Raw genomic sequence first — 44,654 nt, forward strand, 5'->3', positions numbered from 1 at the left:
CCGACGATACTGCTCGAAGCCGGCGCCTTGATCTGCTGCCATCGCTAGGGTCTTTTGTCTCATTCAATATAAACGGCCTGCCACCCTGATGCGTTGACCTTTTTCAGCATTGCCTTAAATCCGGGCGATCAATTGCGATGTGACGGTCAAATCGCCCTGGACGCAGCAACGCAGGATCGAGAATTTCGGGGCGATTAGTGGCCGCAAGGATGATCACGCCGGAATTCGGCTCGAATCCGTCCATCTCGACGAGTAACTGATTGAGCGTCTGCTCGCGCTCGTCGTTCGAAACGGTGCCCGTGCCGCGGACCTTCCCGAGCGCATCCAGTTCATCGATGAACACAATGCATGGCGCTTTCTGCGTGGCCTGTTCGAACAGATCCCGCACGCGCGCAGCACCCAACCCCGACAAACATCTCCACGAAAGCGGAGCCGCTTATCGACAGAAACGGCACCTTGGCCTCCCCCGCCACCGCTTTTGCGAGCAAGGTCTTGCCGGTACCTGGCGCGCCGACGATCAGGACGCCCTTCGGGATCTTGCCGCCCAGCCGGCGATAGCGGTCCGGGTTGCAGAGAAATTCGACGATCTGCTTAAGCTCCGCCTTGGCCTCGTCGATGCCGGCAATGTCGTCGAACGTTACGCTGCTGGCTTGCTGCACATACAGCGTCGGCCTGCTTTTGCCGATTCCTGCATAGTTCTGAAGTCCGCCGGCCCGCTTGGAAAGGAAGTTCCATAAGAGGATAAACCCGAGGACAGGCAACAACCACCCGAACAACGAGCCCGCCCATCCTTCGTCGGCCACGCCAGCATAACGAATATCCGAGGTGGCGAGCTCCTCACCAATCCGGTCTCCGTTCACGCGCACGGTGGTAAAGCGATACGGAGCGCCGTTCTTCGCGATCACTGCGGCGTCGGACGCAGGAAGCAGTGCCACGCCTGCAGCCGTGCGCACGGTTCCGGTGACCCGCGTCGGGCTGATTTCGAGATTATCGACCTGCCTCGCGATCAGCAGCTTGTGAAAATCGCTGTAAGGAATCGGCGCAAACGGCGTCTTGATCAGCAACACCTCGGCAATCAGCAACGCAACGAATCCCATGACGCCGATGATGACCACAATGTTCGAAAAATCGACTTTTTTGTCCATGAACATAGGTTTGGGTTGTCCTGCATTGCAGAAGGCCGACAATGGCCTTTTCGTCTCAAGCCCTGTCGGGGAAAACGGCGACGGTGCCGTCGCGTTAAACCGAAGCCGACGATCCCTTCAGCGATTGACTGAGAAGCCCCGTCCAACGCATCCATCGGCGCAGAGCTGCCGCACCGCACGACCGGACAGCGTACTGGCAAGGATAGGGCCGCGCGTCCGTGCTTTCCTGATCTAGGTCAACTGCGAGGCATGTGCTCGGGTCAACCAGTGCGACGCACCGCACTTGGCGAACCCCGGGCGCCCCCAATATCCTCTCAAACGAGGCGAGGCGTCTTTGACCTCGATGTGCTCCGCGGTCCAGCTAAGTCACCTCTTTTTTCCTCGCTCGTCCGCTTGACCCAAGTCAAACGAACACAAGGTGTTTGCGTGTCGAATGGACAGGATTTAACGCGAGAGCGGCGCTCCGCTACGGCACCAGTCCGTGAATGCGCAATCATCGAGAGGTGGAATGTGTCGGCCAAATCGCTAGTCTTTCATCACACTGCGCGGCATCTGCTACTCAACGGCGTCAATGCGCTCGCGGAAGCCGTCAAGGTCACACTCGGTCCGGGCGGACGCAATGTGATCGTCGAACGGCCGGACGCACCGCCGCTCGTCGCCAATTCGGGCGTGGTGGTCGCCAATGCAATCGAACTGCCGGACCCATTCGAGGAGATGGGCGCGCGCTTGTTGCGTGAGGTTGCGACCAGAACGAGCGAAGTGGCGGGCGACGGGACGACAACGGCGACAACGCTCGCCCAGGCGATCGTGACCGAAGGAATGAAATGCGTGAGCGCCGGCCATGACCCGATGGAACTCAAACGCGCCATCGAAGACGCGGGCAAAAAAGTGGTAGCCGAACTGCATCGCCTGGCTAAACCGTGTTCCACCATCGACGAGATGCGCCAGATCGCGACCATCTCCGCAAGCGGCGACGTCAATATCGGCACGCTCGTGGCGCAAGCTGTTGAGCGGGTTGGTCGAGACGGAGCGGTCAGCATCGAGGACGGATCCAAAATCGATGACGAACTCGATGTCGTGGATGGCTCCCTCATCGATCGAGGCTACCTTTCGCCGCTTTTTGTCGCCCCAGGCGAACACGAGGTGGTCTTTGAGGACCCGCGGATCCTGCTTTGCGACATGAACATCAGCTCTGTCGCTCAATTGCTCCCGGTGCTCGAGGCGGTCAGTGCGAGCGGCACGTCTTTGCTTCTCGTCGCCAACGAGGTCGAAGGTGAAGCCCTTGCCACGCTCGTCGTCAATCATATCCGCGGCGCCCTCAAGTCGTGCGCCATTCGTTCGCCGGGGTTCGGAGACGCTCGGGCCGAACAACTCGCCGATCTGGGCGCCCTGACCGAGGCTACGGTCATTTCTGCTCAAACCGACAAAGCTCTGGAACAGGCAAAGCTGGAGGACCTCGGCACCGCGCGGCGCGTGGAAATCGCCCGCGACACCACCACCATCATCGTCGGCAGCACTGACAAGGAGGCGGTCAGCCAGCGTATTGCGGGACTGAAGAAACGCATTGAGGCGGCCAATACGACGCATCAACGCGATTCACTGAAACAACGGCTGACGAAGCTGGCGGGCGGCGTCGCCGTCATCCGGGTGGGCGCGGCGACCGAAGCAGCGCTACGCGAACGCAAGAACCGCTTCCAGGATGCGTTACACGCAACTCGCGCCGCAGTCGAGGAAGGGATCGTGCCGGGAGGCGGGGTTGCCTTGCTGCGCGCGCGGTCTGTACTTACCTCAAGCAGTCAAGCATCCGAGATTTGGGGCACGGGAGCCACCATCGTCCACGACGCGCTGGCAGCGCCCTTACGGCAGATCGCCCAGAATGCGGGGGCGGACGCGCAGACGGTCGTGCATACGGTGGCCGTGGCGAGCGACTCTCATGGATATGACGCCGCAAGAGACCGGTATGGCGACATGATCGAAGCGGGCATACCGGACCCGCTGAAAGTGACTCGCTCCGCGCTGCAAAACGCGATTTCGGACGCCGCCCTGCTCATGACGACCGACTGCATGGTGGCGAGCCTGCGGACGGCAAGCGAGACCTCGCACACCGACCCCAGACATGGCGATCTCTTCAGCGGAGAGTTGTGAATGGCCGCGCCGATTTTGATGCCGTGGGACGGATCGGCCGGCCGCACCCAGGTCTGCTTCAGATACGTCATCAAAGGCCATGCCGCACGTGCGTATGACGTATTAGTCGTCTTCAAGGGCGACGAGCGCGCGTGCGTTATCGATATCCGCCACGCGGTGGCGAACCGCGACGATCTACCGCCCCTGACTTGCGGTCTGCTTAGCGCCAAACGGTTGCGCGCGACGGTTGACTTGCTTGGGCTCGTCCAACAGGTGACAAGCAAGGATCGAACCGCAAATAGGTCTGGCGCCCTCGTGTATGGCGGCCACCTGTCCTTCCCGTTCGGAAAAAGCGAGACCGGGCCGGCCTCGCCAGGCCAATCCGAAGCTTCGCGATGCCAGGCCCGCGCAAGGGCCTCGCACGGCACCGGCAAGGGGTGGCCGAAGTCCAAGGCTGCTTGGTGGTTACGAAGGTAGCGAGGCGAACCCCGGTCGGGGACGCGATGCCGGGGTTGAGCGAACCGATTGATCGAGGTCAACCTTGTTCGCGCCATGCGTCGCTAGGCTGAAGCAGCGCCCGGAAATCTCCGCTAGCGCGCACCACCGTCGAGGGGAATCGAAACGACTGAAACGCTGATGTTGACCTACGAAGCCTTGCCAGATGCGAAGCCCGCGCCCGCGCAGGGCGAAACTCCGAAATTCATCGAATTGCCGAAGCCGGACCCTAATGCGGGCGTGCCCCTGATGACCGCGCTGTCATTTCGCGCTAGCGCACGGACCTTCGCAGACGAACCGCTTTCCCTGAACGTGCTTGGCGACTTGCTGTGGGCCGCGAATGGAGTTAACCGTCCAGGAACCGGAGGTCGTACCGCACCGTCGGCGCGCGCATTCAACGAGATCGATGTCTACGTCGCGCTGCCCTACGGCGTCTACCGTTATGACGCACCCGCGCACCGGTTGCTACTCAAGCACGCAATCGATGCCCGCAATATGACCGGCTATCAGGATTTTGTCGGCACGGCACCCTTGGATCTGGTGTATGTGGTGCAGACGGCCAAGCTGCTCCCAATACCGCCACAACAGCGCGATATGTTCTCCGCCGTCGCCGCGGGTGCCATAGCCCAGAATGTATCGCTCTATTGCGCGTCCGCCGGTCTTGCGACGGTCGTGCGCGGGTGGATCAACCATCGCTTACTGGCAGACGCGCTGCGGCTTAACGAAGACGAATTGCCCGTCCTCGCGCAGACCGTTGGCATGCCCGCCGCAACAGCCTAGTCGCCAGCGGCCGAGGACCAATCGGATCGCGGTCGGCGCGCACCGCCCCGATCCGTCAGGAACCGTGGGAATCAGGCGCGCGCCTTCTCCTCGAAGAACCTCTGCCGTCCGCCGACGTGCCCAAGCTCCGATAAGAACTCCGCGGAGAAGCGCAGCAGATCGTCCAGCGTCACGATGCCGATAAGTTCATCGGCATCGTCGACGACTGGCATCCGCCGTACGCCGTGGAGGCGCATGCGGCGCAGCAAGCGCCAACCGTCTTCCCACTCGAACGCCGTGATGGCGGGCGACGACATGATGTCGGTGACTAGCAGTCCGGCTGCATCGACCTCCTTCGCCACGACCGACACGACAATGTCCCGGTCGGTCACCATGCCGACCGGCCGGCGCTTGCCGTTGGCGTTGTCGATCACGACGAGATCTCCGACGTGATTGGCGCGCATCAGCCGGGCTGCGTCCAGAGCGCTCGTAGCGGTGCCGCACACGATGACATCGCGTGTGCAGATTTTCCCTGCATTCATGGCCGTTCTCCTTTTACATTAATGCTCGCAGCCACTGTGCTCCTTGATGAAGAGCCAGGGTTGCGTTTGATCAAACCATGTCCAGACGGAATGGCTGCCGCTTTCACCAGGGAATTTGCCCTGTTGCTTCGCGTGTCGACGAAAGGCGCACTTGATCTGCGTCACGAATCAGGAGGCATCGTGCGCGCAATATGAATCGGATCCCTCGAACAGAGCCTCTCCACCATTGATACGTGATCGGACAATAATGTGGACGCGGATCGCGCCATTCTCCGCTGCGAGATACAAGAAATGACAGCCAACAATAAAGTACTTGCGTTGCGTATCCTCCTCATGCTCGCCTGCGCATGGCTACCCGGCGCGAACGCCGCGCAGCCATCGCAAGCCGAGCCGCGTGTAATCATTCTCGTGTATCACCGCTTCGCCGTTAAGGCCGAAGATTCGATGACCGTGCGCATTGAGACCTTTGAAGCACAGTTGGGGTTGCTGCGCGCGCACGGCTATCGGATTGTGCCGTTGCGGGACGTGCTGAAGTGGCGGCAGGATCCCGCCGCGACCCTGCCGCCCAAGACCGCCGTGCTCACGGCCGACGACGGCCATCGCTCGGTATTCGACGTGCTGCTTCCGATTGCGATGCGCGACCGTCTGCCCGTGACCTTGTTCGTCTATCCGTCGGCCATCTCGAACGCGTCCTATGCGCTCACCTGGGGCCAGCTGCGCACACTCAAGCAGAGCGGCTTGTTCGATATCCAGTCGCATACGTACTGGCATCCAAACTTCAACCACGAGCGTCAGCGCCTCGCGCCGACTGACTACCGCCAGTTCGTGCACAGGCAACTTGAGCAGTCACGCGCGCGTATCGAAGCCGAAGTGGGCGGCCACGTCGACATGCTCGCGTGGCCCTTTGGGATCTACGACGATCAACTGCTGGCGCTCGCCGCGGGCGATGGCTATGTGGCCGGCTTTACACTGGACGCGCGTCCAGTCGAAAGAGATTCGCCGCTGCTCGCGATGCCTCGCTTCCTGATCGTCGAAGGTCATGGCACGAGCGCCTTCGCGCGGTTGCTCGGCGAAAGCGAGCAACAGACGGTCCCCGCCTCCGGTGGCCGACCATGAGCGCGCGCGCAGTGTCGGTGCGTGCATTGATCTTCGGACTCGTCTTCGTATCGGCCTTGCTGGTCAGCAGAATGGCGGCAGCGGTGACCGGTGTTGTGATGGACCAAAGCACCCTTGCTCCGGTTGCCGGAGCCATCGTCACAACGGCGACGGAAACAGTTCTCAGCGATCAGGACGGACGATTTGCGATCGATCATGCTGGCTCGAGCGTTGCCGCCCGAGCCGCGGGATACCTCCGCGCACAAACGGCGGTTTCGGGTGACGAGCCGGTGACCATCGTGCTGACGCCCTTTCGGCCGAAGGCCGTGTACCTGTCGGTATATGGCGTGAACAGCGCGACGCTGCGCACCGCCGCTGTCAGCTTGACCGACAATACGGCCATCAATGCGCTCGTCATCGACGTGAAGGGCGATCGCGGCCTGACTCCCTATCCGAGCCACGCACGCGAAGCGATCGGAGCAATCGCGCAGATCACCGAACGGGCGCCAGTCTCCAAAGACTTCGGCTCATTGCTTGCCGAGTTGCACCGCAAGAACCTCTACCTGATCGCGCGCATCGTGGTGTTCAAGGACGACCCGCTGGCCGCCGCGCATCCTGGCTGGGCGGTTCGCGATGGGAATGGCAATCCGTGGCGCGATCGCGAAAACCTGCAATGGGTCGACCCGTTTTCGCATGAGGTCTGGCAGCACAACCTCGATGTCGCCGAGGAGGCGGCACGATTGGGCTTCGACGAGATCCAGTTCGACTACGTCCGCTTTCCCGATGCAAGCGGCGTGCACTTCGCGCTGCCGAACACGCGCGGCAACCGCACCGCGGCCATCGTCGGCTTCCTGAAGGCGGCGCGGGCGCGCCTCGCACCGTACAACGTGTTCGTGTCCGCCGACATCTTCGGGTACGTCTGCTGGAATCTCGACGATACTGCGATCGGCCAGGAGATCGGCACGCTCGGAACGGCGCTCGACTACATCTCCCCGATGCTCTATCCCTCGGGCTTCACATGGGGTCTGCCGGGCTGCACCAATCCCGTCGCGGACCCCGGGCAGATCGTGCGTCGGTCCCTCGCCGAAGCCATGCAGCGAACTGGACTTCCCGGCGTGCGATTCCGTCCATGGCTGCAGGCGTTTCGTGACTACGCATTCGACCATCGCGAGTTCGGCGCCGACGCGATTCACAAGCAGACCGAAGCCGCGGACGCAGCGGCGACCGACGGATGGATGCTATGGAACCCGCGCAATCGCTACGATGCCGCCGACCTGCCGCGCTGATACGCCGGCTGACACGCCAGCTGATACGCGGCGCTTTCGTCTGCGCGCTTGTGTTCGCCACGCGTGCCGCTGCCGGTAGCGGTTTGGACGACTCGGCCCGCGCACAACTCGAACGTATTGTGATCGCACAGATCGACGCCGGACGGATTCCGGGCGCAGTCGTTATGGTCGGCGATGCACACGGGGTTTCGTATGCGAGAGCGTTCGGGATGCGTGTCGTCTCGCCCCGGCCCGAGCCGATGACGCTCGATACCGTATTCGATCTCGCCTCGCTCACGAAACCGGTCGCCACGACGACGGCAGTTATGCAGCTCGTCGAGGAGGGGCGCCTGCAGCTCGATGCGCCAGTGGCACGATACTGGCCCGAGTTCGCTGCAAACGGAAAGCAGGACGTCACGCTGCGTCAATTGCTTTCACATACCTCGGGTCTGCGCCCAGATTTGCCCTCGTTATCTGCTGCACACACACGCGCAGACGTGTTACGCGAGGTATTGGCGGAGCAACTGCAAGCGGAGCCCGGCACCCGCGTAATCTACAGTGACCTCAACTTCGTGGTGCTCGGCGTACTCGTCGAACGCGTCACTCATCGTTCGCTCGACACCTACTGCCGCGCCTACATCTTCGCTCCTCTTGGCATGCGTGATACCGGCTTCCTCCCGGACCGCGCCCGCGCCTCGCGAAGCGCGGCAACAACGCCCGATCGGTTCGGTATGCGCCGCGGCCGCGTTCACGATCCGACAGCGGCGCGCATGGGCGGCGTATCGGGCCATGCAGGCGTGTTCTCGACCGCTCGCGATCTCGCCCAATTTGCACAGATGATTCTGAACGCAGGCCGTGCAGGCGAGTTGCGAATCTTGCAACCGTCGAGCGTCACTGCGCTCGCAATGCCTGCAACGTCTGCAGCTCTCGCCTCCGCGTCACCGATGCGCGCTCTTGGATGGGAACTCTACGCTCCGCTGGCCTCGAATCGTGGCCGACTACCCGCTGTCGGATCGATCGGCCACACCGGCTATACAGGCACGGCAATCTGGATTGATTTCGCGTCGCGGAAGTTCCTCGTGATTCTCACGAATCGTGTGCATCCGGATGACCGGGGCGACGCCCGACCCCTGCGCGAACAAGTCGTCGCACTGCTGGCAAGCCGCGAGCCACCGCTCTCCGCCCACGAACTCGCCCGACTGCTGCCGTGGGCCGCCTCCGCCATCGATGCGGCATCCGCCCTGCCTGTCTCGAAGGGTCCGGTCAGAACCGGCATCGACGTCCTGGAGGACGACCTGTTCGCTCCACTCGCGGGCTTAAGAATAGGCCTCGTCACGAATCATAGCGGTTTTGATTCACGAGGCAGGCGCACGATCGACGTGCTCGCGCAGGCACCGGGCGTCACGCTGGCGACGCTGTTTGCACCGGAGCATGGACTCGGCACGGATCGCGACGAGCGAATCGACGATGCACGCGACCCCGCGACAGGCCTCGTCGTCCACAGTCTCTATACAGGCGGGCGCCGGTTTGCGGATGCCGCTCTTAAGGGCCTCGACGCGCTTGTGTTCGACATTCAGGATGCGGGCGTGCGCTTCTTCACCTACGAAACCACGCTCGGCTATGCGCTTGAGGCCGCGGCGCACCGCCATATTCCGCTGTTTGTGCTTGATCGCCCGGACCCGCTCGGCGGCGACACCTTCGGCGGACCGATGCTCGATGCCGGACATGAATCGTTCACCGGCTATTTCCCGTTACCGCTCATGCCTGGCTTAACCGTTGGCGAGCTGGCGTCATTGTTCAACCGCGAGCGACACATTGAAGCCGATTTGCGGGTCATACCGATGCGCAACTATCGACGCTCGATGCGTATGGCCGATACGGGGCTCGGCTGGGTCCCGCTATCGCCGAACCTGCGCACGCCTTCACAATTGAACCTCTATCCGGATGTCGCATTGCTCGAGGGAGCCAACGTGAGCGTCGGACGCGGCACGCCGCACCCGTTCGAATGGATCGGCGCGCCCTGGATCGATGCCATGCGCCTTGTGCGGGCGCTCAACGCGCTCGACCTCGGCGTCCAATTCGGACCAATCGACTTCCTGCCTACGGAGTCTGCTTATCGCGGCATGCCGTGTCATGGTGTCGCCATCGTCGCGCACGACCGGTCTCGTCCGCCGGGCCGTGTCGGCGTGGCGTTGCTTGCCACGCTGCACGCGCTCTACCCGCAAGAATTTGATCTTGCTGCCACGCGCGAGTCGGTAGGTTCGCAGGCTGTGTGGGAAGCCGTGCGCGATGGTGCAAGCCTTGAAGCACTCGACGTCATCGAAGCAGATCGGATCGAGCGATTTGCGCGGCTTCGGGCGCCTTACCTGCGTTACCCGGACGAGTGAAGCAACGCGCATCGTTAAATGTCGCCGTTCCACGGCCAATTCGAATCCGAACGGCGACCGCTCTCGACGCTCTCACGGGATGCGGAAGACTTTTCGTTTTGATAACGTTCGATATCGCTCTCATCCGATGGTTCGTCGGGCGATACGGTCTGCATGTCGCCGGCTGGCATTTCGATCGTTGCGGATTCATCGCTGGCATTTTCTTCGGTTACCTCGGCGTCGATAATTCGCCGCACGTCGATGCCAAACCAGGGAACGTCCTTCCTGAGCATCGCCACGTAAGCGTGCCAGCCGACGGAGTTCGTTGAAAACAGACTATCGTGTACGGTGCGCTCAAGCGCAGTGCGGTTCAGCGTCGCCTCGAGCAACCGACGCGGCCACGAACAGTAAGCGTTCGCCGCATTTCGGACAAACTCACGCGCCGTCATCCGCGTCGATACCTGACCGAGTAACGGGAACCGGCGAAGTGCCTCGTCGTCGGCTATGAGGTCGTGTACGAGTCGGAGGTCCTGTCCGCAACCGGCGACGTAGCGCACAGTCTCCAATGCGTCTCCAAGATGAAGCAAAAGCGCGCGGCGTTCAAAAGCATCCTTCATCTTCGCTTCTCCTGCTGTAGCCCGACCAGCAATGCGCGCTCGAAGACGCAGGCCAGCCCTGGCAGATTGGCTCTAACGCCATGTCGTCTCGCCTCATGCACCGAGCGCTTTCGCCGGCGCGTCGAATCAGGATCGGGATGCCGTCGGCCACGTAAGCGTCATGCTGACGCCACCGCTCTTGGGCACGTCGATGGAGCGCTCCTGCGATACGCCATCGGACGTCGCGTTCAGCCGGTACCGGCCTTGCGGAAGCCGAGCGAAAAGATAGGGACCGTCCGAGGTGGCGGAGAACACGAGCGTCCCGTCCGCGCGGCGCAGCTGCACGGTGACGCCCGAAAGATACTCGCCGATGTTTGACACGAACGTCGCTCGCGTGTTGTAGGAAGACGCGAGCCGCTTGAATGCGGTGGCCTCGTCTTCCCCCACGCCTCCGGTCACATACGGGATGCCGTCGTACTTCCGGATCGCGACATTGCCTGGCGGCGGCTTATCGCCCGTTCCCGCTCTCGATGCTGCAGGCCCACAACCCATGCCCATCATCCCTTGCATATGCGGGCCGGGCGCGCCAGCGCCAGACCCCATCATAGCGCCTGCTTCCCCGATCGTGCCGGGTAGCGCGACACCCTGCTCGCGCGAGCGCTCGGCTACCAGTTGATGCATGCGCCGCGAGACAGCCCGACGTTCCTCGGGCGTCGCTGCGCTTTGCATCTGCGTGCAGAAGTCTGCACGCTCCTCGTTGCTGAGAAGGGTTCCCATCATGGGAGGCTGACCGTCCGGCGCCCGCACGGGCGGGCTTGCGCCGGCGGCCGCGCCCGTGGCGGATATGGTGAACAACGCTACGGCGGTCACGCTGCGAAGCGACGACTTGGACATCATGTACCTCCATACGAATCAGGCGAGCACTGGGCCACTACAAGTTTGACAACAGGACACCCCCACAGGATTGATCTCGGTCAACGAGACGACACATGCTCAGTGCGGGTCGTGACGTCTGGACCGCATCAGTAAACCGTCGTCGCAGGGAAAGCTGATCCACGTCAAGAAAGCCCGTGCTCATGCATGACTAAATGCAATCATTGCCAGGTGATGGAGCCTCGCCATGAAACATTTCGCCGATCATCTGCCGGCCACGCCGATCCCGGCCGCACGCCCCGGGGCTGTCGCTGCCATTCCGAAGCGACTGAAGCTAGGTTTGCTCATCGCGCTCGTGGTTGGATCAATGATCGGCAGCGGTGTGTTCTCGTTACCGCAGAACATGGCTGCCGGGGCGGGAGCGGGTGCTGTGGTCATCGGTTGGCTGATCACCGGCATCGGCATGCTGATGCTCGCCTTCGTCTACCAGACGCTGGCGATGCGCAAGCCCGAACTCGATAACGGCATCTATGCCTACGCGCGGGCAGGCGCCGGCGACTTTGTCGGGTTCAACTCCGCGTGGGGTTACTGGGTCAGCGCGTGGTTCGGCAATGTCGGCTACCTTGTGATCGTGTTCGGCACGCTCGGCTACTTCGTTCCAGCGTTTGGCGAAGGCAATACCCGCTTGGCAATCGCGGGTGCCTCAGTGCTGTTGTGGATCCTACATCTCGTCATCTTGCGTGGCGTGCGCGGTGCCACCGTGCTTAACGCAGTCACTACCTTCGCCAAGATTGTCCCGCTGCTCGCCTTCATCGCACTGGCCGTGACCGCCTTCAGTAGCCAGGCCTTTGAACAGGACTTCTGGGGCACCCCGAAGCTCGGATCCGTCTTCGCGCAGGTCAAGAGCACGATGCTGATCACGGTCTGGGTATTTATCGGTATCGAAGGTGCCAGCGTGGTTTCAGCGCGCGCCGAACATCGCCAGGACGTCGGTCGCGCAGCGCTCTACGGCTTCGCGATCGTGTTGCTGTTGCTGATGGCCGTATCGCTGCTTTCGCCCGGCATCGTCCCGCAGGCGGAGCTCGCCGCGATGGAAAACCCGTCGATGGCCGGCGTGCTGGAGAAGGCAGTCGGCACGTGGGGGGCAGTCATGATCAGCCTCGGGCTGCTCGCTTCCGTCGGTGGGGCGCTGCTCGCATGGACACTTCTGGCCGCCGAGACCCTATTTACGCCCGCCTCGGGCGGCGTCATGCCCCGCTTCCTTTCGCGGGAAAACGACCATGGCGTCCCGGCCAATGCCTTGTGGGTGACGAACGGCCTGGTACAACTCTTCCTGATTGTCACGCTGGTCTCCAGCGCGACCTATCAGGCGCTGATCTCGCTCGCCACGTCGATGTCCTCGTCCCCTATCTGTTCTCGGCTGTCTATGCCGTGCGCATTGCTGCGCGCGGCGACGCCTATGCTGCGGCCGATCGAATGCGCACCCGTGACCTGGTGGTCGCGGTGCTGGCGACAACTTACTGCTGCTGGCTTCTGTACGCGGCAGGTCCAAAATATCTGTTGCTCAGCGCGTTGCTCTATGCGCCCGGCATACTTCTGTACGGATGGGCCAAGCGCGAACAGGGGGCACGTCTTTTCAAGCCGTTCGAAGTCGCGATCCTGACTGCGATCATCGTTCTCGCCGCGCTCGCCGCCTATCTGCTGACAAGCGGCACGCTGGGTCTGTGAGCAGGGAGCCGTCATGGAATTCGGTGTCTTCTCTGAGGTCGGCACATTGCGCAAGGTTTTGGTCTGCCGGTCGGGCCTGGCGCAGGCGCGCCTCACACCGGCCAACTGCCGCGAGTTGCTGTTCGACGACGTACTGTGGGTGGCGCAGGCGAAAACAGACCACTATGGCTTCGTGAACGCGATGCAGGACCGGGGGATAGAAGTCTTCGATACGAACGATCTCCTCGCCGACATCCTCCGAACGCACGAGGCACGTAACTGGATTCTCGACCGCAAGCTGTCTCCGGGCACGGTAGATCAGGAACTGGCCTCGCAATTACGCCCGTGGCTCGACGAAATGAAGCCGGAGGAGCTCGCCACGCGACTGATCGGCGGAATCGTGCGGGGCGAGTTGCCTTTCGTACCGGCTGGCCTCGTGTCGAGTTGCATTGGCCCTTGCGGCTTCCTGCTCGCACCGTTACCGAATGCGCTATTCACCCGAGATAACTGTTGCTGGATCAATGACGGCGTCGTGCTTGGCTCGATGTATTGGCCCGCGCGCCGTCAGGAGACACTTCTTACTGCGGCCATCTACCAATTTCATCATCGCTTCAACACCCAAACCCGCATCTGGTGGGGCGATCCGGATGTGGACCATGGAGGCGCAACCCTCGAAGGCGGCGATGTCATGCCGCTGTCGCGAGACGTCGTCGTGGTTGGTATGGGTGAGCGCACGTCCCCTCAGGCCGTGACACAACTCGCACGCTCGCTTTTCGCGCGCGAGGCCGCGACACACGTGATCGCCGCGCGCTTGCCACCCTCGCGCGGGGCAATGCATCTCGATACCGTCTTCACCTTCTGTGATCGCGACCTCGTCACGATCTTCCCGAAAATCGTCAACGGCATTTGCTGCACGAGCCTGCGACCCGGAGAAACCCGGCGAGCTCGACGTGCGTGCCGAATCGGCGCCCTTTCTGGATCTTGTGGCACGTTCGATAGGCCTGAAAAAGCTATGCGCTATCGGAACGGGTGGCGACGAGTGGGAAGTCGAGCGCGAGCAATGGGACGACGGCAACAACGTCATCGCGCTGGCGCCGGGCGTCGTTGTTGCCTACAACCGCAACGTCTACACCAATACGCTCTTGCGCAAGGCTGGCGTGGAAGTCATCACAATTCCGAGCGCCGAGCTGGGACGCGGGCGCGGGGGCGGCCATTGCATGACCTGCCCGCTCGCGCGCGACGCTATCTAGCCAGAACCCGAAGCCAACGACACCATGCCATTTAATCTCCGCAACCGCAGCCTCCTGAACATGCAAGACTTCAGTCCCCGCGACATCCGCTTCCTGATCGACCTTGCCGCCGAACTGAAGCGCGCGAAGTATGCGGGTAATGAGATCCCCAGGCTGACCGGGAAGAACATCGCGCTGATCTTCGAAAAAACCTCGACCCGAACGCGCTGCGCCTTCGAAGTCGCCGTGCACGATCAGGGCGGACATGTCACGAACATTGATTCGGCCGGCTCTCAGCTCGGCCGCAAGGAATCGCTCAGGGACACGGCGCGCGTTTTGGGACGCCTCTATGACGGAATCGAATACCGGGGTTTTCATCAAACAACCGTGGAGGAACTTGCGCAGTTTTCCCATGTTCCGGTGTGGAACGGTCTAACCGACGAATTCCATCCGACGCAAGTGCTTGCCGATCTGCTCACCATGGAAGAATTCGGCCAAAAGCCGCTGTCGGAACTTTCGTTCTGCTACCTCGGCGACGCCCGCTTCAACATGGGCAACTCGCTTCTGGTCGGCGGCGTCCAGATGGGGATGGACGTACGGATCGCGGCGCCGCGCGCGCGGTGGCCGCACGACGAACTTGTCGCGCAAATGCTCGCGCTGGCCGAAACCACCGGCGCGCGCGTCACGCTCGACGAAGATCCGTTCGTCTCGGTCGATGGCGTGGACTTCGTCTATACCGACGTGTGGGTATCGATGGGAGAGCCGCTCGACGTGTGGGGTGAGCGCATCGAACTGCTCAGACCGTATCAGGTCAATGCCGCGCTGATGAAAGCCACCGGCAAACCACGTGCCCGCTTCATGCATTGTTTGCCCGCGTATCACACTGTCGAGACCGAGATCGGCCAACAGATTCACGAGAAATACGGCTTGTCGGAGCTCGAAGTCACCGACGACGTGTTCGAATCGGATGCCTCGATCGTATTTTCGCAAGCCGAGAACCGAATGCATACAATCAAGGCCGTGCTGGTCGCAACGCTAGGATAGGACGACGTCATGCGCATACTCGTTGCACTGGGAGGCAACGCGCTTTTGCGGCGCGATGAACCGCTCACGATCTCAAATCAGATCAACAATATCCGCAAGGCCGCGCAGCAACTCGCGCGGCTGGCCGACGGTCATCAACTGATCGTCGCCCATGGCAACGGCCCACAGGTCGGTCTGCTGGCCCTACAGGCTGCTGCAGCGAACGCGGACGCAACGCCGCTCGACGTGCTCGATGCCGAATCGGAAGGCATGATCGGCTATCTGATCGAACAGGAGCTGGCAAATGCAATCCCGCTGACCCGTCCGGTCGCCACGCTGCTCACGCGAGTCGCTGTTGCAGCAGACGATCCGGCCTTTGAACACCCGACCAAGCCGATTGGCCCGGTGTACGAGCAGAGCGAGGCCAAGCGTCTTGCGGTTGCCAACGGGTGGAAGATCGCGCCGGACGGAGCCGGCTTCCGTCGTGTCGTCGCTTCGCCGAAGCCCCGGTGCTTCATGGAACTCCAGCCAATCCGATGTCTGCTGGATCACGGCACGATCGTCATCGCCGCAGGAGGCGGTGGTATTCCCGTGACCGTCGGAGACGACGGCAGAACCTGCTCGGGCATCGAGGCGGTCATCGACAAAGACCTGTGCGCAGCGCTTCTGGCCACTGAAGTGGACGCCGACATCCTGCTCATCGTGACCGACGTGAACGCGGTCTATCTCGACTGGCGCACTCCGCACCAACGTCCGCTGCGGGAGGGGACAGTTTCCGAATTGCGGACGATGTCGTTCGCAGCGGGATCGATGGGTCCCAAAGTACAAGCGGCTTGCGACTTCGTACAGCAAACCGGACGGCCTGCCGTCATTGGCGCACTCGACCAGATAGAGGAAATGCTGAGCGGCGCCGCAGGGACTCGGATCGTAAGTGATGGCTAACGCGGGCGAGACCATCGCCGAGTTACCGCTTCTGTGCTGAACTATTGAGGAGGGCGCTTCCGGGCAGCGCCATATTGTCCGCGCCGAATGAATAAAGCGGCCCGCCGTTGAATCCCAAGTATCCCCCTCATTTCGCCCAGGCACCGCCATGTCGAACCGACCATCAATTCACGCGTCGCGACGCGAAGATGCCGCTCGTCGTGGCTGGGACACTCTGGATGCTGCACTGCGTCGGTCATGCACATATCGACATCCCGCGGGGCGCATTCGACGAATCGAGACGCACATCTCGGTCGTGTATCTCGCCGGTCGATTTGCGTACAAGATCAAAAAGCCAGTCGACCTGGGCTTTGTCGATTTCACGCGCATCGAAGGCAGGCGCCGCGCTTGCCGGGAAGAGTATCGACTGAACCGGCGCCTCGCCAAGCCGATCTACGTCGGAGTGGTACCGATCGTGCGCGTCGGGCGCACCTACTTGCTGAACACCAAGGGGCATCCAGTAGATTACGCCGTCAAGATGAAACGATTCGATGAGCGGCGCATATTTTCAAACCTGCTCGCGGCCGGCGAACTCGGCGTGGACATCATCGAGAGCGCGGCGGACCGACTCGCACTTTTCCATCGCTGCACCTCCCGGACCCCGCCTCGTCGCGCCTACGGGTCGGCCAACCAGGTCCAAACGCAGGTGCATGCAATTCTTGCCGCGCTTGATCGCGAGTCCGCCGGGATTGTCCCTGCGGAGGTACGCGCATGGTGCGGGTTGGAACTTGCCCGACTCGCCGAGCACATCGACGCGCGTCGTGCCAAAGGCTTTGTGCGCGAGTGTCACGGCGACCTGCATCTCGAGAACGTCGTGCTAGCCGGGCGCGATGTATTGATGTTCGACTGCATCGAGTTCAGCGAAGTGCTGCGGTGGATCGACGTGGTCAACGACCTCGCATTCCTCTGCATGGATCTCCGCGCTCACGACCGCCCGGATCTCGAGACGCGACTGCTCAATCGCTGGCTCCTCGCGACTGGCGACTTCGCCGGACTGCGCGCTATTCGCCTATACATCGTCTATCGTGCACTGGTGCGAGCGCTCGTCGAGACGTTGAAGGCTCGCAGCGCAGAAGGCGTAGGGGGCCCCAAGCGCGCCAGCGGGTATCTGCAATGTGCCGTCAAGGCGGTGCGGGAAAGGCAGCCGTGCTTGCTGCTCTGCCACGGCTATTCCGGCTCGGGCAAGTCTGCCGCGAGTACAGCACTTGCACCGCTCATCGGTGCAATAAGGCTTTCGAGCGACATCGAACGCAAGCGTGCTGCCCCGTTTGCTCCGCTGCTGGAGCGATCGCTGACACATGGCGCTTATCTTCCAGAAGCCGTCGACGTCCAATACGCCAGACTGCTGAACCTCGCGCACCACGTATTGGAAGCTGGCTATTGCGCCCTCGTCGATGCGAGTTTCCTTTATCACGAACATCGGTCGCGCTTCGTCGCTCTTGCGCGCTCGATGCAAGTGCCCCTCCTCATCCTTGATTTCCGGGCGGCTCCAGACTGCTTGCAGAGGCGCGTTCGCCAGCGCGCGATGGGTCCATATCAGCCTTCCGACGCGGACGAAACCGTCCTTGCGCTGCAGCTTGCAAATGCGGACCCGTTGACACGCGAGGAGCTCTCGTCAACAGTCGTGTTCGATACCGATGTGCCGATCGCCTCGTTTGAGGAGCCCGCCTACTGGAGTCCTTTGCTCGCGCGACTGCACCATGGAGGCGCACTGCACGACGAACGGAAGCAAAGGCAACGGTAGCGCGCGACCGAGCCGCATAGACGCACGACGTTGGGCTGCCGAACGTTGGCATCGGATGGCACGGCTCGTCAATGTCGGCACAGCAACGAAGTCCGCTTCGCACACCGTTTGATTCAGATCAGAGGGTTCCATCCGCGAACGCGCATGGTTCATACAGGGACATTCGACCAACCGGAGAGCCCGCAGAGCCATGTCACTCCTCGTCAATCTCGACGGCGTGCGGCACGCATACCGCCTCTGTTTCGTGCGCACACCCTGGGCGTTTTTAACGCGGGTCCCTCTCGATCAACAATGGGGTGAATACTGGGAGCGCGCGCCGTACCAGGAATCAGCTGGTGATCCGTACGATGACGCGCCCGATCAGATCCTGAAAGCTGCTTTCGATGGACCGCTCTTTACGCCCGACGCGGGTCGCGACGGTCACGCCCGAAGCGTGCTGGACATTAACTCGGGCCGCTCGCCATGGCTGCGTACGGAAAGTTATGCGGGAGGCCCGCCGCTGCACATCATGGCTGGCGTAACGCTGGAGTCGTTTGTTATTTCTATCGAACTCGCGGGTGGATGCGTATATGTTCCGGTGGGTTGGGGCGTTCTTCCCGCCTCGCTCGCGATGCCCGTCGGCACTACATGATTCGCCCGATCGCGCGTAAGAGTCTTGGAAAAAAACGGCTTCTTGCTATGCGCGATTCTTTGATAGACATGTGATATGCCTGTCGTCCGCGCCCTGGCCGTGACACGGACCCTTGTAGTAGGGCGCGCGCAAAGTGCGTATGAAGTAAGCTTGGCCAAGTTGAAACGCACTGGTCGAGGGGATTTTTTTCGTTACGAATATCGTCCGCGCTTTGAGCGCTTTCTTGCTGCTTCAGATTCCGGGTCGTCATCCTCCGCTTCCGTGCCCCGCTGCGCTTCAGATTTGAGTGCGCGAGAGCGCGACGGCCGCGTACCAAATCGCTAACGGGGACGAAGCCGTCCGTATGATTGAGATTCAAGACGCGACGCCGTTGACGGATGAGGAATTCTCACCGACTGTCGTATTCGATACCGCGGTGCCTGTCGAGTCGTTTGGGAAACGCGTTTGATAAGTTCCGTTACTGGAGCGGCCGCGCGATGAGCGCGCATGCGACGTGCGCCCGATGCGCTCTCCTGGAGTGCACAGCGTTTGATTCCGATCAACTCGCCGCGCCACCGTCCGGACATGCTCAGAAAATCTAATGAAGCAACATTAAGCCCATGGCCCGCTCGTCAGCTTTCGCAGCGCAGTGTAGTAAAACCAGCAGTGAGAAGTCCTCTTCGGCTGGGCGGGTGCCCCATGCACCCAGTGAGGCAAATCCGACCGAACGTGGCCTGAGCGGTGCGCAAGTTGCCGAATTGCAAGAGCGCTTCGGCCGCAATGTCGTCCAGTCGCGAGCCGGACATGGCTGGCGCCAGGCGGTGCTTGAGGTCCTGCGCGAACCGATGTTCCTGCTCCTTCTCGGTGCAAGCGCCGTCTACTTCGTGCTCGGCGACACGCTGGAGGCATTTGTCCTGCTCGTCTTCGTGCTCGCAATCGTCGCGCTCACCGTCGTTCAGAGTCATCGCACGGCGAAAGTGCTCGCGGCCCTACGCGAGTTGTCCGCACCCCGCGCCGATGTGCTGCGCGACGGCGAGCGGAAACTCGTGTCGGCAGCCGAGCTGGTGCCGGGCGACCTCGTTCTGGTGAACGAAGGCGCGCGCGTTCCGGCCGACGGTACCGTCCTCGATTCCCATGACCTAAGCGTCGACGAGTCGCTTCTGACCGGCGAATCCGAACCGATAGCGAAGAGCGGCGACAGCCCGCTGTACTTCGGCTCAATGATTGTGCAGGGCCAGGCACTCATGAGCGTGACAGCAACCGGCGCGCGCAGCACGCTCGGTAGGATTGGCTCTTCACTCGCCGCGATCACTGAAAGCCCGTCGCCGTTGCAGGTTCAGGCGGGCACGTTCGTGACTCGCTTCGCGTCGCTTGCACTGGCGCTCTGCGTCCTGCTCGCCTTGTTATACCGATGGCGCTACGGGAACTGGCTTCCCGGCGTACTCGGCGGCATAACCCTGGCAATGGGCCTCCTGCCCGAAGAAATCCCCGTGATACTAACCGTGTTCATGGCCCTCGGTGCCCGCCGCATCGCTGACGCAGGGGTGCTCACCCGCCGCATGAACGCCCTCGAGACGCTGGGCGAGACGTCGGTACTATGCGTCGACAAGACCGGCACGCTGACGCAGAACCGGATGTCGGTCCGAGCGCTGTATTCAGGGGAAACTCTGCAACTTATCGACGAAGCAACGTTGCATATCGACGAAGGTCAGCACGAACTGCTCGAATACCTGGTGCTCGCGAGCGAGGTCGATGCGTTCGATCCGATGGAGCGCGCCTTTCATGAAACCGGCAATCGATGCCTCGCCAACACGGAGCATCTGCACGCGGACTGGTCTTTGCTGCACGAGTATTCGCTTTCGCCCGGGCTGCCGGCAATGGCGCATGGCTGGGACGCCCCGCAGCTGGATCACCGGCCGGTCGCCTGCAAGGGGGCGCCCGAAGCGGTCTGTGCACTCTGTCATCTCGACGCCGCCCACACCGCGGCGATCCTGTCTCGGGCCGCGCAGATTGCGTCGGGCGGCCTGCGTGTGCTGGGCGTCGCCAAGGCGCGTCACTATGGCGTGGACTGGCCAGCGCGCCAGCACGATTTCGACTTTTCGTTCGTCGGACTGGTGGGCTTGGTGGACCCAGTGCGCCCCGACGCCGCAGGCGCGATTGCCGAGTGCCAAGCAGCAGGGATACGCGTAGTGATGATCACTGGAGACTATCCCTCGACGGCGCACGCGATCGCGGCCGAGGTCGGCATCGGTGCAGGTAGGATTGTGACCGGCGACGAACTGGCCGCGTGGGACGACGCGCAAATCCGGGGGGCGATCGCCACTACCGATGTGTTCGCACGGGTGCGTCCCGAGCAAAAGCTGCGCCTGATTGAAGCCTTCAAGGCGCGAGGCAACGTGGTAGCGATGACTGGCGACGGCGTGAACGATGCGCCTGCGCTCAAGGCCGCACACATCGGCATTGCGATGGGCAGGCGCGGCACCGAGCTGGCCCGCGAAGTGGCGGCGCTGGTCCTCCTGCGCGACGACTTCGCGCCGATCGTCGCGTCGATCCGGCTGGGCCGGCGCATCTACGACAATCTCGGTCAGGCAATCAGCTATACGGTTGCGGTACACATTCCAATGGTGGCTGCCGCAATGATTCCTGTCATTCTGGGCTGGCCCGTGATGCTCGCCCCCTTGCACATCGTGTTTCTCGAACTGATCATCAACCCCGTGTGTTCGCTTGTGTTCGAGAACGAGCCGGAACGGCGAGATCTGATGAAGCGGCCGCCGCACCGTACGCAGAAGGCGCTGCTCTCGAAGGCCGCATTCGTACGGAGCGCTGCCGCCGGCGTCGTGCTCGCGCTGATCGTGCTGGCTGTCTATGCGGCCACGGTCGCGACCCGGCATGACGTCATGCTTAGCTCGAACCTTCGCCTTTCTCGTGCTCGTCGGCGGCAACGTAGCGCTAATTTTCGCGGTGCGCGTGATGGCTACCCGAAGCATGTTCCGCGCCGCGGGCATGGCAAACAACTACATTGGCCTTGTCCTGGCCCTGACCGCGAGCGCTCTGCTCTTGCTCATGACGGTCCCCACGCTGGCACGACTCTTTTCGCTCGTCCCTTTACTCGCGGTCTACGTGTTCAAATGACCAAATGAAGGTGCCCCCTTCGCAGGCCTTGGCGCACCGACCAGAGCGAGCTTTACTGCCGTCGGCTCGGACGCTCAGCCACACCCTTTATTAAACTGACTTGCGTACGAGCATCAACGGGGTCTCAGCCACCCGTGCAACCCGGCCGGCCACGCTGCCAAGCATCCAGCGCGCTGGACCTCGCCGGCCATGCGTTCCCATGACGACCAAATCGGCACCCCAGGCGGCTGCTTCGCGAACGATCGTGTGAGCAATATCGTCGCTTGTCATATCGGTGCTGGCGAGCGATGCCTCGACATGCGCCTGCGCCACGTTCGGATGCTGCGCCAGAACCTCGCGGGCTCTAGCAATGGATGCGTTTCCCTCTTGGACAAAGGCATCTTCCAGCAGAGTGATCGGGACGAAGTCACTGAACCGGACCGCGCGGTCGACGACATAGATGACCTTCAGTTGCGCTCCAGGCCCGGCCAGTCGCGCGCCGATCCTCAGCGCCTCCTGCGAAGTATCACTGCCATCGATCGCGAAAAGCAACCGTTGCGGTGCGTGGCTCCACTGCTTTTCGCAGTGAGCCGGCACAACGATAATCGCGCACTCGGCAAGCCGCATAACCGGCTCGGACACCGTTCCTTCGACCCAGCGCAGCAGACCATGATGCTGGCGCGAACCGAGCACGAGCAGGTCCGCATGGAAGTCCCGAGCGGCGTCCGCGATCGCATGCGCGACGTCGCCGCCGTGCTTCGCCAGGTCGATGAGTTGCGCTTGAGCCGCGGCGGGAGACTGAGCGAACGACGCATGCGCTTTTGCCAATGCATTTTGCATGTCGTCCATCAACTCGGCGCGCGCGGCGCTCAAGTCGAGACCGGCCAGCGGCGCCGTTGGGATCAGGACGCGTGGGTTCTCAACGACACCGATGATGCGTACTTGCGCGCCGGCTCCCATCATATTCCGCACGAAATCCGCTGCGCGCTCCGACGCAAGTGACGAGTCGACACACAGCAGGATTCGCTGGAAGCCAGCAGCCGTATCCGGCGCCATGTTCGTGGTGCTTGTTTTCTTGGTGCTCATCAGTCTTCTCCTTTTGTAGCAGGAATGTATGACAGCTCAAACCAACCATTCCATTTCTTCGAGCTGCGCGAGCTTGCGTTCAAGCCGATGAGAAAAAACCTCCAACAACCGGCTTTCCTCCCCGAGTCGCGTTTCATGCGCCGTGATCGCGCACCGCGCGACAGGCTGTCTGCCGGCAAGCGAACCCATCTGTGCGAAAGCAGACTCACTGCCACGGCCTCGCAGCGTGCAGAAGAACGCCACGCGATGCAGGTGAGCGAGGTTCGTCGCAAGCCACGCACGCGTCGGTGCCGATACCGAACCGGCCCAGACCGGCGTGCCGATCACCACGAGTTCGTATGACGACACGTCATGTTCCGCGCGTGAGATATCGACAGGCCTCTTTCTCACTGCATCGACCAGCGACCGCAGATATCCCATTGCGCCCGAGCGATCGCGGGGCTCGACGATCTCTTCGAGATCTGCGTTCAACATCGTCGCGAGCGTGGAGGCGACCCTGCGCGTTGTACCGGTGCGCGAGAAATACACGACAAGAACTCTGGCCTTAGACATGACATTTCTCCGTTCGACCGTCTCAGCGGGGTTGCGCGCTGGTTTAATTGCGCGTATCACGAGCATAAAGAGCTAACCGCAGCGACGGACTGACCTAAATCAAGCAAAGAATTGATGTCGACGCCAGCGCGACGCAGACCCGCGCGCTTGACATGCATCAACTCTCTTCGTTCGGGCGAGAAGTACGCTTGATCGAGCGGCGGCGCAGCGCGACGGCGCTTGAGTCCAACCAAACGATCAGTCCAGCCGAGGATCAATGATGAAGCTGACTTTTCTGGGAGCAACCGAAACGGTAACCGGATCGAAGTATCTGCTTGAAGGCGCCGGCATTCGCGTGTTGATCGATTGCGGGCTCTTCCAAGGCACCAAGAACCTCCGGCTGCGCAATTGGGGCGAGCTTCCGTTTTCGATAGACACGCTTGACGCAGTGATCCTGACGCATGCGCACCTGGACCATTCCGGCTATCTGCCGGTGTTGGCGCGTTCCGGCTATCGCGGTCCCGTGTACTGCACGGCAGGCACGCGCGACCTGTGCGAGGTCATGTTGCGAGACAGCGCGAAACTTCAGGAAGAAGCAGCGGATTTCGCCACGCGCCACGGTTTTTCAAAACACAAGCCAGCGCTGCCTCTCTACACATTGAAGGATGCCCAAGACGCACTGCGCCTTCTCGTTACCCGTGATTTCGATGTGCCCACGGTCCTGAGCGAGAACGTTTGTTTTCGGCTGCTGCCGGCTGGACACATCCTTGGAGCGGCGAGCGTCGTCGTGAAGATGGACGGCACAGTCGTGACCTTCTCAGGCGACCTTGGACGCCCGAATGACCCGATCATGCGGGCCGCGGCGCCGCTCTCATACACCGACTATCTGATCGTCGAATCCACGTATGGCGACCGGCTGCACACTCCGGCCGACCCCGCAAGCGAGCTCGAAGCCGTGTTCGAAGACACCTTCAGGCAGGGCGGTGTGGTCGTGATTCCGTGCTTTGCAGTCGGCCGCGCACAGGCAATCTTGCATTACATCGCGCTCTTGAAAGAAACCGGCCGCATGGCGCACGTGCCTGTCTTTCTCGACAGTCCAATGGCGACCAGTGTTACAGAGATCTATAGCCGGCACGTGCGCGAACATCGGCTGACGATGTCGCAGTCCAACGCAATAGGTCATGCGGCCACGATGGTGCGGACCGTCGATGAATCCAAAGCCGTCACGAGCAGGAATGGCCCGATGGTCGTAATCGCGGGCAGCGGCATGGCCACGGGTGGACGGGTTCTGCATCATTTGAAGGCCTTCGCACCCGAGCGCCGCAATACGATCGCGCTCGTCGGGTATCAGGCGGCCGGCACACGCGGCGCCGCGCTCGCGGCTCACGAACCGGCAATCAAGATCCACGGCGAATACGTACCCGTGCGCGCTCGGGTGACATTGATCGACTCATTGTCCGCGCACGCCGACTACAGCGAAATCCTGGCATGGCTCGGCGCGATGCCTGGAGTTCCGCAGCGCACCTTCGTTACGCACGGCGAACCGGCCGCCGCCGACGCGTTGCGTCGCCGGATCGGGGAAACGCTGCATTGGCCGTGCGAGGTCCCGACATATTTACAGTCGGTCGAATTGAGAGCAGCGGAACAGGTCACCCCAAACACCCCTAAGTGACCCGACTTGACCAATCCGAAAGGGGATGCGGCCGATCCGCGAGGATCGGCTAGACAATGATCGTACTCGACAGCTTCAGGTTGATCCAGACCATGCCTTCTCGCAAACCCGCGAGCACCGCTTCACGCTCGCTTTCGAAGGTCTTGCAGTGCTCAAAATTATGCTCGAAGAGAACTCCATCGGATCGATGCTGTTCGACTCGGATCGAGCATCCGAACCCGCCCTCCGCCTCGTGTGTGTCGGCGGCGACGCTCCATTCGGCGCAGGTCACTTTACCGGACAGACGCATGGCGGGGACTCCATCATTCGACCTCGAGATTGTCGATCACCGCGTGAACGCCCGGTGCGGACCACGCCGCGCCCCTGGCGGCCATGCGTTCGGCGTACGTGCCCACCTTGCCGGCAAGTGTGACGGTGCCGTTTTGCACATCGATCGCAATGTGCTTTGCTTCCCGTTCGGCATGTCGCTGGAGCGCTCGGCCGATTTTTTCGCCGACGTCGCCAGCAGCGAGGTTGGCGCGGACCTTGATCAAATTCGCGACGCCTGTGACGCCTCGCATGTGCGCGATCCTGCGCGCGGCCGCCTGGCTCTGGTAAGCCCAGTCTACGTCTCCGCTCAGCGTTACCCAACCCTTCTCCACCTGGACCTTCACGGCCCCTTCATGAAGTCCCACGGTCCAGCGCAACATGGTATCGGCAGCGCTGGCGATGTCCGCGTCGTTGCGCACATCGGAATGAGGCAGGCGGACTTCCATTTCGACGACGACTGCCTTAACGCCGGCCACGCGCTGCACCGCCTTCTCTGCCGCCAGCTTTTCTGCATAGCTTGAGGGATGACCTGACAACGTCACCACGCCGTCCTTGACCTCGACGCCTATACCTGTCGAGTTCACGTCGGGCGTCCAGTCCAACTCCTCTTCCACGTCCTCTTTTAACTTGCGATCCGTTTTCATCGTGCTCCCTCCGATACTTGACGAGCGCGCGGCGCTCCGCGCGCTCATGGGTCTCAATTAATCTGCAAACGCTTCTGCTCTGACGCCGTCTTCTTCGGCAACGTCAGCGACAGCACGCCGTCCTGGTACTGGGCCGACGCGCTCGCCTCGTCGATGTCGCTCGCCAGCGAAAACGACCGGCTGACTGCGCCCGAGTAGCGCTCGCGACGAATGACGCGCTCGCCTTCTTTTTGTTCCTTGTTTCGCTCCACCTTTGCGTTGATCGAAACTACATTTCCGTCGATTTTTACGTCGATATCCTTCTTTTCGACGCCCGGCAACTCCGCCTTGACTTGATACGCGGTGTCATTTTCGGTCACGTCAATTTTCATATGGGCGAGCGGCGAGTCCTCGCTGCTGACGCCGCGCAGCGGGCGGAACAGACCCTGGAACATCTCGGATACCGGTTCAATCGAGAATGGATCAAAACGGGACAAATTGCTCATCGCACATCTCCTGAGGTTTAGAACTGCAACAAAACGGCCGATCGAGCTTGCGCAGATCCGACCCAACCTGATGACTCGCATTAAGCTGCGGGTGCACGAGATGACTTTAGACCCGCGTAACTGAGACCGGTTGACCTACGTCAAGCAACTCCAACCCAAGCCCGTCGTCGGTCGGTCGAAACCGTCCACGAGCGTGTAGGACGCGATTCGTGATCAGACATAGGGGAGCCCAGCCCGTCGTTAGGGCGCACGCGGGGCCAAGCTTCGCACGCACACTTCGCGCGGTCCTCGGCGGTGCGGACGGAGGAAGACGGCGGCAATATCGGCGCCTCCGGGAAAGGCAACAGATCCCTTGCGGACGCTCGTCCCGGCACCAAGGTACGACGCGCGGTCAACGCGCCGAGGCTCAACCTGTTTAATCGGCTTCAAATGCCCGTCGAATGGGTGTCTTCAAGCGCGACGCTCGATCTCCCCGTCACATTCCAAGGCGTTGCCGACCGTTCGCGTCGTGGTCACCTATACCCGGCTGTGCGAACGATCCGATCCACGTGCATCGCTCGTCTGGCAAATTCGAGGGCGCCGCAGTGGACACGCCCATAACAAGAGTCACCGACTATCGTTCTTCCTCACCAGCAGCAATGGCATCTGCGTGAGTTCTGCGACCCGGCCGGAAACACTGCCAAGCATCCAGCGAGCTACGCCCCGTCTGCCATGTGTACCCATGACCAGAAGATCAGCCTGCCAGCGCGTTGCTTCACGCAGGATCGCGTGTGGCACGTCGTCGCTGGTTAGATCGGTTTCTGTAAGCGCACCATCGAGCATGACGCCCTCAGCGTCGCGCGGTGGCGCGAAGGCCTCCCGTGCATTCGCAAGCGCCACCTTTCCTTCTTCCACGAAGGCGTCTTGCAGCACGGCAAGCGGCACGAAGTCGGTGACTCTCGCTGCACGGTCTACGACATAGATAGCTCTGAACAACGCGCCTGCCGCCGCCAGCTTCGAGCCGCTTCGCAGCGCCTCCAGCGAGGCGGGACTGCCGTCGACTGCGAAGAGGATACGCTGCGGTCTGCCGCTCCAATCCCTTTCGCATTGCTCGGGAACGACCAGGATGGCGCAACTCGCGATCTTCAGCACCGGAGCGGAAGCCGCCCGTTCGACCCAGCGAAGCAGCCCGCGGTGATGACGCGAACCGAGGACCATCAAGTCGGCCTGCCACTTCTGTGCCTCGTGTGCTAGCGCGTGAGCCGCGTCGCCGCCGTCCTTCACGAGATCTATAATCTCGCTATCAACTGACGCACCGGATGCGGTCAGGCACTCGTGCGCCGCAACACATCCGTCCTTCACCGCCTTGAGAAGTTGCGCATGCGCCGCGCTCAGATTGAAACCAGCGAGCGGACCTAACGGAAAGACCGCACGCGCATTTTCCAGCACACCAACGATGCGAACCTGGGTCTTTTCGGTCGCAAGTTGCCGCGCAAACCCGGCCAACCGTGCTGATGGTGTGGTCGAATCGATGCATAGCAGAATTCGACTGAAATCGGTGCTTACTTGGTACTCGGTTGCAGAATTCATCATCGGCTCCTCTACTCGTCCTAAGCCCGAACTTCAGGCGTTCTACCGCTTTTTCCCATTCACTTGCACCTGGCGCAAACAACGCGAACAACTCAACTCGCATCCGCCGATGACCATCGCACGCCGATCGGCTATTTTCCGACGGATTTCTGAGCTCCGTTAGACGCTGCATTCGTCGGCGCGCAGATCGTGGTTGCCCCGCGAGGTGTCTGCGATGCCGGGACCGGTATCAGAGGTGGGGCTCACGCCCCGTCACTCCACAAATGGGAGATGCCAAGTCACATCGACGCCCGGTTTCACGACGAAAGATAATCACCTTCGCGCGGCGCGGCATCAGTGGCCCGTCCCGATGTCTCGGAGGCACTCGGGACGTTGACTCAGTGAGCGCGTCTTATCAGCCCCGCTCGGTTCGCCGCTTCTCCCACGCCGGGGTCCTTGGCATCCACGAGTGCGCTCATTGGCATCCGCATTGCTAGAATGCGAATTGCACAACAATACTCTATGCATGGGTGATTTTCGGCCGTTGACCTACATCAAGCCTGCGAAAAACTGCGACGTACCCTCGGACCTCCATCAATTGCCGGGAGCGCTGGAAGTCGAGCCGTTTGGGCGCAGCCTTTTGAAATCCACTCTGAGACAAGCAGAAATCCACATACCCATAGTTGCGACAAGCGGCCAACCCTGATGGCTCGATACGTCAAGCGCGGTGTTGCACCGCGCCTTGCAACCGGTTTTGATCGGAACAACGACTGTTTTTCCGATCGCGAGATGATTGTCGAAGGAAGACCGAGGGCCAGGTTCGGGAACTCGCGACAGCGCGCGAAGGGTAAATCGTCCAAAATTCCGGTGCGCGCGCCACCTCCGTCAACTTTTCGAACCAATTCCGGACGAGAACTTGACCTGGGTCATCCACGCACCCGCTGACGCTGGATAAGCTTTTCACCTGAGCTTGTCACTTCGGCCCGTGTGGCCGATATCGGAGTATGCAATGCGTATCACCCTCCATCTTGACACTTTCGACCGTGTCTGCCCGTGTGGATACGCCATCCTTGAAATTGAAAAGGGCGCCCATCGCTGGCTGTGCAAAAGCCAGTGCGGCCTGATGCTGCCCCGCGAAGGCCCGTTGGTCAAAGCACAGACTGGCACATTGATGTGCGGTCCGACCGACCAGGTGCTTCTGTGCGTGCTCGAAGATTTCGATGCCTCTTCTCACGACGGGCCATTCGAGGGCGAGACCGGGCGCGCTCTTTGGTACGCCGATCAGGGAATCCAGCCTGCGGCGGGCCACTGGCACGTAGAGCTAGTTACGGATTGCGATGACTCGCCCGCGCATTCGGCCTCCCAAAGCGAGCGGGTCTGATCCCAATGGGAGAGGCATGCGCGTCTATCGGGGGGACGCATGATGACGGCGTCAACGAAGTTCGTCTATCTAAACTGATTCTGATTAAGAGCGTAGCGACACCTCTGTCGTTGCCGTCTGGATGCAACCCGAGTGGGTCTGGTATGTTCGCAAACATCGAAAACTGCTGAAGGGAGTTCTCCAACAACATGCTGCAAAAATTGGCCAGCAACGCTCTGCATGTCGTGTCCTATTCCACGTCGCAGCTACGCCGGTCGGTTGCCTGGCGCAGGCTGGGCCACCTGCACCGTGCGTCGCTTATCATCTCGCCTTGGCGCGAGGAATCAACCGTACCGCACCCCCCTGCATCCACAGCCAACCCAAAGCCGGCCAGCACGGGCTTCGGCGCGGCAGGCACCGCCCCTCGGCCGGCCTTCCGTTGCCTCTGACCTTCGGACACAGACGGCAAATGCGCCAAGCGCCGAAACGATGAAACCGCCGTTCAATAAACCGGACGTTATATGCGCGCCAGTGTCAAGTCAGGACAGCATCAGTCCTGACGGGGATCAGCATTGAAGGGGCGCTCAGGCGACTTCGCAAGCGCCGCTCGCAGATCCTCCAAATGGGCTCGGTATCCCTGCGCATCTCCGTACGCTAGGAATCGCTGGTAGCGAGCGTGAGTGCCCAGGGCTTTGCGCGCGTGCTTGATCGGGCACCAGTACTGTTCCGTGCGCGCAGCTATCTCCGCGGTGTAGGCGATAAGTCCGTTGGCATATTCACAGTAACCACAGTTAAGCTTCTCAATGACGTTGAGGTAATTCAATTGCCAGCGATCACGGATGATATAGTCCGCGCGCTTCACCTTCGCAATGCGAAACAGCGGAAAGCAGATCGCCTGGTAGACGGTCGCGCCGACGTCGAGCAGTACAAGTGGCACGATTAGTCCGTAAATAAACGGAGCGGCCACCCACCTGCGAGGTTCGCTCGCTTTGAGCCAAGCAATCAAGCCGATTCGCAAGTCCCGATGTAGGCGTTTGAGACTCGATTCGAACTCAACGCGTTTTCCTCGGAGCGTGAAGAAAATCGGCACCTCCCGATCGTGCAGGACGATCTGCAGTTCGTCTTCCAGTTCGCTGATTTGCGAGAGTAGTTGTTGCAATCTATCGGTCACTATGCTTCTCCGCGGTCGGAACATTCCAAATTTCTATGGCGTCGAATGCATTGTAGTCTTCCATTCGTTTTGCATTTCGAAAGGCTCGTGGAGAGCAGACTGCGTAGCAGCACGAAGATTAGACAGGGCGATGAAGAGAACCCGAGAGGTCCGCCCCACAATTTTTGGGTCAGCCGCTACCCCGGGGGTTGAGAAGGATTGGTGGCTTCCGATCGGGCGAAACTCAACTGCCCCTTCATGTTGCCGCGTATATTTGCGGGGCACCGATCGGTGCCGGCTACCAGAGCGAAGGGGGATTGAGCAATGACCGAGAAGGCGGTGCCAGTGCAACAGCCAATGCGCATCGCAGGGCAGCTTGATAGAACGTCCGACACTAACACTCGGCTTTTCTGTCGAACACCGCACCTCGTTTGATCCTTCGCCATGCAAGCCCTAACGATGGTATGAAGAGCGAGGCACGCCTCTGTTTTCACGGACATCTCTATTGTCCTCGCCATTGATTTGCGGCGGCCTCCATGAACTGCCTGCCGACACCAGAGATACAACCCACCGCGCGGGCATCCTGGCGAATATGCGAGACGGTCGCGCTTCGCGCTCTCGGGACTTCGGACGCTTGATCCCGATCAAAACCCCGGTGCACCGGTGCGTCTCTGCCGCGTTTTTGGGCGCGACAAAAAAGCGGTTTGAAGTCGTAGCTCGTCGCTTCCCAGGCAGCCCCGCCACTTTATTCAGCATGTCGCGGCCAGGCCGATTTTCGGTTAGCATCTTTTGCGGGACTAACCGGGAATAATCATCCGAACGGCCGCTGCGCCGATCGCCCGTGGCAATCCAGCCAAGAACAAGCAATGACCGGCTTGCGGTGAACGCCCCCATTCCCGACTTCTTCGACACGAGCTTAAGGACACCACCATCAGCGGCAATCGCGACGACCCCGTCGATGACCGCGCTCCAAAACAGGGCCTTCATCGGGCTGATGGGCGAATACTGAACTCCGAGTCCGGCGAGCACGCTCACGGCGATGATGCCGTAAAGTCCACGAGCATCATTCACCTTGCGTTCGAGCCCCTCTTTCCAGCCCATCGCTTCGGAAAGGACATAGGCTCCAGAACCCGCCAGCACGGGTACGCCAATCAGGCCGACCCTAAGGATTCCAAGAGCAAAGAGCACGTAGGCGAAGTTGCCGTCGAGCGGCCGAAGTGCGCTGGCAGCCTCGGTTGGCGAAAACGTGGTCTTGATATTGGCGGCGAGTCCTTTCCCGGTGACCCGGCCAAGGTTCGCACACGTGGATTGCATCGCGGCCATCAGTGGAAAGGCCAGCGGCATCGTCCAGAGCATATTGAGACCGAATTGAGCGCCGGCTTGGGAATAGGTGGCTATGCCGCTCGGATCGTCGTCAGCTACGCCGGTGATCAGCCCTGGCCCGACACGCGACAGGGGGGTGCTCCCTCAGTCGCCCCCACAAGGCGCGAATGGCATTCACACGTTCCATCTTGCTTATCCCATCCTCAGAGCATCGCACGCAGTCGCCTCACGGCGCAATTGAAAGGTGCGGTCCGCGCCATGAACGACACCAGATAGCTCGCTCGCTTGCGATTTGTGTCGCGCCGGGGTTCAAGGCTCCAGCACGTATGCCCCGGGGGCCTCGCCAAGTCCATCGGCAACCATGCGCGCATCTACCACGCCACTCGACTGCTCACGCAACCAACGCGACCAACACAGCCACCACGAGCCTTCGACGACGGCGGCTTCGTCGAAGAACGCTTGGCGGCTACGGTACGGCGCGCCTTGCCCGCGCGTCGCGCGTCGATAGTGCCGGCCCGGATGCCCGGGTTCCGACACAATGCCCGCGTTATGGCCACCCGCGGTCAGAACAAAGGTCAGGAGGTTGTGCGTGAGCAAATGCAGCTTGTAGACCGATCGCCATGGCGAGACGTGATCACGTTCGGTGCCGACGACAAACATCGGCTGCGCGATGTCGGATAACGCAACTGGACGCCCGCCGACGCAATAGCGTCCTTCGGCGAGATCGTTATGCAGAAAGAGCTGCGTCAGATATTCACTGTGCATGCGATACGGCATGCGCGTCGTGTCCGCGTTCCATGCCATCAAGTCACTCGGTTTGGATCGACGCCCGAGCAGGTACTCGCTCATCACCCGCGACCAGATCAGGTCGCGCGCGTTGAGTAACTGAAAGGCGGCGGCCATCTGTGCACCATCGAGAAAGCCTTGTTCCCACATTAAGGAATCGAGCGCAGCGAGCGCACTTGCGTCGATGAAAAGACCGAGCTCTCCGGGGTCCGTGAAATCCGTCTGAGCAGCGAGAAGCGTGACGGTACGCAGCTCGCCTGCGCGGCCGTCTCGCGCCAGGGTTGCGGCAGCGATCGCGAGGAGCGTGCCACCGAGGCAGTAGCCAACCGCGTGCACCGCTTCGCCAGAACACCGAGCGCGGACTTCGTCGAACGCGGCGAGCAATCCATGTGACAGGTAGTCATTCAGCCCGACATCTCGCGCTTCGGCGCCGGGGTTGCGCCACGAGATCGTGAAGACCGTGTAGCCCTCGCCGACCAGGTAGCGAATCAGCGAATTGTGCGGCTGCAGGTCGAGGACGTAGTACTTCATGATCCACGATGGCACGATCAAGAGAGGCTCGCGGGCCACTTGCGCAGTTGATGGCGAATATTGCAGCAGCTCGCACAAGCTGTTACGCCAGACGACCTTGCCCGGCGTGATGGCGACGTTGCGGCCTGGAACGTAAGGGCTTCGCCGGATGTGCTCGCCTCTGGAACGAGTGGAGTAGTCTTCAAGATCCTCGATCCAGTGCCGCGCGCCTGCGGTGAAATTCGCGCCATCGCTGCGAATCGCAGCTTCGAGCACGACAGGATTTGTCAGCGCGAAGTTGCTCGGCGCGAACGCGTCGAGCATCTGGCGCGCGAGAAAACTCACCACTTGTTCGTGATGCCTGTCGACACCGAGCACGCCGGTAGTTGCGTCCTGCCACCACTGCTGCACTTGCAGAAAGGCATCGCGGTATGCGCTAAATGGCCAGCGCTGCCACGCGGACGCTGAGAAGCGCGGGTCGTCCGTCGGCACGACGGGCCCCGGCGGCCTGTTCCGAGTAGCGTCCCGAGCGAGATCCATACACTTGCCGGGTGAAACCGCCAGATGCAATGCCCAGTCGAGCCACGCCAGACAGATCGAAGCGGGAGAGAGCCCGGATGTGGTCGCGGCGACCATCGCGTGTGCAGCACGATCCAGCGCATGATCCTTGACATTCGTGCGTGGCCGTCCGCAATCGCTTTGTGGCGCCGGAAACGGTGCTGTCGTTTCAGTGAGGTCACGTCTCATACGTATGGCTCGTCGTCGATGTCATTGCATGTGCATACCGCCGTTGATCGCGAGGTCCGCGCCCGTGATGAAGGCAGCGTCATCGGAGCAGAGAAAGGCGACAAGCGCGGCGACCTCGTCGGGCTTGCCGAGCCGGCCGATGGGAATCTGTGGCAGGATCTTGTCACGCATCACGTCCTGCGGCACCGATTCGATCATTGCGGTCGCAAGGTAGCCGGGCGACACCGTGTTGACCGTCACGCCATGCTTGGCAACTTCGAGCGCAAGCGATTTGGTGAAGCCGTGGATGCCCGCTTTGGCCGCCGCATAATTCGTCTGGCCGAACGCGCCGCGCGAGCCGTTCACCGAGCCAATATTGACGATACGCCCGAAACCACGCTCGACCATTCGGGCAATAATCGGCTTGGTCATATTGAAGAGCGAGTCCAGATCCGTGCGCAGGACGGCATCCCAATTCGCCTTTGTCATGTTGACGAACCTCGCATCGCGAGCGATTCCCGCATTGTTGACAAGCACATCGACAATGCCGACATCGTTGAGCACGCGTTGAGCGCATTCGGCACAGGAGTCGAAGTCCGCGACATCGACCACTTGTGCGTAAAATTGACGGCCATTATCGCTCTCCTGCGCGAGCCACGTTGCAACGTGATCATTGCGTTGCGAATGTGTCACTACCACTGTCATCCCAGCGTCATGCAGCCGCCGGCTGACCGCCGCGCCAAGGCCGCCCGTCCCGCCTGTCACCAGGGCGACGCGCCTAGACGGCATGATGGTCTCCTTTCGCGCCCTGTGCGGGAGCGGTAGGTGCGCCCGCCGCTTGCTGTGCCGCCCGCATGGCGAGCGTGAATCCGTTGACCCAGTCAGGGATGGCGGCCGAGGCGCCGCTCGCCGGTTTCGCATAGCCGCCGGTCCACGCCGACTGCCAATCCTTCAGGATATCGGCGAACGCTTCGCCAACGACCGTTTGATTGCGCATCGCTACCCCCACGCCTTCCTGCCAAAGGCTCACTGTCGCAGCGAAGTACTCGCGCATGACCGTTTGCGTCGCGGTATTGAACTCACCCCAGTCTCTTGCGCGAGCCAGGGCTTCGCGCTCGCTTTCGAGCGCTTCCTTATCGCGTTCGATCCGCCGTACTTGCAGCGTACAGACATGTTGCCGCCACTCCTGCGCGAGCGAGCCAAAACGCAAGGCTAGTCGCAAGTTTGTGCGGCAGATGTCGAACGGGTCGTGAAATTCAATCTCCATGTCCAACTCCTTTTCGGTCGGGGTAGATCGGCCGGGCGACGGCCGGGCTCGCAGAGTCTCAATGTATGCGCCGTGCTCGCGCACTTGTTGACCTGTATCAATCGGAACGTACGACGCCTGCAAGCTGCAGACTGCTTGATCTGCGTCAACGGACACCGCGTCGCGGCCCCTAGACTCGAACCGAGGAAAACACTTAAGCGCTGTTCGACAACCGGAGCCACCTCAATGAGCTACAAAAGCATCGTTGTTCACCTTGACGCGAGCGAGCGCGCGCATCCGCGCCTCGAATTCGCCCTGCGCCTCGCGAAGCGCTTTGGCGCACATCTGACGGGGGCCTACGCGGTTTTCACCCCTGAGCCGCGCTCGTTCTATGTGATGGCCGGTTCAGCCGAGTACTTTGAAAAGCATGATGCGATCCGCAGCGCGCGGCACGGTTCGCTCGAACGACTCTTTCATGCGGAACTGGCCCGCGCGGGTGTGCCGGGCCAATGGGTCGACGTAGAAGGACACGCAAACACCGAGGTATCGCGCCTTGGAAGATGTGCGGACCTGATCGTTGCGGGTCAGGACGATCCGAACGATCCGGAATCGTATATCGGGGACCACTTTCCAGAGACGCTCGTGATGTCCGCAGGACGGCCGGCTTTGTTGATTCCGTACACCGGCGTCTTCCCGGCGATCGGCGAGCGCGTGATGATCGCGTGGAATGGTAGCCGTGAAGCCACGCGAGCCGTGCATGACGCACTGCCGATCCTCAAGGCGGCAAAACAGACAACCGTCGTCTCCATCAATGGAATGAAGAGCGAGCCGCTCGGCAGCCGGATTCCGGGCGCGGATATCGCCGCGGTCATCGCACGTCACGGCGTCAAGGTGGACATCGCGGACATCGACGGAGTAGATGATGTTCCTGTCGGTGAAATCCTCATGTCACGTAGCTCGGACCTCGGTGCGGATCTCGTGGTGATGGGCGCCTACGGCCACGCACGCTGGCAGGAACTCGTTCTGGGGGGCGCGACACGCACCATGTTCAAGTCGATGACGGTGCCGGTGGTGATGTCGCACTGAGCTTTCCAGCAGAACCTTTTATTGCCCAATGAGGTAAGTCATGTACAAGCGCATCCTCGTGCCGATCGACGGCAGCGCAACCGCCAGTCACGCGCTCGATGAAGCATTGAAGCTCGCGCACGACACGGGAGCCGAGATCCAACCCCTCTATGTCGTGGACACCCCTCCCCCCATCTACGATGCCGGCGGCGTCTACTATCCCGATATCCGCGACGCGTTTTTACAGGAAGGCGCGCACCTGAGCGCCGAGGCCGTCGAACGGACTAAACGCGAGGACGTAAAGGGAACGCCGCGCGTCGTAGAAGTTGAACTCACCGGCGACGACATCGCCCAACGCATTCTGCAAAGCGCGGTCGAATTTAACGCCGACCTGGTCGTGATGGGAACGCATGGCAGGCGCGGCTGGCGGCGGCTCGTGCTCGGCAGCGTCGCGGAACATTTTATGCGGATCGCGAATTGCCCCGTGCTTCTTATTCCTGGACGCGACGCCGAAGCACGCGCGGAGCAAGCCGGGACCACAGGGGAACCGCTGAAGGAGCCGTCATGACTTACAAAACACTGCTGGTTCACATCGACGACAGCCGTCACAGCGAGGCCCGCGTCGACTTCGCCTTCGATCTCGCACGCAAATTCGACGCCCATGTGGTCGGCTTGTACGTGGTGTGCCAGGATCTGTTTCGGCCACTCTTCAATCGCGACGAAAGCCTGAACCTCGCCGAGAACGAGGCCCAGCACGCAGCGTGGCGCGAGCGCGCTCACGAAGCGTTTCTCGGAGTTGCGCATCGTGCGGGCGCAAGCGCCGAATGGCGCGCCCCTGCAGGGCCCCCGCTCGATGTGGCGGCGCTCCACGCTCGCCACGCCGATTTGCTCGTGCTGGGCCAGCACGATCCCGAAGACCCGGGCTCGTACGTCGCGAAGAATTTTGTCGAAGACGTCGTCATGAGTTCCGGCGTGCCGGCTGTCATCCTTCCTTACTCCGGGCGAATCAACAGTTTCGGCGACAATGTGCTGATCGGCTGGGACGGAGGGCGCGAATCGGCGCGGGCCGTGGCCGATGCGCTACCGATCCTGAAGCGCGCGCGCTTCGTCGAAGTGGTGAGCGTGCAACGGCACCAGGATGACGAAGCGCCTGCCGGTATTGAGGTGGCTGCGTATCTCGACCGTCACCAGGTTCGTGCGAGTTTCTCGTCGACGAGCCGAGCATCGGGCGCGAACACCGGCGCGACGCTCCTGAGCAAGGCAAGCGCGGTTCACGCCGACCTGCTCGTGCTCGGTGCCTACGGTCACACACGGGCGTTCGAACGGGTGCTCGGTGGCGTGACTCGGACGATGCTCGAATCGATGACCATTCCGGTGCTCATGTCGCATTAGATCGAATGCCCCGCACCAGGACGCGGTCTCATTGGGTAGCCTGTGAACTGAAGCGGCGCTCACTTCCGAGCGCCGCCGTTTCGTCGCTTTGCTCACTTAAGAACCAGAAGCGAGCGCTTCGTCAGTGTCGTACGGAGTGGCGTCCCGCACCGCCAGCACGGGAACATTGCTTAATCGCAGTACGGACTCCGCCACGCTGCCAAGTAGCACCCTCCCGGCCCCCCGATGCCCATGCGTGCCCATCGCGATCAGTTCAGCTTCAAGTTCAGCAGCCGCATCGACGATCACATGCGGGACCGATTGCCCGTAAGAATCGATGACGCGCGACATGACCAACACGTTGTCGGCTGTGCAGCGCTCCTTCGCACGTTTCACTTCGGCCTCGGCGGCTTCGTGCGCGACGGCGCCGAACGCCTGATCGTCATAGAAGCCAGTTTGCACGTCGCCGATAGGAATGACATGCTCAACGACGGCCACCACGAGGACAGTGCCGTCCGCCGCTCGTGCCATTTTCAGCGCCTCGTCAAGTGCGAGGCGCGCAGCACGGCTGTTATCCAAAGCCACAAGAATTCGCTTGTACATCGCCTTCTCCCTTTTGGTTAGCGCGCCTTCGATCGACGCTTCGAAGAACGGCTTTTAGTTTGGCCGGCGGATGTCCGGTGCGATTGATCCGTGTCAATCACCGATGAAACTCCGCGGTTGACGTGCGTCAACCGCCGTGGAGACGTATCGGTATAGGATGAATTCCTCGTGTCAGCTTTCTAACGGGCAAGCAATGCCTCACTCGACTACATCCGCGTGGCCCTGCGCGAATCATTGGGCATATCCAGCCGCCGAGTGGTTCGCCGAGGCCTTCGACGCGCGCGCCGTCAGGGCGTGGCTCGCCGCAGGTGGCGCGCCTCACTGGCGGCAACCCATTGCGCTCAATATCAGTATGCCCGCGCCCCACGGTGCGGAATGCGCCTGTGATCGAGCCGACTGTGTCCAAGCAAGCATCTGCGTGGCACATCTCGAGCAGGAGATGGCGCTCTACCATGCGACGCGTGGCGAGCGCGCGACAGTCGTCGAAATGCGATGGTCCGCCGGCGTGACAGCACGGCCAAAAGGCACGTTGGAACGGCTTCGCACCGCGGTCGATGACCACTTTGAGCGCAGTCCCAGATCGAGCTTCTCGGCTGTCGTTGAACCGGAAATCCGGGCCGGCGCTTCGTTACCCGCGCTACGCGAGTTGGGCGTGACAAGCTTGTGCGTCATCTTCGAGAATGACTGGTCAGCCGCAACAGCCTATCTTGCCGCCGCGCGCGACATGGGCTTCGTTGCGGTGGAAGCAAAGGTTTGTGCCGAGAGTAATGGAACTAGCCTGGGACGGCAACTCGATGCACTCATCGCATCCAAGCCCACGCGCATCGTTCTGCCGTCAGCGCGGATGCATTCCGCCGCCAGCCGTCTCCTCGATGCTGGCTATGTGTGCATCGCGCGTAACGTTTTGGCGATCCCGGCGGACAGCCACGCAATCGCGCATCGACAGGGACGTCTGACGCGCCAGCCATACGGCTATTCCTCACGGCCCGTCGGTGCGGTTCTAGCGCTCGGGCAGCAGGCCATCGGCTACATCGGCCCACTCTATTATCAAAACCATCGGTTGCCACGGCATTATTTTTCGGCGCTCGGCCGAGGCAAGTTGCCGGTGGAGCGAGGCCTGCATCTCACGCACGAAGACCTCACGCGCCTTGCGGTGATCGGAAGCTTGTCTGCCAACCTGTTTGTCGACATCGCCGCGATCGAAGCCATATACAAGATCGACTTCCGCCAGTATTTTGACGTCGAATGGAAGGCGCTGAGCGAATTCCTGCGAATTGGTGTCCTTACCCTCGATTCGATGTGCCTTGCGCTGACTCCGACGGGTCGCCTCTGCTGTGATGACGTCTGTCGTGTGTTCGACCAACGTGCACGCTTCCTCGCCGAGCACACGCCACAACCAGGCTTACTGTAGCAGCCCCGCTTCGGGGTACCGCCCTCGACTTTTCGCACTGGTGCAGCATACGGCAATCGGCGAAAATCATGCCATTATCAGTTGCCTGTCCCGAACCGCCCTTACCACTTCCAGCAGCGGCGATTCCGTTACGCGCGAGGCTCACATGGCCAGTCACGGCAAATCACCCGGGCACACTCTATACAGCCAAGCCACGCAGCGGCTTGGGGCCTTCAGGCGTCCCGTTCCGCTTGCGATCCTGACGCTGATCCTTGTGTTGGCTGCCGTCGTCGGCCTCTGGCGGTACGTCAACGAAGCGTCGCTGCAGACGGCGCAGGCCCGCATCGACCGCCGCGCCTTACGAATCACCTCGGACGCGCTGCGCGAGTTGAACGTCATGGAGAACGTCCTGCGCGGTGCCAGCGGGTTGCTCGAGACCGACCTGTCGATCACGCAGAAGGAATGGCGTGGCTACGTAAGCCACCTTCATCTTGCAGACACGCTGCCGATGGTGCGCGCACTGGGCTTTGCCACGGCGAACGGCCGCTTTGCACCGATCTCGATGATGACGCCTACTGGCAGCGGTATCCCCGCCGTCGGCTTCGATCTGCTAGGCGATACGGCGCGGCACGCATCGCTCGATCGTGCGGCGGGCACGGCAACGGCCGCGCTCCATGCGATTCCGGGCGACAACCGCGTGGACTTCGAACTCTATCTGCCGTTCTACAAAAGCATCGAGGCCGAAGGCCGCGCGAACGTCGCGGGCTTCGTGATCGCCGTGGCAGATGTCGAGCGCCTCTTCGATACGGTCACACGACGCGAGCCCCGTGTTGAGCTGGAGGTGTTCAGCGGGACTCCCGCCACATTGCTTTATTCCTCAAACACATTCGGCGCTGCCGCCGGTCCCACGCCGCTCGTGCGCAAAACGATGACGCTTAACTTCGGCGGAGAGCCCTTGACGCTCACCTATTCTGCAACTGCCGAAATGCTGGGCCCGAACGACGATAACGCTAGCACCGCCGTGCTCGTTGGCGGAACCGCCAGCGCGCTGCTGCTTGGGGCCATCGTTTTTCTGCTTGCCCGCGACCGCACCGGGATGTCAGGTGCTACCGCGCGGGCGAGCACACAGTCAACGCTGAACGAGGCCCGCATGATGGGGATCATTCGGTCGTCGATGGAAGCGATTATCACGATAGACGAGAATCAGCGCATCGTGATCTTCAATCCGACGGCCGAGCAAGTGTTCGATTGTTCGGCGATGGACGCCATCGGTGCGTCGCTCTCGCGCTTCATCCCCGAACGGTTCCGCGCGGACCATGCACGCCACGTCCGGCAGTTCGGCGTAACCGGAGTGTCCGACCGGCAAATGGGCAAGCTGCGCGTGCTCTTTGGGCTGCGCGCGAACGGCGAGGAGTTTCCGATCGAGGCATCGATCTCGCAAATCGATGACGGCACCGGCAAACTCTATACGGTTATGTTGCGCGACGTGACCGAACGCGTGAAAGCGGACAACGCGCTCAGGCGCTCGCGCGCAGAGCTGCGCGATCTGTCGGAGAACCTGCAAAACGTGCGTGAAGAGGAAAAGACCCGCATCGCACGCGAACTCCATGACGATCTGGGCCAACAACTGACTGCGCTCAAGATGGACCTTTCATCGGTTGAGCAGCTGATCCAGGCGGATTCGAGTGCTGGCGGGGAAATCATCCGACAATTGCGCGGCATGCGCAGTCTTGTGGACAAGACCGTCGCATCGCTGCGGCGGATCGCCGCCGATCAGCGACCGGTGATGCTGGACGACCTTGGGCTGATCCCCGCCATCGAATGGCTTGCGAACGACTTCACGAGCCGCTACGGTATCAATGTCGAGCGTCACATCGAGCCGGCAGCCATCGAATTCAACCGTATGGCCGCGACGACCGTATTTCGCATCGTCCAGGAAGCGCTGACGAATGTCGCGCGTCACGCCGAGGCGAGCCGCGTCACCCTGACGATTCGAAGCGACGGGGGACACTGCATACTACGCATATCCGACGACGGCCACGGCGCCGCGAAGCTCGACGCGCCTCAGCGAAGATCGTTTGGCTTACTCGGCATGCGCGAACGTGCGCGAATATTGGGCGGATCAATTTCCATCGATACAGAACCCGGTCAGGGATTTGCTGTCACTGTTACCTTCCCGGTGAAGGCGCTGCAACAGGAGGAAACGCATCCATGACCACCAAAGTACTGATCGCAGACGACCACGCCCTGGTGCGCGACGGGCTGCGTCATATCCTGCGCAATGCGATTGGCTTCGACGTCGTGGGCGAAGCGAGCGACGGGGCCACCACGATCGCGCTGATCCGATCCACCGATGCGCACGTCCTTGTTCTCGATCTGTCGATGCCTGGCCGCAGCGGCGTCGAACTGATCAAGCATATCAAAGAGGAAAAGCCTGGGTTGCGTATTCTCGTGCTCACCATGCATGCCGAGCAGCAATATGCGGCGCGCGCCTTCAAGGCGGGCGCCTCCGGTTATATGACAAAGGAAAGCGCGAGCGCGGAACTGGTTGGCGCCGTCACCAAGGTGGCCGCTGGTGGGGTTTACGTGAGTCTCGCAATGGCCGAACGCTTCGCACAAAGCCTGAACGAACCCGCCGACACGCTGCCGCACCAACGACTGTCTGATCGTGAATACGAGGTCTTTCGCCGTATGTGCGCCGGCGAAACGATCACGGAAATTGGCGAGGCGCTATGCGTGAGCGCGAAGACAGTCAGCACTTACAAATCGCGCATCCTGGAAAAGATGCAAATGCCGCACGAGGCCGCACTCGTGCGCTACGCGGTGCGTCATAAACTGTTTGACGATAACGACCAAGTGTGACGCTGTCTGCTTCGTGTAGGGAACGCCCTACACAGGTTCCGAAACGCCTACTCCAAGTTCAACCAACGCCGATTTCATCTTGAGTTCACTCGACCAATAATGGGCGCATGAACTCAAGTCGTCGTGCGCCATGCTGAAAGTTTTCCTGGTCGAGGATTCGTCACCCCTGCGTCAGCGGATCATCGCCATGGTCGAAAGCATCGAAGGGGTCGAGCTCGGTGGGGTAACCGAGGAGTCGCAGGCAGCGCTCGACGGGATCAAGGCGACCCATGCCGTAATCGTCGATTTGCGTCTCACCGGTGACAGCGGCCTGGAAGTCATCGCCGGTATCCAGCGCGAGCGCCTCCCGGTTGTCACCATCGTGCTGACCAACTATTCAGACGCGGCGTTTCGCAACGCGTGTCGGTCGGCGGGAGCCGACTTCTTCTTTGACAAAACGACCGAGTATGAATTGGCGCGTGCCACGATTGAACGCCTCGCACGTGCACGCCTCACCAACGCGAACGCCATCTGATGAACAGGAGACGAGCATGTTATCCGTGATCGAAAGCAGGATTGTCGCACCGATTCCAACGCCTATGCCGCGTCGCGCGTTTCAGATCGCCGACACCACGCCAAAGTGCACCGGTGTTCGATGCTCGACTTGCTCGATGCAGCAAATCTGCATGCCGCGGGGACTTTCACCGGCCGAGATGACGCGTCTGGATTCCGTCATCTGTTCGACTCGTATGCTCAAGCGGGCGAGACACTGTATCGGGCAGGCGATGACTTCCAGAGCGTCTACCCGGTGCGTACGGGTTGCTTCAAAACGGTAGTCATGCATCGCGATGGTCAAGAACAGGTCACAGGTTTTCATCTCGCTGGTGACGCGCTCGGCCTCGACGGCGTATGCACCGACCACCACAGTTGCGACGCGATCGCGCTGGAAGACAGCGTCGTATGCATCATCCCGTTCGACCTGCTCGAACTGCTTTGCCGGGAAGTAAAGGTAATGCAGCATCATGTCCATCGGCTGATGAGCGGCGAGATCGTGCGGGAGTCGGGCCTCATGATGATGCTCGGGACGATGACCGCCGAGCAACGCGTCGCGGCGTTTCTGCTCAACCTATCAACGCGTTTTAAAGCGCGGGGCTACTCGTCCGCGGAGTTCGTCCTGCGAATGACACGCGAGGAGATCGGGAGCTATTTGGGCCTGAAACTCGAAACGGTCAGCCGCATGTTTTCGAAGCTTCAAAAAGCGGGTGTCGTCGACACACATGGCAAAGAAATCCATATCCTCGATCACGCAGGACTGGCGAACCTGTAGAAGACAGCGATGTCAGCGAACGCGCACGGCTCGGGGTACTCCGACGCTCCCAGCGACGCGCCCCTCTGCTTAAGGCGCGTTTCGTTGGCTGCGCGCTGGCCGCTGAGCAATGCATCAGCCATTCTGTATCAGTCATCAATGCGCAGCACCGCTGCGCCCGTAAGCCGTCCCTCGCGCAAGTCGGCGAGCGCCCGGTTCGCATCGCCGAGCGCATAGGAAGTCGTTTGAAGCTCCAGGTGGGTGTCTGCAGCAAGCTGCATGAACGCTCGCCCGTCATCACGCGTGAGGTTCGCGACCGACACCACCTGCCGCTCCCCCCACAGGAGAGCGTACTGGAATGACGGGATATCGCTCATATGAATTCCGCCGCACACCACGATGCCGCCCTTCGCCACCGCGCTCAACGCAACTGGCACAAGCGCGCCGACCGGTGCGAAGATGAGCGCTGCGTCGAGCTCGTCGGATGGTCTTTCGTCGCTGCCACCCGCCCAGTATGCGCCGAGCCGTAGTGCAAAGTTCTGTGCAGCAAGGTCACCAGGACGTGTGAACGCAAAAACCATGCGCCCCTGACGATGCGCCACCTGCGCGACGATATGCGCGGCGGCGCCAAAACCATAGATACCGACGCGCTTCGCATCGCCCGCCATCCTAAGGGTGCGATAACCGATCAAGCCCGCGCACAAGAGCGGCGCTGCTTCGACGTCTGAATACCGCTTCGGTAGATGAAGGCAAAAGCGGCTGTCAGCGACGACCCGCTGCGCATAGCCGCCATCGATGGTGTAGCCGGTGAAGCCCGGCGTGTCGCACAGGTTCTCTCGTCCGATCCCGCAATACCGGCAATGTCCGCACGTGTGTCCGAGCCACGGCATGCCGACGCGATCCCCGATCGCAAAACCCGTCACGCCGACCCCCAGCGCCGAAACCGTGCCCACGATCTCGTGCCCGGACGGTCAGTTGAAACTCCCCCACTTATGGTCGCGTAAATTCCCCCACCCTGTGAGGCAGGACTAAGAGGT

General features: G+C 61.4%; 33 protein-coding genes and 7 pseudogenes. 23 read left to right on the top strand and 17 right to left on the bottom strand.

All coding sequences use genetic code 11. The annotated features are described in order from the left end of the window. Positions 1-115: 115 nt before the first annotated feature. Positions 116-1,145: pseudogene (locus AWB65_RS28085) on the bottom strand (AAA family ATPase); the annotation flags it as partial. A 510-nt stretch (positions 1,146-1,655) separates the two neighbouring features. Between AWB65_RS28085 and groL the strand changes: the two are divergent. The 3 genes from groL to AWB65_RS28100 all read left to right on the top strand — a co-directional run bounded on the left by groL (position 1,656) and on the right by AWB65_RS28100 (position 4,544). Then, positions 1,656-3,290, top strand: coding sequence for a chaperonin GroEL (groL, locus tag AWB65_RS28090; RefSeq protein WP_087670284.1), 1,635 nt, complete (start codon positions 1,656-1,658; stop codon positions 3,288-3,290). Next, on the top strand, positions 3,291-3,746 hold the full coding sequence (locus AWB65_RS28095; RefSeq protein WP_087670285.1) for a hypothetical protein: 456 nt from the start codon (positions 3,291-3,293) through the stop codon (positions 3,744-3,746). Positions 3,747-3,905: 159 nt separating this feature from the next. After that, the gene (locus tag AWB65_RS28100) at positions 3,906-4,544 is read left to right on the top strand and encodes a SagB/ThcOx family dehydrogenase (protein WP_087670286.1); all 639 of its coding nucleotides are present in this window, start codon (positions 3,906-3,908) and stop codon (positions 4,542-4,544) included. 71 nt (positions 4,545-4,615) lie between these two features. Here the strand turns inward: AWB65_RS28100 and AWB65_RS28105 are convergent, their stop codons facing one another. After that, on the bottom strand, positions 4,616-5,065 hold the full coding sequence (locus tag AWB65_RS28105) for a CBS domain-containing protein (protein WP_087670287.1): 450 nt from the start codon (positions 5,063-5,065) through the stop codon (positions 4,616-4,618). A 291-nt stretch (positions 5,066-5,356) separates the two neighbouring features. Between AWB65_RS28105 and AWB65_RS28110 the strand changes: the two genes are divergently transcribed. The 3 genes from AWB65_RS28110 (at position 5,357) to AWB65_RS28120 (ending at position 9,812) form a co-directional block, all read left to right on the top strand. Next, on the top strand, positions 5,357-6,181 hold the full coding sequence (locus AWB65_RS28110; RefSeq protein ID WP_087670288.1) for a polysaccharide deacetylase family protein: 825 nt from the start codon (positions 5,357-5,359) through the stop codon (positions 6,179-6,181). Positions 6,182-6,252: 71 nt separating this feature from the next. Beyond that, on the top strand, positions 6,253-7,446 hold the full coding sequence (locus AWB65_RS28115; protein ID WP_235007802.1) for a putative glycoside hydrolase: 1,194 nt from the start codon (positions 6,253-6,255) through the stop codon (positions 7,444-7,446). A gap of 119 nt (positions 7,447-7,565) precedes the next feature. Further along, positions 7,566-9,812, top strand: a complete 2,247-nt coding sequence (locus AWB65_RS28120) for a serine hydrolase (protein ID WP_327359174.1) — start codon at positions 7,566-7,568, stop codon at positions 9,810-9,812. Positions 9,813-9,826: 14 nt separating this feature from the next. Here the strand turns inward: AWB65_RS28120 and AWB65_RS28125 are convergent, their stop codons facing one another. Further along, on the bottom strand, positions 9,827-10,408 hold the full coding sequence (locus tag AWB65_RS28125) for a hypothetical protein (RefSeq protein ID WP_087670290.1): 582 nt from the start codon (positions 10,406-10,408) through the stop codon (positions 9,827-9,829). 126 nt (positions 10,409-10,534) lie between these two features. Beyond that, the gene (locus AWB65_RS28130; RefSeq protein ID WP_087670291.1) at positions 10,535-11,281 is read right to left on the bottom strand and encodes a carboxypeptidase-like regulatory domain-containing protein; all 747 of its coding nucleotides are present in this window, start codon (positions 11,279-11,281) and stop codon (positions 10,535-10,537) included. A 226-nt stretch (positions 11,282-11,507) separates the two neighbouring features. On the opposite strand from AWB65_RS28130, the pseudogene arcD reads away from it, so the two are divergent. The 7 genes and pseudogenes from arcD (at position 11,508) to AWB65_RS28165 (ending at position 21,686) form a co-directional block, all read left to right on the top strand. After that, a pseudogene (gene arcD / locus AWB65_RS28135) lies at positions 11,508-12,988 on the top strand (arginine-ornithine antiporter). 13 nt (positions 12,989-13,001) lie between these two features. Continuing rightward, a pseudogene (locus AWB65_RS28140) lies at positions 13,002-14,217 on the top strand (arginine deiminase). Positions 14,218-14,241: 24 nt separating this feature from the next. Further along, positions 14,242-15,240 carry an ornithine carbamoyltransferase gene (gene argF / locus AWB65_RS28145; protein WP_087670292.1) on the top strand — a complete coding sequence of 333 codons (999 nt, stop codon included), beginning with the start codon at positions 14,242-14,244 and terminating at the stop codon, positions 15,238-15,240. Positions 15,241-15,249: 9 nt separating this feature from the next. Next, entirely contained in the window at positions 15,250-16,161 is a 912-nt protein-coding gene (arcC, locus tag AWB65_RS28150) for a carbamate kinase (protein WP_087660782.1), read from the top strand. A gap of 295 nt (positions 16,162-16,456) precedes the next feature. Then, on the top strand, positions 16,457-17,944 hold the full coding sequence (locus tag AWB65_RS28155; RefSeq protein ID WP_159907829.1) for a bifunctional aminoglycoside phosphotransferase/ATP-binding protein: 1,488 nt from the start codon (positions 16,457-16,459) through the stop codon (positions 17,942-17,944). 190 nt (positions 17,945-18,134) lie between these two features. Beyond that, positions 18,135-18,575 (top strand): hypothetical protein, encoded by a 441-nt coding sequence (locus AWB65_RS28160; protein WP_087670294.1) that lies wholly within the window; start codon positions 18,135-18,137, stop codon positions 18,573-18,575. Between the two features lie 599 nt (positions 18,576-19,174). Further along, positions 19,175-21,686, top strand: a pseudogene (locus AWB65_RS28165) (cation-translocating P-type ATPase). Positions 21,687-21,776: 90 nt separating this feature from the next. Here AWB65_RS28165 and AWB65_RS28170 read toward each other — a convergent pair. Together AWB65_RS28170 and AWB65_RS28175 are read right to left on the bottom strand one after the other, a co-directional pair. Continuing rightward, a complete protein-coding gene (locus tag AWB65_RS28170; RefSeq protein WP_235007800.1) occupies positions 21,777-22,751 on the bottom strand; it encodes a universal stress protein in 975 nt (324 codons plus the stop codon). 36 nt (positions 22,752-22,787) lie between these two features. Then, positions 22,788-23,303, bottom strand: a complete 516-nt coding sequence (locus tag AWB65_RS28175; protein WP_087670295.1) for a flavodoxin family protein — start codon at positions 23,301-23,303, stop codon at positions 22,788-22,790. Between the two features lie 259 nt (positions 23,304-23,562). On the opposite strand from AWB65_RS28175, the gene AWB65_RS28180 reads away from it, so the two are divergent. Beyond that, positions 23,563-24,954 (top strand): MBL fold metallo-hydrolase RNA specificity domain-containing protein, encoded by a 1,392-nt coding sequence (locus AWB65_RS28180; protein WP_087670303.1) that lies wholly within the window; start codon positions 23,563-23,565, stop codon positions 24,952-24,954. 49 nt (positions 24,955-25,003) lie between these two features. On the opposite strand, the gene AWB65_RS28185 is transcribed toward AWB65_RS28180, so the two are convergent. The 4 genes from AWB65_RS28185 to AWB65_RS28200 all read right to left on the bottom strand — a co-directional run bounded on the left by AWB65_RS28185 (position 25,004) and on the right by AWB65_RS28200 (position 27,961). Beyond that, positions 25,004-25,243, bottom strand: a complete 240-nt coding sequence (locus AWB65_RS28185) for a UDP-glucose 4-epimerase (RefSeq protein ID WP_087660529.1) — start codon at positions 25,241-25,243, stop codon at positions 25,004-25,006. Between the two features lie 13 nt (positions 25,244-25,256). Continuing rightward, positions 25,257-25,907: a BON domain-containing protein gene (locus AWB65_RS28190; protein ID WP_087660528.1), complete on the bottom strand. Its 651-nt coding sequence runs from the start codon at positions 25,905-25,907 to the stop codon at positions 25,257-25,259. A gap of 53 nt (positions 25,908-25,960) precedes the next feature. After that, entirely contained in the window at positions 25,961-26,392 is a 432-nt protein-coding gene (locus AWB65_RS28195; RefSeq protein ID WP_087660527.1) for an Hsp20/alpha crystallin family protein, read from the bottom strand. Positions 26,393-26,998: 606 nt separating this feature from the next. Beyond that, positions 26,999-27,961 carry a universal stress protein gene (locus AWB65_RS28200; RefSeq protein ID WP_235007801.1) on the bottom strand — a complete coding sequence of 321 codons (963 nt, stop codon included), beginning with the start codon at positions 27,959-27,961 and terminating at the stop codon, positions 26,999-27,001. 988 nt (positions 27,962-28,949) lie between these two features. Here AWB65_RS28200 and AWB65_RS28205 point away from each other — a divergent pair. Beyond that, positions 28,950-29,321 carry a DUF3564 family protein gene (locus AWB65_RS28205; RefSeq protein ID WP_087649027.1) on the top strand — a complete coding sequence of 124 codons (372 nt, stop codon included), beginning with the start codon at positions 28,950-28,952 and terminating at the stop codon, positions 29,319-29,321. Positions 29,322-29,850: 529 nt separating this feature from the next. Here the strand turns inward: AWB65_RS28205 and AWB65_RS28210 are convergent. The 5 genes and pseudogenes from AWB65_RS28210 to AWB65_RS28230 all read right to left on the bottom strand — a co-directional run bounded on the left by AWB65_RS28210 (position 29,851) and on the right by AWB65_RS28230 (position 35,185). Beyond that, complete coding sequence (locus AWB65_RS28210) at positions 29,851-30,471, bottom strand: ACT domain-containing protein (protein ID WP_087660689.1); 621 nt, start codon at positions 30,469-30,471, stop codon at positions 29,851-29,853. Between the two features lie 776 nt (positions 30,472-31,247). Further along, a pseudogene (locus AWB65_RS28215) lies at positions 31,248-31,960 on the bottom strand (divalent metal cation transporter). Positions 31,961-32,082: 122 nt separating this feature from the next. Further along, a complete protein-coding gene (locus tag AWB65_RS28220; RefSeq protein ID WP_087670296.1) occupies positions 32,083-33,816 on the bottom strand; it encodes a PHA/PHB synthase family protein in 1,734 nt (577 codons plus the stop codon). Between the two features lie 21 nt (positions 33,817-33,837). Beyond that, complete coding sequence (gene phbB, locus AWB65_RS28225) at positions 33,838-34,584, bottom strand: acetoacetyl-CoA reductase (protein WP_087670297.1); 747 nt, start codon at positions 34,582-34,584, stop codon at positions 33,838-33,840. Beyond that, positions 34,574-35,185, bottom strand: coding sequence for a hypothetical protein (locus AWB65_RS28230; protein WP_125474223.1), 612 nt, complete (start codon positions 35,183-35,185; stop codon positions 34,574-34,576). The genes phbB and AWB65_RS28230 overlap by 11 nt, the downstream gene beginning before the upstream one ends. A gap of 102 nt (positions 35,186-35,287) precedes the next feature. Between AWB65_RS28230 and AWB65_RS28235 the strand changes: the two genes are divergently transcribed. Genes AWB65_RS28235 through AWB65_RS28245 form a run of 3 tightly spaced genes read left to right on the top strand, consistent with a single transcriptional unit; the run spans position 35,288 to position 37,498 of the window. After that, complete coding sequence (locus tag AWB65_RS28235) at positions 35,288-36,127, top strand: universal stress protein (RefSeq protein ID WP_087670298.1); 840 nt, start codon at positions 35,288-35,290, stop codon at positions 36,125-36,127. Positions 36,128-36,167: 40 nt separating this feature from the next. Continuing rightward, entirely contained in the window at positions 36,168-36,674 is a 507-nt protein-coding gene (locus AWB65_RS28240; protein ID WP_087670299.1) for a universal stress protein, read from the top strand. Then, complete coding sequence (locus tag AWB65_RS28245) at positions 36,671-37,498, top strand: universal stress protein (protein ID WP_087660548.1); 828 nt, start codon at positions 36,671-36,673, stop codon at positions 37,496-37,498. The genes AWB65_RS28240 and AWB65_RS28245 overlap by 4 nt, the downstream gene beginning before the upstream one ends. Positions 37,499-37,594: 96 nt before the next feature. On the opposite strand, the gene AWB65_RS28250 is transcribed toward AWB65_RS28245, so the two are convergent. After that, entirely contained in the window at positions 37,595-38,080 is a 486-nt protein-coding gene (locus AWB65_RS28250) for a universal stress protein (RefSeq protein ID WP_087660547.1), read from the bottom strand. Between the two features lie 439 nt (positions 38,081-38,519). Here AWB65_RS28250 and AWB65_RS28255 point away from each other — a divergent pair, with 439 nt between their 5' ends. From AWB65_RS28255 to fnr, 5 genes and pseudogenes are all read left to right on the top strand, one after another. Further along, on the top strand, positions 38,520-39,491 hold the full coding sequence (locus AWB65_RS28255) for an oxygen-independent coproporphyrinogen III oxidase (RefSeq protein ID WP_087660546.1): 972 nt from the start codon (positions 38,520-38,522) through the stop codon (positions 39,489-39,491). 145 nt (positions 39,492-39,636) lie between these two features. Further along, entirely contained in the window at positions 39,637-41,685 is a 2,049-nt protein-coding gene (locus AWB65_RS28260; RefSeq protein ID WP_087670300.1) for a sensor histidine kinase, read from the top strand. Next, positions 41,682-42,332 (top strand): response regulator, encoded by a 651-nt coding sequence (locus AWB65_RS28265; RefSeq protein ID WP_087660292.1) that lies wholly within the window; start codon positions 41,682-41,684, stop codon positions 42,330-42,332. The genes AWB65_RS28260 and AWB65_RS28265 overlap by 4 nt, the downstream gene beginning before the upstream one ends. Before the next feature lie 130 nt (positions 42,333-42,462). Continuing rightward, the gene (locus AWB65_RS28270) at positions 42,463-42,846 is read left to right on the top strand and encodes a response regulator (RefSeq protein WP_087660291.1); all 384 of its coding nucleotides are present in this window, start codon (positions 42,463-42,465) and stop codon (positions 42,844-42,846) included. Between the two features lie 64 nt (positions 42,847-42,910). Next, a pseudogene (gene fnr / locus AWB65_RS28275) lies at positions 42,911-43,638 on the top strand (fumarate/nitrate reduction transcriptional regulator Fnr). 128 nt (positions 43,639-43,766) lie between these two features. Here fnr and AWB65_RS28280 read toward each other — a convergent pair. After that, positions 43,767-44,582, bottom strand: a pseudogene (locus AWB65_RS28280) (zinc-binding alcohol dehydrogenase family protein); the annotation flags it as partial. Positions 44,583-44,654: the final 72 nt, after the last annotated feature.

The sequence above is a fragment of the Caballeronia humi genome, from assembly GCF_001544475.1.
GTDB classification, from domain to species: domain Bacteria; phylum Pseudomonadota; class Gammaproteobacteria; order Burkholderiales; family Burkholderiaceae; genus Caballeronia; species Caballeronia humi.

What these genes read in the sequence shown, in the direction of transcription:
- AWB65_RS28095 (WP_087670285.1), top strand. Translation starts at nt 3,291, where the DNA reads ATGGCCGCGCCGATTTTGATGCCGTGGGACGGATCGGCCGGCCGCACC.
- AWB65_RS28100 (WP_087670286.1), top strand. Translation starts at nt 3,906, where the DNA reads ATGTTGACCTACGAAGCCTTGCCAGATGCGAAGCCCGCGCCCGCGCAG.
- AWB65_RS28105 (WP_087670287.1), bottom strand. Translation starts at nt 5,065, where the DNA reads ATGAATGCAGGGAAAATCTGCACACGCGATGTCATCGTGTGCGGCACC.
- AWB65_RS28110 (WP_087670288.1), top strand. Translation starts at nt 5,357, where the DNA reads ATGACAGCCAACAATAAAGTACTTGCGTTGCGTATCCTCCTCATGCTC.
- AWB65_RS28115 (WP_235007802.1), top strand. Translation starts at nt 6,253, where the DNA reads ATGGCGGCAGCGGTGACCGGTGTTGTGATGGACCAAAGCACCCTTGCT.
- AWB65_RS28125 (WP_087670290.1), bottom strand. Translation starts at nt 10,408, where the DNA reads ATGAAGGATGCTTTTGAACGCCGCGCGCTTTTGCTTCATCTTGGAGAC.
- AWB65_RS28130 (WP_087670291.1), bottom strand. Translation starts at nt 11,281, where the DNA reads ATGTCCAAGTCGTCGCTTCGCAGCGTGACCGCCGTAGCGTTGTTCACC.
- argF (WP_087670292.1), top strand. Translation starts at nt 14,242, where the DNA reads ATGCCATTTAATCTCCGCAACCGCAGCCTCCTGAACATGCAAGACTTC.
- arcC (WP_087660782.1), top strand. Translation starts at nt 15,250, where the DNA reads ATGCGCATACTCGTTGCACTGGGAGGCAACGCGCTTTTGCGGCGCGAT.
- AWB65_RS28160 (WP_087670294.1), top strand. Translation starts at nt 18,135, where the DNA reads ATGTCACTCCTCGTCAATCTCGACGGCGTGCGGCACGCATACCGCCTC.
- AWB65_RS28170 (WP_235007800.1), bottom strand. Translation starts at nt 22,751, where the DNA reads ATGAGCACCAAGAAAACAAGCACCACGAACATGGCGCCGGATACGGCT.
- AWB65_RS28175 (WP_087670295.1), bottom strand. Translation starts at nt 23,303, where the DNA reads ATGTCTAAGGCCAGAGTTCTTGTCGTGTATTTCTCGCGCACCGGTACA.
- AWB65_RS28180 (WP_087670303.1), top strand. Translation starts at nt 23,563, where the DNA reads ATGAAGCTGACTTTTCTGGGAGCAACCGAAACGGTAACCGGATCGAAG.
- AWB65_RS28185 (WP_087660529.1), bottom strand. Translation starts at nt 25,243, where the DNA reads ATGCGTCTGTCCGGTAAAGTGACCTGCGCCGAATGGAGCGTCGCCGCC.
- AWB65_RS28190 (WP_087660528.1), bottom strand. Translation starts at nt 25,907, where the DNA reads ATGAAAACGGATCGCAAGTTAAAAGAGGACGTGGAAGAGGAGTTGGAC.
- AWB65_RS28195 (WP_087660527.1), bottom strand. Translation starts at nt 26,392, where the DNA reads ATGAGCAATTTGTCCCGTTTTGATCCATTCTCGATTGAACCGGTATCC.
- AWB65_RS28200 (WP_235007801.1), bottom strand. Translation starts at nt 27,961, where the DNA reads ATGAATTCTGCAACCGAGTACCAAGTAAGCACCGATTTCAGTCGAATT.
- AWB65_RS28205 (WP_087649027.1), top strand. Translation starts at nt 28,950, where the DNA reads ATGCGTATCACCCTCCATCTTGACACTTTCGACCGTGTCTGCCCGTGT.
- AWB65_RS28220 (WP_087670296.1), bottom strand. Translation starts at nt 33,816, where the DNA reads ATGAGACGTGACCTCACTGAAACGACAGCACCGTTTCCGGCGCCACAA.
- phbB (WP_087670297.1), bottom strand. Translation starts at nt 34,584, where the DNA reads ATGCCGTCTAGGCGCGTCGCCCTGGTGACAGGCGGGACGGGCGGCCTT.
- AWB65_RS28235 (WP_087670298.1), top strand. Translation starts at nt 35,288, where the DNA reads ATGAGCTACAAAAGCATCGTTGTTCACCTTGACGCGAGCGAGCGCGCG.
- AWB65_RS28240 (WP_087670299.1), top strand. Translation starts at nt 36,168, where the DNA reads ATGTACAAGCGCATCCTCGTGCCGATCGACGGCAGCGCAACCGCCAGT.
- AWB65_RS28245 (WP_087660548.1), top strand. Translation starts at nt 36,671, where the DNA reads ATGACTTACAAAACACTGCTGGTTCACATCGACGACAGCCGTCACAGC.
- AWB65_RS28250 (WP_087660547.1), bottom strand. Translation starts at nt 38,080, where the DNA reads ATGTACAAGCGAATTCTTGTGGCTTTGGATAACAGCCGTGCTGCGCGC.
- AWB65_RS28255 (WP_087660546.1), top strand. Translation starts at nt 38,520, where the DNA reads ATGGCGCTCTACCATGCGACGCGTGGCGAGCGCGCGACAGTCGTCGAA.
- AWB65_RS28260 (WP_087670300.1), top strand. Translation starts at nt 39,637, where the DNA reads ATGGCCAGTCACGGCAAATCACCCGGGCACACTCTATACAGCCAAGCC.
- AWB65_RS28265 (WP_087660292.1), top strand. Translation starts at nt 41,682, where the DNA reads ATGACCACCAAAGTACTGATCGCAGACGACCACGCCCTGGTGCGCGAC.
- AWB65_RS28270 (WP_087660291.1), top strand. Translation starts at nt 42,463, where the DNA reads ATGCTGAAAGTTTTCCTGGTCGAGGATTCGTCACCCCTGCGTCAGCGG.